Here is a 57054-nt window from a genome sequence, read left to right as displayed (position 1 = left end):
GGGGCCTGCCGATACAGCCGCGGCAGCATCGACTCCTCCACATAGCCTGCACCACCGAGGCATTCCTGGGCTTCGTTGACGAACACCGCAGCCCGCTTGCACACCCAGTACTTGCCTACGGCGGTGGTGACGCGTGCGAAGGCAGCCTGCTGCGGATCGTTGCCGGCCTGGTCCACGGCGCGTGCCACGCGCATGGCGAACACCGTGGCCGCTTCGGATTCGATCGCCAGATCGGCCAGCACATTCGTCATCAGCGGGTGCTCGCACAACCGCTTGCCGAAGCTGTTGCGGTAGCGCGTGTGATGCATCGCCTGGGCCAGCGCCATGCGCATCTCCGCTGCAGCGCCGAGCATGCAGTCCAGCCGGGTCATCATCACCATACCGATGATGGTCGCCACCCCTCGCCCTTCCTCGCCGACACGCTGCGCCAGGGCCCCGCACAGCTCCACTTCGCTGGAGGCGTTGGACCAGTCCCCGAGCTTGTCCTTCAAGCGCATCAGGTGGAACGCATTGCGGTTGCCATCGGCCAGGCGCCGGGGCATCAGGAAACAACTCAAGCCCCCCGGTGCCTGCGCCAGCACCAGGAACCCATCGGACATCGGCGCGGAAAAGAACCACTTGTGCCCGACCAACGCATAGCTGCCATCGGCCTGGGGCTCGGCGCGGGTGGTGTTGCTGCGCACGTCCGAACCGCCCTGCTTCTCGGTCATGCCCATGCCCAGCGTGATCCCGGCCTTGTCGGCGATCGGCACGTCGCGCGGGTCGTAGTGCGGGGCTGCCGCCTTGTCCGCCCAGTCGGCCAGCGACGGCGCCTGCCGCAGCACCGCAACGGCGGCGTGGGTCATCGTCAGCGGACAACTGGTGCCGGCTTCAGCCTGATGGTGCAGATAGCTCAACGCCGCGCGCGCGACATGTGCGCCAGGACGGCCGTCGTGCCACGACAGCCCGGCCACGCCATGCGTCTTCGCCGCGGCCATCAACTGGTGGTAGGCCGGATGGAACTCGACCGTATCGATGCGATGGCCCTGCGCATCATGCGTGCGCAACCGCGGCCGGTCGCGGTTGGCATCGAATCCGAGCCGGTACAACTCATCGCCGGCAAGGCCGCCATAGCGCGCCAGCTGGCCCACGAACGCAGCGCCGCCTTCGCGCTGTACCGCGTCGGCCAGCGCCACATCGTCAGCCCATAAATTGCGTCCCGCGAAGGGCGGCGGCTGGTTGCTCACCTCGTGCGTCTCGAACGCGGGCAGTGCAGGCGTCATCGGGGCACCCTCCTTGCAGACAGAGGCTTCGATTCTGCCGCATCCCCGGATGGGCCGCCGTTCATGCGGATTCTCACCTCCTGCACGAGCGCGGCGGCACAGTGCAGGCATGAACGTGGATGCCGACAACGACGATCTGGTGGTGCTGCGCCCGGAGGGGCTGTACTGCCCGGCCGGTGATTTCCATATCGATCCCTGGCGCCCGGTGCCGCGCGCGGTGATCACGCACGGGCATGGCGATCACGCACGCAACGGGATGGGCCACTACCACTGCACCACACAGACCCTGCCGATCCTGCGCTGGCGGCTGGGCGATGTGGACTGCACAGCACATGATTACGGTGAACGCTTCACGCTGGGCGACACCGAGGTCTCGCTGCATTCGGCCGGGCATGTGCTTGGCTCGGCGCAGGTGCGGATCGCGCATGCCGGACGGGTCTGGGTGGCCTCGGGCGACTACAAGCGCCAGCACGATCCCAGCTGCGACCCGTTCGAGGTGGTGCCGTGCGATACCTTCATCACCGAAGCGACCTTCGGCCTGCCGGTCTACCGCTGGCCGGACACCGCTCAGGTCGCCGCGGACATCGTCGCCTGGCGGCGCGAGTGCGAAGCGCGTGGTGAGGCGGCCGTGCTGCTGTGCTACGCGCTCGGCAAGGCGCAGCGCATCCTTGCCGAACTGCTGCCACTGGATGACCAGCCGGCGCTGTTGCATGGCGCGATCGCGACCGGCGTGGCCGTCTACCGCGAGGCCGGGATTGCGATGCTGGCCACCGAGCCGGTCAGCGAACAGGCCAGCGGTGCCGAGTTTGCGGGGAAGCTGATTCTCGCCCCACCCTCCGCTGCCGGCAGCGCGTGGATGCGCCGCTTCAAGCGCGCCCAGCTGGGCTTTGCCTCCGGCTGGATGCGGGTGCGTGGCAACCGCCGCCGGCGCAACTACGATCGCGGCTTTGTGGTTTCCGATCATGCCGACTGGCCCGATCTGCTGCGCACCATCGCCGAGACCGGCGCCCGCCGCGTCATCGCCACCCACGGCAATACCGATGCGCTGATCCGGTTCCTTCGCGAGCGGGATGTCGCTGCCGAAGCCTTCGCCACCGGCTATGGGGACGAAGAATGAAACGCTTCGCCGCGCTTTACAGCGAACTGGACCGCAGCACGGCCACCGGCGATAAACGTGGCGCGCTGGTGCGCTACTTCCAGCAGGCGCCACCGCACGATGCCGCGTGGGCGCTGTTCCTGCTGGCCGGCGGCAAGGTCAGCAGCGCGCGCCAGAAGATCGCCGGCAATGCCGAACTGCGCGCGTGGGTGGCCGAGATGTCCGATACACCGGCGTGGCTGGTGGACGACAGCTACGACCAGGTCGGCGATCTGGCGGAGACACTTACCCTGCTGATGGACGATCCGCTGCAGACCGGCGCGGATATCGCGTTGGCTGACTGGATCGAACAGAAACTGCTGCCGGTCGCCAATCAACCCGAACCGGTGCGCCACGCGGCCATCACCGGGGCGTGGCGACAGCTCGCCTTCGACGAGCGGCTGGTGTTCAACAAACTGCTGACCGGCGCGTTGCGCGTGGGCGTGTCGCAACGGCTGGTGCAGCAGGCGCTGGCCGAGTGGTCCGGCATTGATATCGCGCGCATCGCACAGCGCATGCTGGGCACCTGGGTACCCACGCCCGGCCTGCTGGCCGCGTTGCTGTCACCGGAAGAGCGCCCGGAAGATCGGCAGCAGCCCTACCCGTTCTTCCTGGCCTCACCGCTGGAGGCGGCGGTCGACACGCTTGGGCCGATCAACGACTGGCTGCTGGAATGGAAATGGGATGGCATCCGTCTACAGGTGCTACGCCGGCAAGGCGAGGTCGCGCTGTGGTCGCGCGGCGAGGAGAGGCTGGACGGGCGCTTCCCGGAAATCGAGGCGGCCGCGATGGCGCTGCCCGATGGTTGCGTGATTGATGGCGAGCTGCTGGCCTGGGCCGAGGGCGACGATCTTCCCTTGCCCTTCACCGCGCTGCAGACGCGCATCCAGCGCCTCAAGCCAGGCCCCAAGACACTGCGCGATACGCCAGTGCGCGTGCTCGCCTACGATCTGCTTGAACTCGACGGTGAAGACCTGCGCGCCCTGCCGCTCTCGCAGCGGCGGGCTCGCCTGGCCGAGGTGCTCACCACACTGGACGACCCGCGCCTGATGCTGTCGCCGCTGGTCACCGTCGCAGACTGGAACGCGGCTGCCGTTCAGCGCGATCTGGCCCGCGAGCGCGGCGTGGAGGGCCTGATGCTCAAGCGCGGCGACTCGGTCTACCAGGCCGGGCGCCGGCGCGGCGACTGGTGGAAGTGGAAGATCGATCCGCTGACCATCGATGCGGTGATGATCTACGCGCAGTCCGGCCACGGCCGCCGCAGCATGCTCTACACCGATTACACCTTCGGGGTGTGGGATGGCGAAACGCTGGTGCCGGTGGCCAAGGCCTACTCGGGGCTGGACGACAAGGAAATCCTCGCACTGGACCGCTGGATCCGCGCAAACACGATCGAGCGCTTCGGGCCGGTCCGCAGCGTGCGTGGCGAGCAGGTATTCGAACTCGGCTTTGAAGCGGTGAACCGCAGCAAGCGGCACAAATCCGGCATCGCCGTGCGCTTCCCGCGCATCCTGCGCTGGCGCCACGATAAGCCGGCCAGCGAAGCGGACACTCTGGCCCAGCTGCAGGCACTGGCGCGGTGACGCGACGCGAGGCCATGACCCGCCTGACGGCGTGGTTCGCCAGCCGGGGCTGGGCGCCGCTGCCGTTCCAGAAGGCCATGTGGCGCCACTATCTGGCCGGCCAGTCCGGCCTGCTGCACACACCCACCGGCAGTGGCAAGACGCTGGCAATGTTTGGCGGACCGCTGCTGCAGGCGCTGCATGATCCGCCGCCGCGAATCACCCGCGGCCGCGCGAAGACACCGGTGCCGGTACTGCAGGTGTTGTGGATCACGCCACTGCGCGCGCTCGCGGCCGACACGGCGCGCGCACTGCGTGAGCCGCTGGATGCGCTTGGGTTGGATTGGCAGGTGGGCCTGCGTACCGGCGATGCGAGCGCGCGCGACAAGCGGCTGGCGCGCGAGGGCCGCCTCGATGTGCTGGTCACCACGCCGGAGTCGCTGGCGCTGTTGCTCAGCTATCCCGACACGCTGGCGCGCCTGCAGCACCTGCGCTGCGTGGTGGTGGATGAGTGGCACGAACTGCTGGGCAACAAGCGCGGCGTGCTGCTGCAGTTGAACCTGCGCCGCCTGCGCGATGCCCTGCCCGCACTTCAGGTATGGGGGCTGTCGGCCACGCTCGGCAACCTGGACGAGGCACGCGACGTGCTGCTGCCGGACGTGCCCGACGCGCCCTTGGTGGCTGGCGCCCGCCCGCGCCCGGTCAGCGTGGAAACGCTGCTGCCCGCGCAGGGCGAGCGTTTCCCGTGGGCAGGCCATCTGGGTCTGTCGCAGCTGCAACGCGTGCTGGAGAAGCTGCTGACGGTGCGCACGAGCCTGTTGTTCACCAATACCCGGGCGCATGCCGAACTGTGGCACCAGGCGCTCTCGGCGGTGTGGCCGGAAGACCCGGCCACGCTCGCGCTGCATCACGGCTCGCTCGACCCTGCCCTGCGTCGCGCTGCCGAGGAAGGCCTGCGCGAAGGCCGGCTGCGCTGCGTGGTGGCGACCTCCAGTCTGGATCTTGGCGTTGATTTTCCCAGCGTCGATCAGGTGCTGCAGATCGGCAGCCCCAAGGGCATCGCACGGCTGCTGCAACGCGCAGGGCGCGCCAAGCATCGCCCAGGCGAATCCGGCCAGATCGTGTGTGTGCCCTCGCACGCGCTGGAGCTGGTCGAGTACGCGGCGGCGCGGCGTGCGCTGGCGCATGGTCACATCGAAGCACGCCGGCCGCTGCGGCTGTCGTTGGATGTCCTGGCGCAGCACGCGGTGAGCTGCGCGCTCGGCGGTGGCTTCGATCCCGAGGCGCTGTTCGAGCAGGTGCGACGTACGCATGCTTTCGCCGCACTGGACCACGCGCACTGGGACGGCGTGCTGGAGTTCATCGTGCAGGGCGGTCGCGCGCTGTCGCAGTATCCGGACTTCCACAAGGTCGTGCGCGATGACGATGGCCGCTATCGCGTACACGACCGTCGCGTCGCGCTGCGGCATCGTCTGTCGATCGGCACCATCACCAGCGATGGCAGCGTCATGGTGCAGTTCCTGCGCGGCGGCAGGCTCGGCGCGGTGGAGGAGCAGTTCCTCAGCCGGCTGCGCCCGGGCGACCGCTTCCAGTTCGCCGGCCGCCTGCTGGAGCTGGTGCGCCTGGAGAACCTGACCGCCTACGTGCGCGTTGCCCGCGGCGGCGATGGCGTGGTGCCACGCTGGCAGGGCGGTCGGCTGCCACTCTCGGAAGCGCTTGGGCATGAAATGGAGACCGTGCTGGCCAGCCCACCGGACAGCCCGGAGATGCAATGGCTGGCGCCGCTGTTGTCGCTGCAGACACGCCTGTCCGCGCTGCCCGCACCGGATCGGCTGCTGGTGGAGCACGTCCGCCGCCGCGAGGGCCAGTTCGTGTTCGTGTATCCCTTCGCCGGGCGGCAGGTCAATGAAGGGCTGGCCGCATTGATGGCGATGCGCTGGACGCGGTTGCAGACCAATACCTTCGGCTACGCGGCAAATGACTATGGCTTCGTGCTGTCACCTGCGCGCGCTGTCGAGATCGATGCCGCCGGCGTGCGCGCGCTGCTCGAGCCGGAGGGCTTGCTCACGGATCTGCGCGAAAGCCTCAACCTGGGCGAACTCGCACGACGCCAGTTCCGCGACATCGCGCGCGTGTCCGGCATGCTGGTGCCGGCATTGCCAGGACGCACGCCGCGCAGCCTGCGTCAGCTGCAGGCGTCCAGTGGATTGCTGTACGACGTGCTGCGCCAGCACGATCCGGATCACATCCTGCTGACGCTGGCCGAACACGAAGTGCTGCACGATCAACTCGACCTGGACAGTCTGGCCCGCGCGCTGTCGTCCTGCCAGGCACGCACGCTGACCCTTCAGCACCCCACCAGCCTCGGACCGCTGTCGTTCCCGCTGTGGGCCGAGCGGCTGCGCGGCCAGCTCAGCAACGAAGACTGGAAGACCCGCGTACTGCGCGCGGCACAGCAATTGGAGAATCGTCATGGCGCCTGAGCTGCCGATCACCCTGGCTGGCGAAACCGTGCACCTGCTGGGCGCTCGTGCGCTCTATTGGCCTGCGCGGCAGGGCCTGTTGATCGCCGATCTGCATCTGGGCAAGGCCGATCTGTTCCGGCGTGCGGGCATCGGGTTGCCCAGCGGCGGCACGCAGGATGATCTGGGGCACTTGGGCCGCCTGGTGCAGCAGCATGACGTGCGCCAGCTGTGGATTCTAGGCGACGTCCTGCATGGTGCGGCCCATCGCGCGGCATGGTATCGCCAGTGGCAGGGGTGGCGCGAGCAGCATCCGGACCTGTGGATCGGCGCGTTGGAAGGCAATCATGATCGCGTGCTGCCCAAGGCCGACCTGGGCATCGAGTTGCTGGGCGAACGGGTGCAGGAAGGTCCGTTCCTGCTGCGCCACGCACCGCAATCGCACCCGGGGCTGCATGTGCTGTGTGGTCATCTGCATCCCCTGGCGCGTCTACCGGGCATGCAGCGGCGCTGGCCGGCGTTCTGGCTGCGCGATGCACTGACCATCCTGCCGGCATTCTCACGCTTCACGGCCGGCATCGCCCCCGTGGTAGCGGCCGGGGAGCGTCTGGTGGCCTGCGTCGAAGACCAGACCATCGCACTGCCGGCGCGCTAGCCTGGCCAGCGCGCAACGGCATTCAACGCGATGCTCAGGCCGCCGTCGCCACCAGCAGGTCCGGCATCAATCGAATATCCGGTGCATTCGGATTGGGACGCACCGGTTGCCGCTGGATCGCGGTCAACATCTCGTGTGCGGAGGCACGGATGCGCGGGTGGTGTTCCGGCGCAGCGTGGGTAATGAGGCTGGTGACATGGAATTCAAATACATCTTCCATTACATCCGGCTGATCCTCATGCAGCATCTGCAGTAGTCCGCGAAGTTTGCGGATTTCACTTTCCAGAGTTTCGGCCGAGAACAGCATTTCAATCTCCTTGGGTTGCGATCGGTCCACAGGACCGTGAGTCGCAAACACAGCCCCACAGGACCACCGGGTGGTGGCGCTGCTCTTGGCGATCAGGAATCGGACAGAGCACCAGCGGAAGCAACATGACGCGTTTCGAACACGCACACGCCTGCTGCGTTTGCCTGAGTGTTGTCCCATGCGGGCGGTGAGTCCACCGTCAATGAATGTTATTCACACCTTCACATCGCCGCGCATGCGCTGCTACGCGTGGTTATCAGCTGATGCGATCACGCGCATGTGCGTCGTTCAATGCGTCGACGAATCCTGGTGACAAGGGCAAGCGCCCCAGCCAACCGCGCTGTGTGCCACTGAGCACGCGCAACATGTGGCCGCGCCCACCCGGCATGCGCCCCATGGGCTGGAACAGCACATCACGTGCGCGCGCCAGCCCATCACGATCGGACTGGAACAACGGGGTCAGCCAGCGGCTCCAGTACTGGTAGATCGCGACATGCGCGCGCCGCTGCGTCTGATACGCCTGCAGTGCGGCCTCCAACGCCCCATGCGTGCGCAGGGCGTCGCGCAGGGCCAGCGCGTCCATCAGCGCCATGTTCACCCCCTGCCCCAGCTGCGGGCTCATCGCATGCGCGGCATCGCCAGCCAGCACCAGCCGCTCGCGATGCCAGCACGACATCACCGCATCGCGATAGCCCGCGCGAGCCAGCTGGTTCGGCTCACGCACACCGGCCAGGCGCGCGTGCGCCTGCGGCCACAAGGTCGCGATCTCATCAAGCCAGCGTGCCATCCCGTCGCGTTCCCACTGCGCGAACTGGTCACGCGGCAGGCTCCAGAAAAAACTCAACTGCGGTGCATCATGGCCGGGACGGGTGCCCACCGGCAGCAGCCCGATCATCTTGCGGGCCGCGACATAACGTTGGCGCAGCTCATCCACGTGCGGCCAATCCTCACGTGGCAACAGGCACCACAGCGCGCCCCACGGGTATTCGCGGTCGAGTACGGTGCCCTGCACCTGCGTGCGTAGCGTCGAGGCCGCGCCATCGGCCGCAATCACCAGGTCGTAGGGGCCATGCCAGCTCCCGCGCGCATCGCGCAGTCGCCCCTGCGTGGTATCCACCGCCGTGATCGCCGTATCAGGCTGGAGATTGGCGGGGTGTTCCCACGCCTCGGCCAGCAGCGAGAACAACGCGCCCCGTTGCATGCCCACGCCATGCAGCCGCTCATCGAGCTGCGCATAGCGCATGTCCATCACCGCGCGTCCGCACGGCGTCTCGCCGTACAGCCGTCGCACGCTGGCGCCGTGGCGCAGCACATCGGGCAGCAGCCCCATCTGCCACAGCACGTCCAGGCCGCTGGGCTGCAGCAGGAAACCGGCGCCGACCGGACCGGGCGTAGCGGCACGCTCGAACACGTGCACATCGTGATGATCGCGTGAAAGCAGGATCGACAGGACCTGCCCGGCGGTGCCGTAGCCGACGATGGCGATGGTGCGGCGTGGAGACATGCGCTTACTCACTGATGAAAAAAAACCCCGCCGAAGCGGGGTTTTCAATGCGCAGCCGAGAGAATCACTCAGCCGGCACGATGTTCGAGGCTTGGGCGCCCTTCGGGCCCTGGGTCACGTCATAGGTGACCTTCTGGCCTTCCTGCAGACTGCGGAAGCCCTTGGAGTTGATCGCGGAGAAGTGCGCGAAGACGTCGGCGCTGCCGTCCTCCGGCGAGATAAAGCCAAATCCCTTGGCGTCGTTGAACCACTTGACGGTACCGTTCGGCATGGTGATGCGAGACCTTCTTCTATGAATGGGTGGTGTACGCTCAACCAGCGCACTGGCGGAGTATGCAAACCTTGTACCGGAATGACAATCACCCCCGTGCCAATTCACCGATCAATTCGGGCAGGCCGGAGGAGGCAGCGTCCACATTGGCCAGCACTTCGGCCATCGTGATTTCATCGCCATCGCCACAGCCGGCGGCCCAGTTGGCCACAATCGCCAGGCACGCATAGTCCAGGCCAAGCTCACGCGCCAGGCTCGCTTCGGGCATCCCGGTCATGCCGACCAGATCGCAGCCATCGCGTCGCATGCGCGCGATTTCCGCATTGGTTTCCAGCCGCGGGCCCTGGGTGGCGCCGTAGCAGCCGCCGTCCTGCAGGCGCACGCCAGTGACTTTCGCCGCGGCCAGCACCTTGCTGCGCAGCATCGGCGTGTAGGGATGGCCGAAGTCCACGTGCAGCACCTCGGTACCCGGTTCTTCGCACAGGGTGGAGATGCGACCCCAGGTGTAATCGATCAACTGATCCGGGCAGGCCAGCACGCGCGGGCCGAAATGCTCGGTGATGCCGCCGACGGTGTTGAGCGCAAGCACGCGCTGCGCACCGATCTGCTGCAGCGCGGCGAGATTGGCGCGGTAGTTGATCTTGTGCGGCGGCAGCGAATGGCCTTCGCCATGACGCGCCAGGAAGGCCACGCGCTGGCCCAGCAGCGTGCCGACGCGGATCGGACCGGACGGGGTGCCGTAGCGCGTCTCGATCTGGTGGCTGCTCACGTCGTCGAGCTGGGCCAGCTTGTAGACGCCGGTGCCGCCAATGACGGCGAGAGAAATGTGTTCCATCATTCCTTCATCGCGTAGATGGCGGGCACGCAGCGCAGCGTCTCGTTGACGTCCATGCCGAAGCCGAACACATAGCGGTCCGGCAGGTCGATGCCGGCGTAGTCGGCCTTGACGTCCGGCAGCGCGCGGTCGTGCAGCTTGACGGTCAGTGCGGCGATGCGTACGTCGGTAGCGCCCTGCTCCAGGCACCAGGTGCGCACGCCCTGCAGCGTGTAGCCCTCGTCGAGGATGTCATCGACCAGCAGCACGCGGCGGCCGAACAACGCGGTGGCCGGCTTGTGCTTCCAGACCAGGTCACCGCCGGTGGTTTCACCGCGGTAACGGGTGGCATGCAGGTAATCGAACTGCACGTCCTGGCCGCGTGCACCCAGTTCCAGCGCGAGCTGGCCGGCGAACGGCAGCGCGCCGTGCATGATCGACAGGAACAACGGGACCTCGCCCTTGTAATCGCGCGCGATGGCGTCGGCGATGCCAGCGATGGCCTTGTCGATGGTGGGACGGTCGACCAGCAGGTCGGCCTGGGCCAGGGCCTGGGAAATGGTGAGGTTGGGCATCAGACGGTTCTTCCAAGGGTGTCAAGCAAACGGGATTGGGTGGTGCCATGGCGGGAATCGGCCAACAGGCCGTCCCAGCCCAGCGCGCCGCGACCGATCAGGCCGATCAACGCAGCGGTGTTGAGAGTGCGGCCTTCGACCGCGCGCAGCGATTCTTCCACCAGTTCGGGGTGGCAGACCAGCACTACGTCGCAGCCGGCATCCAGGTGCGCATCCACGCGCGCCTTCACGCCGCCGGCCGAGAACGAAGCGGCCATGCCGATGTCATCGGAGAAGACCACGCCGCGGAAGCCCATCTCCTCGCGCAGGATCTGCTGGATCCAGCGCGGCGAGTAGCCCGCCGGTTCCGGCGCGACCTGCGGGTAGACCACGTGGGCCATCATCACCGCATCGGCGCCGGCGGCGATGCCGGCCGCGAACGGGATCAGGTCCAGCGCGCGCAGTTCATCGAGCGTACGCGGGTCGCTCGCATCGTGGAAATGGGTGTCTTCCAGCACGGTGCCGTGCCCGGGAAAATGCTTGAGCGTGGCGGCCATGCCGACGCTGTGCATGCCACGCACATAGGCGGCGGTGAACGCAGCAACCACCTGCGGGTCCGCACTGAACGCGCGATCGCCGATGGCCAGGTTGCCACGCCCCAGATCGACCACCGGGGCGAAGCTGAGGTCCACGCCGCTGGCGCGAACTTCGCTGGCCATCAGCCAGGCATGCTGCTCGGCCAGGGCCAGCGCGGCGTCGGGATCGGTGGCATACAGGGCATCGAAGCCCTGCAGCGGCGGCAGCGCGCTGTAACCCTCACGGAAGCGCTGCACGCGGCCGCCTTCCTGGTCCACGCAGATCAGCTGCGGGCGCGGCGCGGCGGCGCGGATGGCCGCCGACAGCTCGGCCACCTGCTCACGCGAGGCGAAATTGCGCTTGAACAGGATGACGCCGGCCACGGCGTCGTGCTGCAGCCATTCGCGTTCCTGGGCGGTGAGTTCGGTCCCGGCAACGCCGATCACGAGCATGGGATGTCTCCAATACGGGGCGCCACGATGGCGCACCGCCGCATTGTCGCAGAACCCGCGCGCAGCGTCAGACCTTGCAGCCGTCCGGGCCGCAGTCATCGCCTTGCCCACCAGCCCCTGCGGGCAGGCTCTGCGCTGCGATCTGGCGCAACGCCTCGGCGAAGGCTTCGGCTGGCTGGGCGCCCTGGATGGCGTACTTGTCGTTGATCACAAAGGTGGGCACCGACTGAATACCCAGTGCCTGCGCCTGGGCAAGCTGGGCCTGGATCTCCTCCAGCCCTTCGTCACCGGCCAGCAACGCGGTGATGCGCGCCGCGCTGAGGCCACCGGTGGCGCCGGCGGCGATCAGGGTCTGCGGGTCGGCCAGATTGCGGCCCTCCACGAAATGCGCGCGGAACAGCGCCTCGCCGACCGCCGCCTGGTCGCCTTCACGCTCGGCCAGCCACATCAGCCGATGTGCGGGCAGCGTGGTCACCCGGACCTGGCCCTGGTCGAAGTCCATCGGCAGGCCTTCGGCGCGTGCCGTGGTCTGGGTCTGGGTCAGGATCTGCTGGGTGCGCTCGGCGCTGCCGAACTTGGCTACATAGGCCTCACGCAGCGGTACGGGGGTCGTGCCCGCGTCGGGATCCAGCAGGAAGGGGTGCCAGTGCACCTCTACCTCGGGGGCGTCCTCACCCAAGAGCGCCAGGCCCTGCTGGAACCGGTGCTTGCCGATCCAACACCAAGGGCACACCACATCCGACCAGATATCGATTTTCATCTGGCCAGATTGTGGGTGCTGCGAGGCGTTTACAAGGTCTACCGGTCAGCCGCGTTCAGCGCTGGACCAGCGCGAGAAGGGATGCGCGGCCAGCGCCAGGTTGTAGTAGCGGACCTGGTCGGTGACTTCAGCGCCGGCCCAGCCGGGCAGCGTGATCGCCTGATCGGCATGCTCGAGTTCGACTTCGGCCACCACCAGCCCGGCGTTGTCGCCCAGGAATTCGTCCACTTCCCAGAGCAGCCCCTCGTGTTCGACCAGATGCCGACGCTTGTCGATCAGCCCACCGACACACAGCGCCAGCAGCGCGCGCGCATCGTCGACCGGAATCGGATAATCGAACTCCTGCCGGGTGTGCCCGATCTCGCGCGATTTCATGTTGAGGAAAGCCTGCTCGCCCTGGATGCGCACCCGCACCGAGGCCTTCTGCGCGCCGCTGTCCAGCGAGGCGGTGTCGTTGAGATAGCCCTGCGCCATCGGGATGACGGCATGCGCGCCGGTGCGCCAGTCGTCGCCGGTAACGAGGTATTTGCGTTCGATTTCAATGCCCATGCCCACAGTATGCGGCGATCACGGCACGGCGGCCACGCCCGCCTTCTATACTGGTCGGCTGCCCCGCAAGGACACCCCATGACGCCCCTCTTCCCCACCCTGTTGCTGACCCTGCTGCCGTTGAGCGCACTCGCGGCCACAGCGCCCACGCCTGCACAGATCGAGGCGGCGATCATGGCCATGGTCGAGGCCGAGAAGAAGCCGGCCACGACTACCCAGGCGCTGATGCTGCAGTCGATGTTCACGCCGCGCGGGTTCGAACATGGGCCGTGCTTCGCCAGCAAGACGGTCACCGGTGCCTACGAGTGCCTGGTCGGCATGGAGATCGGCCTCAAGAACCGCTACCGGATGCTGCGCTTCGTTCCGCAGGGCATGGGCTGGGCGATGCAGCGGGCCGATGTCGATGCGCCGGTCCCTCCGCGCGAGCGGGTCCGAGCGCTGCTCGTTGAACAGCTTGATCGCCGTGCCGAGGCTAGCGACGATGCCGCCGAGCGCGATGCACTGCACGCCTTCCAGCAGCGCCTGCAGATTGTCGAGATCAAGGACTGCGAACTGCACAGCATGCAGGTGCCGGAGATCCGCTGCGATGTCACCGCCGGGGATGACACCGAGCGCGGCACCCAGCCGCAGACCTATGTGTTCGATGCACAAGGCCAGTGGCAGAACGCCGCGCCGGATGACGGCCCCTGAGGTCGAACGCCGTCAGCGCTTTTCGAATACCGCGATGCTTTCCACATGCGCGGTGTGCGGGAACATGTCCATCGCGCCAGCCGAGACCAGAGTGAAGCCCTGCTCGTTGACCAGATAGCCGGCGTCGCGTGCCAGCGAGCCGGGGTGGCAGCTCACGTAGACGATCCGCTTGAACTGCTTCAGTGGCAGCTGCTGGAGCACTTCGATGGCGCCCGAGCGTGGCGGATCCAGCAGCAGCTTGTCGAAGCCCTGACGCATCCACGGGGCCTGCCGCTGGTCCTGGGTCAGGTCCGCGGCGTAGAACTCCGCATTCTCCAGCCCGTTGCGGACCGCGTTCTCACGCGCACGCGCCACCAGGCCGGCGTCACCTTCCACACCGACCACGTTGCGTACGGTGCGCGCCAGCGGCAGGGTGAAGTTGCCCAGCCCGCAGAACAGATCCAGCACGCGCTCGTCCGGACCGGCATCGAGCAGGGCCAGCGCGTGGGCGATCATCTGCACATTGAGCTTGGCGTTGACCTGGATGAAATCCAGCGGACGGAACGCCAGTTCCACATCCCACGGTGCCAGCTTGAACGACAACGGCACCTCGGCCGGCCACAGCGGCTGCACGGACTCCACGCCACCGGGCTGCAGCGAAATCGCGAAGCCGTGCGCCTGCCCGAAGGCGATCCACGCGGCACGGTCGGCATCGCTGAGCGGCTGCATGTGGCGGATCGTCAGCATGATCGCGTCATCGCCGGCGATGAATTCGATCTGAGGGATATCCCGTTTGCCATCGAGCGTTTCGATGAACTCGGAGAGCACCCCGACCTTCATGCCGATCTCGGGAATGACGGTCAGGCACTGGCTCAGGTCCGCGACGAAGCGCGGGTCCAGTTCACGGAAGCCGACCAGCGTCTTGTCCTTCTTCTCGACGCGGCGCACCGAGAAGCGGCCCTTGCGACGATAGCCCCAGCTGTCGCCGACCAGCGGCGGCAGCACGGTGCCCGGGGTGACGTGGCCGATCCGGGTCAGGTTGTCGATCAGCACGCGCTGCTTGGCCACGATCTGCTGCGACTCCTCCAGATGCTGCAGCACGCAGCCGGCACAGACGCCGAAGTGCGGGCAGCGCGGGGCCACCCGCTGCGGCGAGGCCTTCACCACCTCCACGGTCCGGGCTTCATCGAAATGTCGATTGCGCGCGGTCGGCTCGGCGGTCACCACCTCACCCGGCAGCGCGCCGGTGATGAAGGTGACCTTGCCGCCTTCGCCATCACGGCGGGCGACGCCGCGGCCGTCATGGCTGAGGTCGAGGATGTCGGTCTGGAAAGGGGTACGGTCGAGGCGGGAGCGGGTTCGGGCCACGTGGCAACAGGCTGCGGGCAAAAAGGGTGCGTATTGTCGCAGATACCAACTGCCAACTGACTTGCCGCCCGCTGAAACCGCTTGCAGGCGGGGACTTCGCGTTTACTATGGAGGCAGCTGACATGGAGGCAGCCCAAATGCAGATGACCCCGAGGGATCCCATGCCCCGATTCCTGCTCGTCGAGGACGACACCATCAGCCGCGGCTTCTTCAAGGCCGCGCTGGAAACCCTGCCGGCGGAGGTGGATACCGCCGATTCGCTGGCCACGGCGATGGACCGCGCCCGCGGCAACCAGCACGACCTGTGGCTGATCGACGTCAATCTGCCCGACGGCAATGGCACGCAACTGTTGCAGGAACTGCGCCGCTCGCGGCCCGACACGCCGGCCCTGGCCCATACCGCCGATGGCGACACCTCGATCCACTCGCGGCTGCGCGATGCCGGTTTCAGTGAAACCCTGGTCAAGCCGCTGAGCCGCGAGCATCTGCTCAAGGCCGTCCGCCGCGCCCTCGTGCATACGGCGGGCAGCCTGTCCGCCCCGGCCGTTGCCGAGTCCGACGCGCCCGAGGGCGAGCGCCAGGACTGGGACGAAACGACGGCCCTGGCCGCGCTGAATGGGCAGCGCCACCACCTGATCGCCCTGCGCGAACTGTTCCTGGCCGAGTTGCCCGGGGTTCGCGACGCGGTTGCCCAGGCCCTTCGAGAGGACGATGTGCGGGCCCTGCGCGGGCAGCTGCACCGGCTGCAGGCGAGCTGCGGGTTCGTCGGTGCCGCGCGTCTGGCGCGGGCAGTCCGTCAGTTGCACCAGGCCCCGGAATCCACTGGCGCCCGGGATCGCTTCCGTGTCGCGGTCGACGCCTTGCTGCAGTGAGCACAGGCGGCAGCCGGGGCACCGGCGCCGCTTTGAGTCACCCCGCCACCAGGCTGCGGCCTGCCTGCGCTTACGTGCGGCGGCGGGCCAGGTCCTCGAGCATCTCCCAGGATTTCAGCCCTCGCCCGCCCAGGTGGTGCATCAGCACCGCGCGCATGGGGCGGCGCAGGCTGCCCAGATCCTCAGGCCCCGGCATCTCATCGGCAGCCAGCGCCAGCAAGGCGCTGCCGGTAGCCGTGCCGCGGCGCTGGTCCACGCCGCGGTCGCTGAGCAGCCGACGCGGCCCCTCCTGCGGATCCAGCTCGTACCGCGCCGCCGGGTCGACCGGCTCCTCATCGCTGCCATGCAGCAGGTCGAAGCCAAAACCCAAGGCCTCCAGCAGGTCGCGTTCGAAACGGCGCAGGGTCCAGGCCAACGGTTCACCAACGCGCAGCCGCGCGCGGACCTGCGCGTAATGGTCGTAGAGTTCGGGCAGCGGATCCTGGCGGGGCGCCAGCCGCATCATCAGTTCGTTGATATAGAAGCCGGCCAGCATCGCTTCGCCGGTCAGCCGCGGCGCGGCGTCCAACGCCTCGGCACCGCGCAACTGGGCCAGCTCGCCGCGCTGCACGGCGGTCAGCCGGATCCACTGCAGCGGCTGCAGGGCCGCGCGCAACGCCTGGCTGCGCGGGCTGGAGACGCCACGCGCGAGCACCCCGATCCGGCCGTATTGTTCGGTCAGCACCTCGACCAGCAGGCTGGTCTCCCGCCAGGCCCGGGCGTGCAATACGAAGGCCGGCTCATCCTCGATGCGCATGGCTCAACCGCCCGGGGCCGGTGGGGCCGGCTTATTCGTAGCCGAACGCCTTGAGCGCGGCTTCGTCGTCGGACCAGCCTTCGCGCACGCGCACCCAGGTTTCCAGGAAGACCTTGGCACCGAACAGGCGCTCCATCTGCAGGCGCGACTTGGCGCCGATCTCCTTCAAGCGGGTGCCGGCCTTGCCGATCACGATCGCCTTCTGGCCTTCGCGCTCGACCCAGATCACCGCGCCGATGCGCAGCAGGTTGCCGTCTTCGACGAAGCGCTCGATCTCGACCGTGGTCGCGTACGGCAACTCCTCGCCCAACTGGCGCATCAACTGCTCGCGGACCAGTTCACCGGCGAGGAAGCGCTGGCTGCGGTCGGTGATCTCGTCCTCGCCGAACATCGGCGGGGCTTCCGGCAACAGCTTCATCAGGTCGCGGACCAGCGATTCCAGGCCGTTGCGCTTCTGCGCGGAGATCGGGTGCACCGCCGCGAACGTGCGGCCTTCGGTGACCTGCTGCAGGAACGGCAGCAGCGCGCCCTTGTCCTTCAGCCGGTCGATCTTGTTGACCACCAGCACCACCGGGATGCCCGAATCGCTCAGCACGTTGAAGGCCAGGGTGTCTTCATCATCCCAGCGGCCGGCTTCGATCACCAGCATGCCGGCGTCCACGCCCTCGAGCGAGCCGCGCGCGGCGCGGTTCATCACCCGGTTCATGGCGCGCTTCTGCGCACGGTGCAGGCCGGGAGTATCGACCAGGACGATCTGGCCCTCCGGGTAACTGGCGATACCCAGCAGCCGGTGCCGCGTAGTCTGCGGACGGTTGGAGACGATGCTGACCTTGGCGCCCACCAGGGCGTTGGTCAGGGTGGATTTGCCGACGTTGGGGCGACCGATGACGGCCACGCTGCCGGAACGATGGGGGATAGCTTCGTTCACTTGGAATCCAGTTGCTCAAGGGCGGCGGCAGCCGCTTGTTGTTCGGCCAGCCGTCGCGAGGCACCTTCGCCTTCGGTGCTGACAGCGGGGTCGGTTACGCCGCAGCGTACCCGGAAGGTCTTGGCGTGATCGTCACCCGATTCTGACACCAGCTCGTACAGCGGCAGCGCCTTCTGTCGGGCCTGCAGCCATTCCTGCAGGCGGGTCTTGGGGTCTTTCTCGGGCTTGCCGGTGGCCGGCAGGGCCTGCATCGAGGCCAGGAACCACGGCAGTACCACGGTCTGGCAGACGGCAAAGCCGGCATCGAGGTAGATCGCCGCGACCACCGCTTCCAGCGCGTCGGCCAGGATGGAGTCGCGACGGTGCCCGCCGGTCTTCATCTCGCCGGGCCCCAGGATCAGGCGATCGCCCAATTGCAGCTCGCGCGCGATCACCGCCAGCGCGCCTTCGCGCACCAGCTCGGCGCGGGCGCGGGTCAGCGCGCCTTCGTCAGCCTTGGGCCAGCGTTCGTACAGCGCCTGGGCCACCATCATGTTGACGATGCTGTCGCCGAGGAATTCCAGCCGCTCGTTGTTGGGCGAGCCGGCGCTGCGATGCGTCAAGGCCTGCTTGAGCAGGCCCGGATCGTTGAAGGCGTGACCAATCAGGTCACCGCGTTGGAAGGTCTTAGTCGGCACCGCTACGGGTCAATTCCTGGTTTGAATCAAATTTGCCCACCACGTCCAGATTGCCGATCAGTTCACGGCGCACTTCGTAGTAGACCTTCATGTTCCAGCCGCCATCGATGCGATCAAACTTCACGTTGGCAGGCTTCACGTTCTCGGAGTAATTGATGTACAGGCGCTTGAAGAACATGTCCTGGACGCGGCGCGGCTCCATGTTGCCCACGCCGGGCTCCTTGGCCAGGCTCTTCATCGCCGAACGTACGGCGTAGTACTCCTGGTACATCGGGAACAGCTTCATGCCGATGTACAGGCCGAAGGCGACCACGATCAGCACCACCAGGAACGAGGTCAAGGTGATGCCGCGCTGCGATGTCATGCTCTTCATTGCGTTTCTCCCCAGATACGCGTGTGCCATGAATCAATGGATGGCCGTACCGATCCGCGACGGTTCAAAACCGTCCTTGCAGAACCAGCCCGAGCAGTTCAGCCAGATCAGGAAGGCCTTGCCACGGAGATTCTCCTCCGGCAGCAGGCCCCAGAAGCGGCCGTCGTCACTATTGTCGCGGTTGTCGCCCATGACCAGGTACTTGCCGGCCGGCACGGTCCACTGGCCCTGCCCGCGAGCGTAATCGGTCTCGAGCACGGTGTGGGTGCGGCCCGGCAGGTGCTCGACCAGCAGCGAGCTGCCCTCGCCCTGGCCATTGTGCCCGGCGTACAGACCCTTGTTGTCGTAGGTGACCGGCTCGCCGTTGAGGATCAGCCCGTTGCCCTGGAACTCGATCTGGTCACCCGGCACGCCGATCACGCGCTTGATGAAGTTCTCGCCCTTGGCCGGATCGTTGTCCGAATGGCCCGGGAAGTGGAACACCACCACATCGCCGCGCTTGGGCTCGCCGAACGGCACCACCTTGGCATTGTTCAGCGGCAGGCGCAGGCCGTAGGAGAACTTGTTGACCAGGATGAAATCGCCGATCAGCAGGTTGGGCATCATCGAGCTGGACGGAATCTTGTACGGCTCGGCAATGAAGCTGCGCACCACCAGCACGATCGCCAGCACCGGGAAGAACGCCCGTGCGTAATCGACCATCACCGGCTCGGTATCCAGCAGGCCGGCACGCTGGGCGCGGCGCTTGGCGAAGTACAGCTTTTCGCCCAGCAGGATCAGGCCCGAGGCCAGCGTCAGTACGACCAGGAGGATCTCAAACAATTTCATGCAGTGTCCTTGGGAACGATTGCAGCGGTGCGGGGGTGGTTCCCTGCGCGCCCGGCGACACCGGGAGGGTGCCGCCTGCCGCCACCGGGAAGGCCATCCGGCCTTACTTGTCCATCTGCAGCACGGCCAGGAAGGCTTCCTGCGGGATTTCCACGCGGCCGACCTGCTTCATGCGCTTCTTGCCTTCCTTCTGCTTTTCGAGCAGCTTCTTCTTGCGCGAAACGTCGCCACCATAGCACTTGGCCAGCACGTTCTTGCGCATGGCCTTGACCGTGGTGCGCGAGATGATCTGCGAGCCGACGGCAGCCTGGATGGCCACGTCGAACTGCTGGCGCGGGATCAGCTCTTTCATCTTTTCGCACAGCTCGCGGCCGCGGCGGTCGGCATGGCTGCGGTGCACGATCAGCGACAGCGCATCGACCTTGTCGCCGTTGATCAGCACGTCCACGCGGACGAACGGACCGGCATCGAAGCGCACGAAGTGATAGTCCAGCGAGGCGTAGCCGCGGCTGACCGACTTGAGCTTGTCGAAGAAGTCCAGCACCACTTCGGCCATCGGCAGCTCATAGCTGATCTGCACCTGGCTGCCCAGGTAGTTGATGCCGATCTGGCTGCCGCGCTTTTCTTCGCACAGCTTGATGATGTTGCCGATGTACTCCTCGGGGGTGAGTACGTTGGCACGGATGATCGGCTCGCGGATCTCATCGACCATGTTCACCGGCGGCAGCTTGGCCGGGTTGTCCATGTTGATGATGCTGCCGTCGGTCTTGAGTACTTCATAGACCACCGTCGGCGCGGTGCTGATCAGATCCAGGTTGTACTCGCGCTCCAGGCGCTCCTGCACGATTTCCATGTGCAGCATGCCCAGGAAGCCGCAGCGGAAGCCGAAGCCCATCGCCTCGGAGCTTTCCGGCTCGAAACGCAGCGCGGCATCGTTCAGGCGCAGCTTGTCCAGCGCTTCGCGCAGGTCCGGGTAATCCTCCGCATCGACCGGGAACAGGCCGGCGAACACGCGCGGCTGCATTTCCTGGAAGCCCGGCAGCGGCTTGGCGGCCGGATCGGCGGCCATGGTCAGGGTGTCACCGACCGGCGCACCGTGCACGTCCTTGATGCTGGCCGTCACCCAGCCCACCTCACCGGCGTTCAGTGCCGGCAGCACCTTGCGCTTGGGGGTGAACACGCCGACGTTGTCGACCTGGTGGTTGCGGCCGGTGGACATCACCTGCAGCTTGTCGCCGGCCTTGATCTGGCCCTGCATCACGCGCACCAGCGAGACCACGCCCAGGTAGTTGTCGAACCACGAGTCGATGATCAGCGCCTGCAGCTTGTCGGTATCGCGCGGCACCGGCGGCGGAATGCGATGCACGATCGCTTCCAGCACGTCGCCCACGTTCAGGCCGGTCTTGGCGCTGACCGCCACGGCGTCGGTCGCATCGATGCCGATCACGGCCTCGATCTCGGCCTTGGCACGGTCGATGTCGGCGGTGGGCAGGTCGATCTTGTTGATCACCGGCACCACTTCCAGACCCTGCTCGACGGCCGTGTAGCAGTTGGCCACGGACTGCGCTTCCACGCCCTGGGCCGCATCGACCACCAGCAGCGCGCCTTCGCAGGCGGCCAGCGAGCGGCTGACTTCATAGGAGAAGTCGACATGCCCGGGGGTGTCGATGAAGTTCAGGTGGTAGGTGTGGCCATCTTTGGCGACATACGGCAGCGAGACCGACTGCGCCTTGATGGTGATGCCACGCTCGCGCTCGATCGGGTTCGAGTCGAGCACCTGCGCCTCCATCTCACGGGCCTGGAGGCCACCGCAAAGCTGGATGATGCGATCGGCCAGCGTGGACTTGCCGTGGTCGACATGGGCGATGATGGAGAAGTTGCGGATGAACCGCATCGAATCAGAAGACATAGGTGGCGGCGGCGCGTCGCGTCGTCAGGATGACTGCGGATTATCGCATGGCCGGCCCGATCCCGCGTGGGCCCCGTAGCGATTGTCGCCAACGGCCCCCCAGAAACGACCAGGCCCGCCGAAGCGGGCCCGGAAACGCAGGCGGGGCGGGCTTATTGGCCGGCCTTGACCGGCACGAAGGCGCTGTTGCCGTTGGCGCGGACCAGCAGCATGACCACATCGCCCTTGCTGTAACCGCTCAACGCCTTGTTCAGCGCGGCCACACTGCCCACTGGCGTCCGTCCGACCTGCAGCACCACCATGCCCTGGGACAGGCGCGCATCCCGTGCCGACTGACCGGTGACCCGGGTGATGCGCACGCCCTCGCCCGAGGCCAGGCCCAGCTGCTGGCGCTGCGGCGCGGTCAGATCGGCCACCTCCAGCCCCAGCAGGGCGTTGGCGCCGGTTTCCGGCTTGGCCGCATCGGCCGCCTGGGGCGTGTTGCCGCGTTCGGCGTCTTCGGCCAGCTCGGTCAGCGTGGCGGTGATCTCGCGTTCCTTGCCCTCACGCAGCACCACGATGCGCACCTTGGTTCCCGGCGGCAGGGCACCAATCATCGGCGGCAGGTCGCTGGACACATTGATCGGCGTGCCGTTCACGGACCGGATCACGTCACCGACCTCCAGGCCGGACTTGGCTGCGGCGCTGCCGGGAACCAGCTGGTTCACCAACGCGCCCCGGCTGTCGGGCAGCTTGAAGCCCTGCGCGACATCGGCCGTGACGGCCCCGACCATGGCGCCAAGCTGGCCGCGGCTGACCCGGCCGTTCTTCTTGATCTGCTCGACCGCGCCCATGGCCAGATCGATCGGGATCGCGAAGCTGATGCCCATGTAGCCGCCGGAGGCGGAGAAGATCTGCGAGTTGATGCCGACCACTTCACCCCGGGTATTGAGCAGCGGGCCACCGGAATTGCCCTGGTTGATCGCCACGTCGGTCTGGATGAAGGGGACGTAGCGCTGATCGGCGCCCCCGGTGCTGCGGCCGACCGCGCTGACGACGCCGGCGGTGACCGAATGATCCAGGCCGAACGGCGAACCGATGGCGACGACCCACTGACCCGGCTTGAGCGTATTGGAATCGCCCACCCGCACCGTCGGCAGGTTCTTGCCGTCGATCTTGAGCAGCGCAACGTCGTACTGCTGATCGCTGCCGATGACCTTGGCGGTGAACTCGCGGCGGTCGCCGAGCTTGACCTTCACTTCGCTGGCGTCGGCAACCACGTGATAGTTGGTCAGCACATAGCCATCGGCCGAGATGATGAAGCCCGAGCCCATGCCACGGCCCTGGATGCGCGGGCTGTCGTCCTGGCCACCGGGGCCCTGCCCCGGCATCTGGAAGTCCGGGCCGAAGAAGCGGCGGAAGAACTCGGGCATCTCATCATCGCCCCCCGGGCCCATGGCGCGGGCCTGGCGGTTGCTGCGCACGATGGTGGTTTCGACGTTGACCACGCCCGGCCCGACCTGTTCGACCAGGTTGGTGAAGTCCGGCAGGCCACTGACCAGTTGCGGCGCAGGCGCCCGTGGTGCGGCGGCGGCCGGTGCGGCCGGAGTCGCAGGCGATGGCGAGGGCGACTGCGCACAGGCCACCAGCGGGAGCGTCATGGCGATCAGCGCCAGGGCATGGGTACGGATACGGGCGGTCATCAGACACGAACCTCCGGGTCAGGGAACAAAGCGGGGGGAAACGCTCCGGCGCACAGGCCGGAGCGGAACGTCAGGGCGACGATGCTCAGTCGCGGTGCCGGCGGGCGGGCTCAGCCGACTCGGCGGACTCCTGCAGACGCGGCTCGAACGGATAGAACGCTGCCTGCGGGGCCTGCGTGGAGAAGCTGGCATTGAGCGCCCCGCCCGCGGCCGGGGCCAGGCTGGACCGCGGCCAGGGCTTGGCCTGCAGGTTGCCCACCTCACCGAACGGGAACTGGCGCGCGGTGGCCGCCGGTACCGCCGGCGTCAGCGGCACCTGGCTGGCGACCGCACGTTGCGGCTCGGCACTGCGCTCGGCAGCGCTGCGTGCGGCCTGCTGGGTGCGGGTGGCACTGGCGCGGCGCGCATTGGCCACGTCCTGGCGGCGGCTGGCGGCCGCCACGGCGGCAGCCGGCACCGCCGCTACGGCCAGCGCCTGCTCGGCGGCAGCGGCTTCCGTTGTCGGCGCGGGCGCGGGCGGCAGCTCGGCCTGGCTGGCGATGATGGTGGTCGGCGCGTCCAGCGCTGCCGGGTCCGGCAGCTGCTCGCGGGTCATGAACATCGCCACGGCCGCGACGGACGCGGCCAGTGCCGCGCCACCGCCCCAACGACGCCAGCCGCCACGGCGTTCCTTGCGGTCCTGGCTGCGCTCGACATTGGCCTGCATCGCTGGTGCCGGCTCAGCGGCCACGGAAACGCGGACCCGCTCGGCGAAATCGACCGGCGCCGGTGCGCAGGCCTGCCCGCGCAGCACATCGCCGAGCATCTGCCAGCGCTCGTTGCAGCTGGACAAGGCCTCATCGTGTTCCAGCCGACGCAGCATGAAACGGGCTTCATCGGCCGACAGCTCACCGTCGATCAACGAAGACAGCTGCTGCCGGTAATGGGCGTCGAATTTATCGGGGGACGCGCCCCGGGAAGCATCATTGGACATATCGTGGCTCATGCGCGGCTCTTCTCGCGGGTGGCGCTGCCCACATCGAGCAGCGGCCGAAGTTCAGTGTCGATCGCCTCGCGGGCACGGAAGATCCGCGACCGCACGGTGCCGATCGGACACCCCATCTTCTGCGCGATTTCGTCGTAGCTCAGGCCGTCCACCTCGCGCATGGTGATGGCCGATCGCAGTTCTTCAGGCAGCGCGGAGACCGCCTTCATCACCGTCTGTTCCAGCTCCTGCCGCATCAACTCGCGCTCGGGCGTGTCGGTGTCGCGCAGACGCGTACCGCTGTCGAACTGTTCGGCGTCCCCGATCTCGATGTCATCGGTGGGCGGGCGGCGGTTGTGGGCGGCGAGATGGTTCTTGGCAGTGTTCACGGCGATCCTGTGCAACCAGGTATAGAACTGGGCGTCGCCGCGGAAACTGCCGATCGCGCGATACGCGCGGACGAAAGTGTCCTGGGCCACGTCCTGACATTCACTCCAGTCCGCGATGTAGCGCCCGATCAGCGCGATGATCCGATGCTGGTACTTGCGCACCAGGACATCGAACGCCGCGCTCTCGCCACGCTGCACACGTCGGACCAGCTCCAGGTCCAGCTCCTGTGGTGTTTCAACCTCGGCCATGGGGGGCCGCACTCCTGTCAGCCCAACCGACGTCGGGCAATGAGACTGCCAATCCCGGGAAAAGTTCAGCGCTCGATCACACTGCGCCGCACCAGCTTTTAACCACCGTTCCGTTAAGGTTTCCGATCCAGGCAATGGATCGACGGCTTCTCTCCCCCAGCTATAGGGATTTGACGGGGAGGAAACAACCTCTGGATCATAGCCCCCTTCTCCATACACAACCGGATGGAACGTTCCCATGCTCTCAGGCTTCGATGGGCTCCGCTTCTCGCATTGGCACCCGCAGATCCGTGACGATGGCGTCGTCGTGCTCAGCCTCGACCGCCACGACAGCAGCGTCAATGCCATGTCGCAGGACGTGCTGCTCGAGCTGGGCGACCTGATCGAGCGGATCGCGATGGACCCGCCCAAGGCGGTGGTGATCCAGTCGATCAAGGCCGCCGGCTTCATCGCCGGTGCGGACCTGAAGGAATTCCAGGAATTCGACCGCCGCGGCACCGTCAATGACGCGATCCGCCGTGGCCAGAGCACCTACCAGAAGCTGGCCGAACTGCCCTGCCCGACCGTCGCGGCGATCCACGGCCATTGCCTGGGCGGCGGCACCGAGCTGGCGTTGGCCTGCCGGTACCGCGTGGCCTCCAACGATGCCTCCACCCGCATCGGCCTGCCGGAAACCCAGCTGGGCATTTTCCCGGGCTGGGGTGGCAGCTCGCGCCTGCCGCAGCTGGTGGGCGCGCCGGCGGCGATGGACATGATGCTGACCGGCCGCAATCTGTCGGCCTCGGCCGCGCGCAACATCGGCCTGATCGACAAGGTAGTCGCACCGGCCGTGCTGCTCGATACCGCGGTGTCGCTCGCGCTGAAGGGCACCACCCGCCCGTTCAAGCAGCGTGCGACCGCGTGGATCACCAATACCTGGCTGGCACGCAAGCTGCTTGCCCCGCAGATGGCCAAGCAGGTCGCCCGCAAAGCGCGCAAGGAGCATTACCCCGCCCCCTACGCACTGATCAACACCTGGGCGCGCACCGGCGGCAGCCCGATCCAGACCCGTCTGGATGCCGAGCGCCGCGCCGTGGTGAAGCTGGCCGGCACCCCGACCGCGCGCAACCTGATCCGCATCTTCTTCCTGACCGAACGCCTGAAGGCCCTCGGCGGCAAGGACCATGGTATCCAGCACGTGCACGTGGTCGGTGCCGGCGTGATGGGCGGTGACATCGCCGCGTGGTCGGCCTACAAGGGCTTCAACGTGACCCTGCAGGACCGCGAACAGCGCTTCATCGACACGGCCATGGAACGCGCGCAGGCGCTGTTCGCCAAGCGGGTGAAGGACGACACCAAGCGCCCGGCCGTGGCCGCGCGCCTGAAAGCCGATCTCGCTGGCGAGGGCGTGGCCCAGGCCGATCTGGTGATCGAAGCCATCATCGAAAACCCGGAAGCCAAGCGCGAGCTGTACCAGTCGCTGGAGCCGAGGATGAAGGCCGATGCGCTGCTGACCACCAACACCTCCTCGATCCCGCTGGACGAACTACGCGACCACATCCAGCGCCCGGCGCAGTTCGCCGGCCTGCATTACTTCAACCCGGTCGCGCAGATGCCGCTGGTGGAAATCATCCATCACGACGGCATGGCGCCGGAGACAGAGCGTCGCCTGGCCTCCTTCTGCAAAGCACTGGGCAAGTTCCCGGTGCCGGTTGCCGGCACCCCCGGCTTCCTGGTCAACCGCGTGCTGTTCCCGTACATGCTTGAAGCGGCCACCGCGTATGCCGAAGGCGTGCCGGGCCCGGTGCTGGACAAAGCCGCCGTCAAGTTCGGCATGCCGATGGGCCCGATCGAACTGCTCGACACCGTCGGCCTGGATGTGGCGGCCGGCGTGGGCAAGGAACTGGCGCCCTTCCTCGGCCTGCAGGTACCGGCCGCACTGGCGACGGTGGAACAGGGCAAGCGTGGCAAGAAGGACGGCCAGGGCCTGTACAAGTGGGAGAACGGCCGCGCCCAGAAGCCGGACGTCCCCGCCAACTACGAGGTCCCTGCCGATCTCGAAGACCGCCTGATCCTGCCGCTGCTCAACGAAGCCGTCGCCTGCCTGCACGACGGCGTCGTCGCCGATGCCGATCTGCTCGATGCCGGCGTGATCTTCGGCACCGGCTTCGCCCCGTTCCGCGGTGGCCCGATCCAGTACATCCGCGCCACCGGCGCCGACGCGCTGGTCGAACGCCTCAAGGTCCTGCAGCAGCGCTACGGCGACCGTTTCGCCCCTCGCCCGGGCTGGGATTCGCCGGTACTGCGCGAACCGGTGATCTGAGCATCGCAACAACGCCAGCGCACGCTGGCGTTGTTGTTTGTGTCCGCTCGCGCGTGAAACCGTGGGGGGAGCGGGACGGGCAGCCCTTTGCAGGACCGTTAAGCGGCATGGATGCCGCTTACGAGCTTACAGGGAGGTATTCACAGCGTGTCCTGCAAAGGGCTGCCCGTCCTGCTCCAAGCCGATGGCAAAAAGGCGCCGCAACCACGCCAAGGCAGAACAACCTGTTACCGATACAGGCCTCCCGCCCCGGCAGCCCGCATGCGATCCTCCCGCTCTGTCCCCGCCAGCGAGACCGCCCGCATGACCACCATCATCGCCCCCCGCATCCATGACATCGGTGGCCTGCAGGTGCGCCGCGCCGTGCCGACCCTGCAGGCACGCAGCGTCGGCCCGTTCGTGTTCGTCGATCAGATGGGCCCGGCCGTCCTCTCCCCGGGCACCGGCATCGACGTACGCCCGCATCCGCATATCGGCCTGGCCACCGTCACCTTCCTCTGGTCCGGCGCCATCGGCCACCGCGACACGCTCGGCTCGGACCAGGTCATCCGCCCGGGTGACGTCAACTGGATGACCGCCGGCCGCGGCATCGCCCACTCCGAGCGCACGCCCGCCGTCGAACGCGAACACGACCACCCGCTGCACGGTATGCAGACCTGGCTGGCGCTTCCAAAAGACTTTGAAGAGACCGACCCCGCGTTCTACCACCACGCGGCCGCGACCCTGCCCCAGCAGCGCCGGAACGGTGCCTGGCTGCGCGTCATCGCCGGCCGCGCGTACGGCGAGGAATCGCCGGTCAAGGTCTTCGCCGACACCCTCAACGTCGCCATCGATCTCGACGCCGATGCGGAAATCGATCTGGATACCGGCCACGCCGAACGCTCGCTCTACATCCTGGAAGGACAGGCCCAGCTCGACGGCGTGGACGTCCCCGCCCAGCACCTGATCATTCCCGAGCCGGGTGTCCGCGGCCGCCTGCGCGCCAAGACGCCGATCAAGGCGATGCTGATGGGCGGCGAACCGCTCGACGGCCCGCGCCACCTCTGGTGGAACTTCGTCTCCAGCTCCACCGAGCGGATCGAGCAGGCCAAGCACGATTGGGAAGCCGGCCGCTTCGGCACCATTCCCGGCGACGACAAAGAGTTCATTCCCCTGCCCGCGTACTGAGCCGGCCCGGCCGTTGACCGTTCGTCGGGCGTTGACGCCACCGTCACCCTGATGAACCCCGATTCAGCTACGTTGCGCCTGCCCACCCCGGGCATAACGTGGAGCACGTCGATGAGCATGGGCAAACGTCTGGCCGCCGAGTTCCTGGGCACGTTCTGGTTGGTGTTGGGCGGGTGTGGCAGCGCGGTGCTGGCCGCCAGGTTCGGTGGTGATGGCAATCCGCTGGGGATCGGTTTTCTGGGCGTGGCACTGGCCTTCGGCCTGACCGTGCTGACCGGCGCCTATGCGTTCGGGCACGTGTCCGGCGCGCATTTCAATCCGGCCGTGAGTGTCGGCCTCTGGGCCGGCGGCCGCTTCCCGGCGCGCGATCTGCTTCCTTACATCCTCGCGCAGGTGCTGGGCGGCGCGTTGGCCGGCTTCATCCTGCTGCAGATCGCTTCGGGTGCACCCGGTTTCCAGATCGATGGCAGCCAAGCTGGTGCATTTGCGAGCAATGGCTACGGTGCGCTTTCACCCGGGGGGTACAGCGTGGCCGCTGCCTTCCTGTGCGAAGTGGTGCTCACCGCGTTCTTCCTGATCGTCATCATGGGCTCCACCCACGGCAACGCGCCGGCGGGCTTTGCCCCGATCGCCATCGGCCTGGCCTTGACCCTGATTCACCTGATCAGCATTCCGGTCACCAACACCTCGGTCAATCCGGCGCGCTCCACTGCCGTGGCCCTGTTCGCCGGCAGCGGCGCGCTCAGCCAGCTCTGGTTGTTCTGGCTGGCACCGCTGCTGGGTGGATTGATCGGCGGCATCGTCTATAAATGGATGGGCGCCGCGCCACGCTGACTGTGACCGCCGGGCGGTGCATCACCGCCCGGCCGTCCGTGCAGAAAGATTCACCTGAAACCGTTATTTGTACACTGAGTCACATTCCGTTAAGGTTCGGATCACTCGTCCGACACTGACGGCAGCGAGTCATCCGGTACGCGCGCGGGGAATGCGCCACCACGGCCTGGGTTGTCGACGGCCACCGGAATGCCTGTCAGCGACGGACGCGATCATCGACCTTGGGGGAACCATGAACGTCCTGCGCGCTGTCGTATGTCTGTGTCTGCTGGTCACTGCCGGCGCCGTTGCGGCGCAATCGACCAGCGAATGTCCGTCCCTGCCCGCCAGCAGCGGCCTGCAATGGCAGGAACTCGCCCAGCGCGACTTCATCCTGTGCAAGGCCACCGCCGCCGATGGGCGTGAAGTGCTCAGTCTGACCTTGAGCGCCCGCAACCCGGAGCTGCCGTTGAACCGCTCACTGCGCCAGGAAAAAGGCAGCTTCGCGGGTGAAACGCTGTACTGGTACCAGCCCGACCTGGGCGGCCAGAAACCGCCGGGCTATGAGACCCGCCGGATCACGGTCGTGAAATTCGACAAGAATCGTTTCGCGCAGATTGCGTTGTACGCAGGTGACAATAACGAACTGGGTTCGCTGCAATCACTCGCGCAGGGCATGGACCTGACGCCCTCCGCCGTCGCAGCAGGGCGCTGAGCAAGGCCGGGACGGTGCACCGCACTCATCCCGTCATCCACGGTAGCGCCGACCGCTGTCCGGCGCCTCCCGCACTGTCAGGTCTCACACGGTTACCGCCCAACGGCCGATGCGAACATGCCTCAGAAGCGGCCTTCCTGGAAATCCACGAAGGCCTGCATCAGCTCCTGCTTCGTGTTCATCACGAACGGCCCATGCCGCATCACCGGTTCGCGCAGCGGGCGGCCCGCCACCAGGATCAGGCGCGCCCCGGTGTCGCCGGCGCGCAGGGTCAGCTGGTCACCGCCGCCCAGCACCGCCATTTCCTGCCTGGCCACCGGGCGCGCATCGTCGCTCTCGCCGATCTCCAGCCCTCCTTCGAACACATAAGCGAAGGCGTTGTGGCCGTCCGGCAACGTGTAGCTCCACGCCGCACCCGCCTCCAGCGTGATGTCCAGATACACCGGATCGGTAGCCGGCTGCACGATCGGCCCGACGGTGTCACCCACCTGGCCGGCGATCACCTTCACCTGCACGCCATCGGCGGGCGCGGTCACCGGGATGTGGTCCGGCGCGAACTCCTGGTACTTCGGGTCCGTCATCTTGTCGCGCGCGGGCAGGTTCACCCACAGCTGGAAACCGCGCATCTGCCCCGATTCCTGCTCGGGCATCTCCGAGTGGATCAGACCGCGGCCGGCGGTCATCCACTGCACGCTGCCCGGCGTGAGCAGGCCTTCGTTGCCGTGATTGTCCTTGTGCCGCATGCGGCCGTCGAGCATGTAGGTGACGGTCTCGAAGCCGCGGTGCGGATGGCTGGGGAACCCGGCGATGTAGTCCTCGGCGCGGTCGGTGCCGAATTCATCCAGCAACAGGAACGGATCCAGGTCGGGCAGCGAAGGGCCACCGATCACCCGCGTCAGGCGCACGCCGGCGCCATCGGAGGTGGCCATGCCACGGATGGTGCGCAGCACGCGCACCGGAGTTGGGCTGCTCATGGTGACTCCAGACTGAGGAAACTGGGTACAAGATGGGCGCAGGCGTACACCCGGCCAACCGTCATGCCCGCAACCGATTGTTCCAAGCGTGATGTTCCGGCGACGTGCACAGGCGCGCGCCCCACCCACCCTACGACCAAAGTACTAGCGGCAAGCCCCCGCCATTGCATTGACCCCGTCAGTGCCAAGGCGGACTCTTACGACGATCTCCAGGGAGACGCAATCTCATGAAAGGTTTTTCAAAACTGGGTTGGGCAGTCATCGCACTGCTTGGCGCATTCTGTCTAGGCACCGTCGCACTGCGCCGCGGTGAACCCATCAATGCGCTGTGGATCGTCGTCGCTGCGGTCTCCATCTATCTCATCGCCTATCGCTTCTACAGCCTGTTCATCGCCGACAAGGTGATGCAGCTCGATCCGACCCGGGCCACGCCCGCGGTGATCAACAACGACGGTCTGGATTACGTTCCGACCAACAAGCACGTGCTGTTCGGCCACCACTTCGCCGCCATCGCCGGTGCAGGCCCGCTGGTCGGCCCGGTGCTGGCCGCGCAGATGGGCTACCTGCCCGGCCTGCTCTGGCTGGTGGTGGGCGTGGTCGTGGCGGGCGCGGTGCAGGACTTCATGATCCTGTTCCTCTCCAGCCGCCGCAACGGCCGCTCGCTGGGTGACCTGGTGCGCGAGGAAATGGGGCCGGTGCCTGGCACCATTGCCTTGTTCGGTGCCTTCCTGATCATGATCATCATCCTGGCGGTGCTGGCGATGGTGGTGGTCAAGGCGCTGGCCGAGAGCCCATGGGGCATGTTTACGGTCATCGCGACCATGCCGATCGCGATCCTGATGGGCGTGTACATGCGCTACATCCGCCCGGGCAAGATCGGTGAGATCTCCGTGGTCGGCCTGATCCTGCTGCTGGCCGCCATCTGGTTCGGTGGCAAGGTCGCCGCCGATCCGGTCTGGGGCCCGGCCTTCACCTTCACCGGCATCCAGATCACCTGGATGCTGATCGGCTACGGCTTCGTGGCATCGGTGCTGCCGGTGTGGCTGCTGCTGGCCCCGCGTGATTACCTCTCCACCTTTCTCAAGATCGGCACCATCGTGGCGCTGGCGATCGGCATCCTGATCGTCATGCCGGAACTGAAGATGCCGGCGCTGACCCAGTTCGCCGCCAGCGGCGACGGCCCGGTCTGGAAAGGCGGGATGTTCCCGTTCCTGTTCATCACCATCGCCTGCGGCGCGGTGTCCGGTTTCCATGCCCTGATCGCCTCGGGCACCACGCCCAAGCTGCTCGCCAATGAGCGCCACATGCGCTACATCGGCTACGGCGGCATGCTGATGGAATCGTTCGTCGCGGTGATGGCGCTGGTGGCCGCCTCGATCATCGACCCGGGCATCTACTTCGCCATGAACGCACCGGCCGCCGTGATCGGCCCAGATGCGGTCTCCGCTGCGGCCTACATCAGCAATACGTGGGGCTTCATCATCACCCCCGAGCAGCTGGAGGCCACGGCCGCGGCGATCGGCGAGCCGACCATCCTGCACCGCGCCGGTGGCGCACCGACGCTGGCGGTCGGCATCGCGCAGATCCTGCACGAGGCGATTCCCAGCGGCAGCAACGCGATGATGGCGTTCTGGTACCACTTCGCGATTCTGTTCGAAGCGCTGTTCATCCTGACCGCGGTCGATGCCGGTACCCGTGCCGGTCGCTTCATGCTGCAGGACCTGCTGGGCAACTTCATCCCGGCCCTGAAGAAGACCGAGTCGTGGACCGCCAACATCATCGCCACCGCCGGTTGCGTGGCGCTGTGGGGCTACCTGCTCTACACCGGTGTGGTGGATCCCTTCGGTGGCATCCAGACGCTGTGGCCGCTGTTCGGCATCTCCAACCAGATGCTGGCCGGTATCGCGCTGATGCTCGGCACCGTGGTGCTGTTCAAGATGAAGCGTGACCGCTTCGCCTGGGTGACCGGCGTGCCGGCGGTGTGGCTGCTGATCTGCACCACGTATGCGGGTCTGATCAAGATCTTCGACAAGAACCCGGCCCAGGGCTTCCTGGCCCAGGCGCACAAGTACCAGGATGCGATCGCCAGTGGCACGCTGACCGCGCCGGCCAAGACCGTCGGCCAGATGCATCAGATCGTGGTCAACGCCTACGTCAACACCGGCCTGACCGTCCTGTTCCTGTTCGTGGTGTTCTCGATCCTGTTCTACGCGATCAAGACCATCTTCATGGCCCGTCGTAATCCGCAGCGGACCGACAAGGAAACCCCGAACGTGGCGCTGCAGCCGCACCAGATGGCGGACCTGTGATGAGTACCGAACTCGTCCCCGCCGGTCAGTACCAGGCCCACCGCCGCATCTGGCGGCGCCTGGTGCAGACCGCACGGCTGTGCTGCGGCATTCCCGACTACGACAACTACGTGCGGCATGTGATGGAGAAGCATCCGGACCGCGTGCCGATGGACTACAAGACGTTCTTCCGCGAGCGCCAGGAGGCGCGTTACAGCGGCAAGAACGGCGGACGCTGCTGCTGACGTCCGGTAGCGGATCAAGATAAAAACGGCGGCGCGAAAGCGCCGCCGTTTTTTGTTGGGTCGCGTTTGCCACTGCCTGCGACAGACCTCCGGGGAAGTCGGCCAGCGGCCGGCACTACTGGAGCGTGAGGGGGCTCAACGTTACCCGGGCATTGTTCGCTGCTCCCATCCGTACGGTGTAGGTCTGTCCGCGCTGAAGCAGATAGAAACTGTCCAGATAGTCGGTATCGTTGATGAACCAGCTGTTCGGCATCGCCTTCAGGATTGCGCCGCCGATGTCGGCGATCACCGCGTACTCCGGGGCGAACGCGCCCAGCGCCAGCTTCACGCCCTCGGTGAGGGCGACCAGAAGCGCCTGATAGTTGGTATCGCCGTCGTCTTCGAACAACTGCACATTGGCTGTATCGAAGCGGTAGTTGCCCCAGATCACCAGCGGTTGCCCCGGGGTGTACTCGGTCTTGTCATGGTCCAGATAGGGCAGCGACACAGTGGCCATTTCCGGCTCGGCCTTCCCGATCTGGAGGCCGGACACCACCGCGAACACTTCGGCACCGCCGAGTGCCCACGGTTCAGCGTCATCGGCCAGGCGGATGCGGTCCAGCCGCGTCACGTCCAGCGATGCCTGCCCATCAACCGCGGGTTCAATCCGATCAACGGACTGCAGGCCGCGTGCCTGCAAGCCCGCATTGATCAACGCCATGCCCTCCTGGACCGCCTGGCCAGTGTCGATATCCACGATCAGCACCGGGAACGCGGGGGCCACCTGCGCATCCAGCAGGTGCTGCCGTCCATGCCGATCGTAGGCCACCAGGGAGCTCCAGCGACGGTCGTCGCCCTTTGGCAACACGGCCACCCAGAGGTCGGCAGGTGCCACCGACGATAGCGTCTGCCCAGCCGGTATGAAGCTGCGGACCCGCAGCAGACCCCGATCCTGGGCCGGCAAGCCCTTGTAGTGCCGAACCAGACCCTCGCGCGCGGACAGCGTACGCGCGGCCACACTGTTCCCGCGCGGATCGCTCTGCGCCATCACTGCGGCCAACGGCACCCCGCCCTCGGGGCGCGCGCCCAGTGCCTGCACCAGTGGGCCGGCCAGATCCGGCTGCCCGAGCCATGCGGCCACGTCGCGCGCACTCGCATCGGCTACCGCGTGCACATCCCCCGGTTCGGCAGGTGTCGCCTGTACAGACACTGCAGAAGCGAACATCAGCACGCCGGTGGCGATCACCGACATCAATAATCCCTTCGTCTTCATGGTGCTTCCTGATAGGTGCCGACTGCCGTCGGCAGGGATTCCGTCGCATGCGCGTACGACGCATGCCACAGCGCATGGCGCCGCACCTTACGCGGCGCGTTAAGCGCGATCCGGCACTGCTTTCACACTTCGCTGCAAATGCAGCCATTTCTGACACCGGGACGTGACGGTCATCCCGGACCCTTCACCCTCGTGATCGTTGCCGTAAAAAAAAGAGGCGGCCCTCAAGGCCGCCTCCGGTTCCATCGCCAACCGCGCGCTTACGCGCCCGCCATCCATTTCAGGATCAGCCCGGTCACATACGCCAGGCCGGTCCCGGTGGCATAGCCCACGGTCCCCAGCAGCACGCCGACCGGCGCCAGACTCGGGTGGAACGCCGCCGCCACCACCGGCGCCGACGCCGCCGCACCGATGTTGCCCTGCGAGCCGATCGCGAAGAAGAACAGCGGCGCACGCAGCAGCTTGGCGGCAATCCACAGCACCAGGATGTGGGTCAGCATCCAGATCGCGCCCAGCGCGAACAGCCACGGGCGGTCGAGCAGCGAGAGCAGGTCCATCTGCATGCCGATGCAGGCAATCAGGAAGTACAGGAACAGCGTGCCCAGGCGCGACGCACCGGCCGACTCCAGGCGCCGCGCACGGGTGAAGCTCAAGCACAGGCCGAGCGCCGTGGACAGCAGCACCACCCAGACGAACGCGCTGTCCAGGCTGAACTGGCTGGCCCAGCTCACATTGGCCTTGAACCAGCCGCTCAGCGGCGCAGCGATGGCATGCGCCAGGCCGACGCCGCCCAGCGCCACGCCGACGATCACCATCAGGTCGGTCAGGCTGGGAATACGTGCGTTCTGCGCCTCGTACGCGGATATGCGTGCCTTCATCTCGTCGATGGCGCGGGTATCGGCCCCATTGCGCGTGTCGATCTGCTGGGCGCGGTTGGCCAGGAACAGCAGCACCGCCATCCACAGGCTCGCGCAGGCCACATCGACCACCGCGAACTGGCCGAAGGTGGTGGCATCCGTGCCGAACACTTCGCGCATCGCCACCATGTTGGCGCCGCCGCCGATCCAGCTGCCCGCCAACGCGGCCATGCCTTTCCAGGTATCCCCGGCGACAGTGGCCGGATGGATCCAGGACATCGCCTGGAACGAGACGATCGCGCCGAGGATGATGCCCAGGGTGCCGGCGCAGAACACCACCAGCAGCTTCGGGCCCAGCTTCATGATGCCTTTCAGATCGATCGAAAGCGTCAGCAGCACCAGCGCTGCGGGCAGCAGCACGTCGCGGGCGATCGGGTTGTAGAGCGAGGTGTTATGGCCGTCGATGAGGCCGGCCGTGTTGTAGATCGCAGGGATGAAATAGCACAGCAGCAGCGCTGGCACCCACGCGAAAATCTTCTTGAGGATCGGGGTCGGTCCACTGGCGGCCCAGAAGATCACGGCCAGGGTGGCGGCGATCAGGCCGAGGCCGACGATGTCATTGGTGATCAGGGCAGTACTGGGTTCGGTCGGCATCAAGCCATCCTCTGTCGATCGAAGGGATAAAAAAAGCGCCGCATAGAGCGGCGCCTCCGGAGCTTAACATTGTCTTCACGACGCCACACTTTGCAGCGCAGCGTGCGGGCTGATTACGTCGCAGGCGGTGACGGACGCTCGCCACTGCCCGGCAGCGACGCCCCGAGATCGAGAACCACGCAGGTTCCGCGTGGCACGCAGGGCTCGATCTGCAGCGCCCACCCCAGGTGTTCGCAGAGCCGGGCGATGAGCTCCAATCCGATCCCGCTCTGTTCGTTGCGGTCGCCCCTTGCCATGCGCGCATGGACGGCCGCGATTTCCTCCGGGCTCATGCCCAGCCCCGGATCCTGCAGCGTCACCACTGCCTGGTCGGAGACCTTGATGTGGATGGTCCCGCGCCCACTGTTCTCGATCGCGTTGCGCAGCAGGTTGCCGATGGCGGCCTGGACTACGCCCAGAGGCGCGACGATGTCCACGCGCGCGAGGCCATCGACCTCGATGCGCAGATCCTTGTCGCCCATCAGGTGGCGATGGTCTTCGATGATGTCCGGAACCAGGTGGTCCAGCGCAATGCGCTCGCCAAGGGCGACCAACCGCGCCGGATCGCGCGCCAGGATCAGCAGCAGCTGGATCAGCTGCTCCACGCCCTGCGCGGTGCGATGCACACGCTGCATCTGCTGGCGCGCACGGTCCGGAATGTCCGGCTGGCCCAGCGCAAGCTCCGAGGCCCCGGTGATCACCGCAATCGGCGTGCGCAGCTCATGGCTGGCCGTGCTGATGAAGACGCGCTCGCGCTCGACGAACTGCTCGTTGCGCGCGAGGTAGTCGTTGAGCGCATTGGCGATCACGTACAGCTCGGAGCTGGCACGCGGGTCCACCTCCACCCGCTGCCCGGGCACTCCCGGGTGCAGCTCATCGATCCGCTTGGCCAGCGAACTCAGTGGCCGCACCAGGCGGCCCACGCCGAGCGAGGCCATCAGCACGGTGACGATGATCATCAGCACACCGGCCAGCAGGACCCAGCGCGTGGCGAACTGTTCCAGCTCGTGGAAGTCATTGATGTCCAGCACCAGCGCCAGCCGCCCCAGCTGAGCGGTCTGGCGGACCATCACCGCGCTGGCGCGCCCGTTGACCTCCACACCGTCGTGCAGCCCAGGATGCAGGGTGCGCAGGCTCTCGGGCACGCGGTCGCTGCCATCGATGGTGAACAGCCGCAGCGTGTCCGAATCCTGCCAGCGGTAATGCGGCTCGTGTTGGATGTGGTTGACGATGCTGTCCAGCTCGGAGTTGAGCAGCGCGCGCCAGGCCGAGTGCTCGGCGTGTTCGTGCACGTAGTTGCCCACACTGAACACCGCGAGCGAAATCATCGCCAGATACGCCAACAACCACCACACCATGCGGCGGTGCATCGGCGCCGGCCTGGGCGTGCGCTCAGGCCACTTCATCAGCGCTGTCCGCAGCCGATACGCCGAGGCGATAGCCCACCCGCGGTAGGGTATGGATCAGCTTCTGCTGGAACGGGCCGTCCACGCTGCGGCGCAGCTCGTACACATGTGAGCGCAGCAGGTCGCCATCGGGCAGTTCATCGCCCCACAGCGCGAACTCCAGCTGCTGGCGGGTGACCGCGCCGGGGCTGGCGCGCATCAGCACCTCCAGCAGCTTGCGGCAGGCCGGGTACAGATGCAGCACCTTGCCGTCGCGATGCGCTTCCAGCGTCGCCAGGTCGAGCTTGAGGTCCGCCACTTCCAGCACCTTGCGGGGGTTGCGCCCCTTGGCCCGCACCATCAATGCTTCCAGGCGCACTTCCAGCTCGGGCAGTGCGAAGGGCTTGGTCAGATAGTCATCGGCGCCGGCACGGAACCCGGCGATCTTGTCCGGCAATTCGTCGCGGGCGGTCAGCATGATCACCGGCACTTCCGAGCCATGGTCGGCGCGCAGCCGCCGCAGCACTTCCGGGCCTTCCATGCGCGGCAGCATCCAATCCAGGATCAATGCGTCATAGGGCTGCGACACGGCCAGGTGCAGGCCGGTCACGCCATCGGGTGCCACATCAAGCACGTGGCCCCGGGACTCGAAATAATCGAATAGATTGGCAACCAGCTGACGGTTGTCTTCAATGACCAGCAGCCGCATGGGACACTCTCTTGACCGGTTGAGCGCATGGTAGCGGGAACCATGTCGGAATCCGGTCGCAATGGGGTGGTTACGACGCTTTTCCTACGCTGTCGGGGAGACAGTGGCTGTTTTGCCGATGAGCCTGGGCGTGACCGACTCCTTCTTCCTGCGGCGCTGGCCGCGTGTACTGGTGTGTCTGGCCCTGCTGGTGGCACTTGCCGCGGGCATCGGCTTGCGTCAGCCCTCCCCGCCCGATGAGCCGCGTTTCGTGCTCGCAGCGCGGGCCATGGTCGAGTCCGGGCAATGGCTGCTGCCGCACCGTGGCAGCGAACTGTACGCGGAAAAGCCCCCGGTCTTCATGTGGATGCAGGCCGCCAGCCATCAGGTGTTCGGCGGCTGGGCCCTCGCCTTTCTGGTGCCTTCGCTGCTGGCTGCGCTGCTCACCCTGTGGCTCACCTGGGATCTCGGCCGCCGGCTGTGGACCCGTCGCATTGGCTGGTGGGCCATGCTCGCCTTGTTCAGCTGCCTGCAGTTCGGCCTGATGGCCAAGCGCGCCCAGATCGACATGGTGCTGGTGGCGATGACGACCCTCTCGCTGTGGGGGCTGCTGCGTCACCTGCTGGAAGGCCGCAACCGGCCGGCGCTGTGGCTGGCCGGCGTTGCCGCCGGGCTGGGCACGGTCACCAAGGGCGTGGGCTTCCTGCCGTTGCTGGTGCTGCTGCCGTTCGCCCTGTGGGGTTGGCGCACCCGCGGCACCTCCCTGCCGGCCGGCACCGCGCGCGACCTGTGGTGGCTGCTGCCCGCGTTCCTGCTTGGCACAGCGGTCTGGCTGGCACCGCTGGGGGTGGCGCTGCTGCACTCGAGCGACCCGGCCCTGCACGCCTATGCACGCGAACTGCTGTTCAAGCAGACCGGCACCCGCTACGCCAACGCCTGGCACCATGTGAAGCCGGCCTGGTACTACCTGCAGGTGATGGCGACCTTGTGGCTGCCCGGCAGCCTGCTGCTGCCGGCGCTGATCCCGGCCTGGTGGCGACGTCTGAAGCGACTGGATGGACGCTGGTGGCTACTGCTGGGCTGGGCCGTGCTGGTGCTGGTCTTCTTCAGCGCCAGCCCGGGCAAACGCGAGGTCTACATCTTCCCGATGCTACCCGCGCTGTGCCTGGCCGCCGCTCCGCTGCTGCCGGGGCTGCTGCGCCGGACGGGCCTGCGATGGCTGCTATGGGCCTATGTCGCCCTGCTTGGCGCGGCCGGGCTGTACATCGGCCTGCAGCTCTGGACTGGCAGTGCGTGGGCACATCTGCAGCTGGCTCGGCGCGCCATGCCCGACACGCTGCTGCCCGTGCTGGGCGGTTGGTTGATCGCCTTTGGTGTGGTGCTGCTTGGCCTGGCCCTGTGGTGGCGGCAGCGCCGGGCTGGCGCCCTGGTGGTGGCAACCGCCTTCCTGCTGTGGAATCTGTACGGCTGGGTGCTGATGCCCACCCTGGACCCGTACAGCTCCGCCTCGGCCGTAATGCAGCGCGTGGGCGAACGGATCGGCCCGGACGCCGAGCTTGGCGTGGTCGCCTGGCGCGAACAGAACCTGCTGCAGGCCGACCGCCCCGTCACCGATTTCGGCTTCAAGACGCCTTGGGAGCAGCAATGGCAGGCTGCCGGCCCGTGGCTGTCGCAGGCACCCGGCCAGCGCTGGCTGCTGGTGCTCGATGACGCGATCAGCCCGTGCGTGGACCCATCGGCGGTGATCGAGATCGGCAGCGCCAACCGCAACCGATGGCTGCTGTTCCCAGGCACGGCGTGGCAAGCGGATTGCCATGCCGCAGTGACCGCCAGCGACACCGGCCGGGACGAGGAAGACTGAACGATGGTCCACATTTAACCGGCGGCGAACATCGCTCCGACCGCTCTCCGACACACCGCTGACGACCATGGCGCCGGAATCTCCCGCCGGCCCTGTCGTCCATGTTCCCAGCGTCCACCGTTGCTTTATCCTCCGCGCCGGCTGCAATGGCCACGTCGCGTTTCTACCGCGATCACCTGTGGGTTCCGCTGGCGCTGACCTTGCTGGCCAGCGCCGTGCTGATGGGTGCCGGCGGCGACCAGTGGCTGGCCGACCGCCTCTATCGTCTCCAAGGGCAGCAGTGGGCGCTGCAGAACGCCTGGGTCACCACCCACCTCATCCACCAAGCCGGCAAGTGGGCCAGCAGCGCCGCGGCACTGGTGGCGATGGTGCTGTGCTTCCACGCCTGGCGCAGCGAGCGCGCGGCCACGTGGCGTTGGCCGCTGTTGTATCTGGTGCTGGCGGTGGCGTTGAGCACCGGCCTGGTCTCGCTGCTGAAGTCACTGACCAACATGGATTGCCCGTGGGATCTGGCCCGGTATGGCGGCACTCGCGACTTCATCGGTCTGTTCGCGCCACGCCCGCAGGGCATGCCGCGCGGGGTGTGCTTCCCGGGTGGACATTCCAGCGCGGGCTTCGCATGGATCAGCCTGTACTTCTTCGCCAAGATGGTACGACCGGCATGGCGCTGGCGCGGTCTGGCGGTCGGCCTGCTGGCCGGCGGCGTGTTCGGATTCTCGCAACAACTGCGCGGCGCGCACTTCCTCTCACACGACCTGTGGACGCTGGCCACCTGCTGGGCGGTGTCGCTGGGGCTCTACCTGCTGCTCGAACGGGTGCGCCTGCGCGCAAGCAACACGGCCGTACTCACTACGCAGGGAGATGCCGCATGAGCGTCACCCTCCCGCGCGCCACCCGTTTCCCCGCGCTGGCCACCCTGCGCGCTTGGCGCCCGCAGTGCACGACCGAGACCCTGATCCTGCTCACCAGCGTGTTCTTCGCGGTGGCCTGCAATGGCCTGTTCTGGCACAGCGCGATGGCGACCCACCCGGGCAGCGTCCGCTTCGCGCTCTCACTGCTGCTGTTCCTGGTCGGCGCGCACAGCCTGTTGATGGGCCTGCTGGTCTGGCGCTGGAATGCCAAGGTCGTGATCAGTGTGCTGCTGCTCGGCACCGCGCTGGCAGCGCACTACATGAGCAGTTACCACATCTATCTGGATGCGGACATGCTGCGCAACGTGCTGGCCACCGACCACAAGGAAAGCGGCGAGCTGATCACGCCCACCTTGATACTGCCACTGTTGTTGTTGGCGCTGCTGCCCATGCTGCTGCTGTGGCGCGTGCACCTGCGCCGGCGAACGCTGGGCAAGGCGCTGCTTTGGCGTATTGGCTTCCTTCTGCTGTCGGCACTGATCGTCTTCGGTGGCGCGATGCTGTCGTTTCAGGAAATGTCCTCGCTGATGCGCAACCAGCGCGAAGTGCGTTACCTGGCCACGCCCGGCAACTTCCTGCTCGGCCTGCCCAAGGCGCTGCGCGGCGACAACCCGATCCAGCGCGCCCCAAAACTGCCGATCGGCACCGATGCCAAGGCGACCCCGCGCGCGGCCGGCAGCCGCCCCCGCTTGCTGGTGATCGTGATGGGCGAAACCGCCCGCGCGCAGAACTGGGGCCTCAACGGCTATGCCAAGCAGACCACGCCGGAACTGGCCCAGGCCGGGGTGATCAATTTCCCGGACATGCATTCGTGCGGCACCAGTACGGAAGTGTCCCTGCCCTGTCTGTTCTCGCCGTACGGGCGCCATGACTACGACGAAACGAAGATCCGCGCGCACCAGTCGCTGCTGCACGTGCTGGACCACGCGGGCATCGGCACGTTGTGGCGCGACAACCAATCCGGCTGCAAGGGCGTGTGCGAAGGCCTGGACATGCAGGCATTGGACGATGCCAGGCACCCGACCCTGTGCGCCAACGGCCGCTGCATGGATGAGATCCTGATCGATGATCTGGCCCCCCAGGTCCGCGCCAGGCCGGGCGACCGCGTCGTTGTGCTGCACCAGCTGGGCAATCACGGCCCGAGTTATTTCGAGCGCTATCCGGCGCGCTTCCGTCGCTTCACGCCGACCTGCGACATGCCGGACCTGGGCAAGTGCAGCCGCGAGCAGATCACCAACAGTTACGACAACGCACTGCTGTACACCGATCACCTGCTCTCGCGCACGATCGGCACGCTGAAGGGCATGGACGACTACGACACGGCGATGATCTACCTCTCCGATCACGGCGAGTCACTGGGCGAAAAAGGCCTGTATCTGCACGGCGTGCCGTATGCGATCGCCCCGCAGGAGCAGACCCGTGTGCCGATGGCGATGTGGTTCTCGCCCTCGTTCGCGGCCAATCGCGGGCTCAACCTGGCCTGCGTGCGGGAGCGTGCGGGCAAGTACACCGACCACGACAATCTGTTCCCGTCGGTGCTGGGGCTGATGCAGGTCAAGACGTCGGTGTATGAACGTGACCGGGATCTGTTTGCGTCGTGCGAGGTTTGAACACTTTCGGCGCGAAGTTGAGTGTCCGCTGCCTGGAGCGGAGAGCTGTCCAGCTTTTCGGTCTTCCGTTTGGGTCGAGGCAGGCCATACCGTGGCGGGACGCGCCGTAAACCCGTCCTTGGGGGCTCGACGTGCGCCATCCATGGCGCCCGACGGTCCCGCCACGGTATGGCCTGCCTCGCCCCCCACACTGTCCGTCGGCGGATAGTCGAGCAAAGACAATGGCTTCGGCTGTGGGTTGTTCTCGAGCCGTTGTTGTTCCCGTGCGCACCGACCCACTGTCGACGGGGCGGTGTGGGTGGGTTGGCGGGACCGTTATGCGCCATGGATGGCGCATATCGAGCCCCCAAGGACGGGTTCACGGCGGGTCCCGACGACCCACCCACACCGACCCGCCCCACGTAGCACGTACGCCACGCCTTCGCCGTTGAAGTTGTCGTTGACGCTGACGATCGACCCGCCCCCTGCTGCCCTGCCCCTTGCGGTGCGCCCGGCGCTTCACTAGCCTTCGCCGGTCTGTCACCACCCAAGGATGTGCCCGTGAACCACCGCCCGCTCCTGCTGGCCCTGGCAGTCAGTGCTGCCGCACTGACGCTGGCGGCCTGCCAGAAGGAACCGTCCCCCGCCGATGCACCGGCCACGGGTACCACCCAGTCCAAGGAAACCGCGGACCAGTTCATCGCCCGCGTCAACGCCGAGTACAAAGCCATGTACCCGGAAATGACCTCGGCCCAATGGCTGTCCTCGACCTACATCAACGACGATTCCGAGCGCGTCGCGGCCAAGGCCAACGAACGCTGGCTCACTGTCCTCAACGGCTGGATCACCCAGGCCGGCCAGTACGACGGCCAGCCCATGAGCGAAGACACCAAGCGCCAGATCCACCTGCTCAAGTTGATGACCTCCATGCCCGCCCCGCGCGACCCGGCCAAGCTCTCCGAGCTGACCCGCATCGCCAGCCGCATGGAAGGCGCCTACGGCTCCGGCAAGTACTGCACCGATGAAGCAAACCCCCAGACCTGCCGCCAGCTCGGCGACCTGGAACAGGTGCTCGCCCGCAGCCGCGACTACGACAAGCAGCTGGACGCCTGGCAGGGCTGGCACGGCACCACCAAGCCGATGCGCGCCGATTACGAACGCTTCGTCAGCCTGGTCAATGAAGGCGCCAAGGAAATGGGCTTCGCCGACGCCGGCCAGATGTGGCGCAGCGGCTACGACATGCCCGCCGACCAGATCGGCCCGGAAACCGACCGCCTGTGGGACCAGGTCAAGCCGATGTACGAGCAGCTGCACTGCTATGCCCGTACCAAGCTCGACGGCACGTACGGCAAGGACAAGGCCGAGGTCAACGGCGGCCTGATCGCCGCGCACCTGACCGGCAACATGTGGCAGCAGGACTGGTCCAACCTGTGGGACCAGCTGGAACCGTATCCCGGCGCCGGCAACCTGGACATCACCGCCGCGCTGGAAAAGCAGTACCAGACCAACCTCAGTGGCGCGCTGGCCAAGGCCGGCAGCGGCGCGGACGTGGAAGCGCTGTACAAGGCGCAGCGTGAAGCCGAACTGCGCACCGCCAAGCAGATGACCGAGCGCGCACAGGACTTCTATGTCTCGCTCGGCATGCCGGCGCTGCCCAAGTCCTATTGGGACAAGACCCAGTTCATCAAGCCGCTGGACCGTGACGTGGTCTGCCACGCCAGCGCGTGGGACATGAACATGGAAGGCGACGTGCGCACCAAGATGTGCATCAAGCCCAACGAAGAAAACTTCACCACGATCTACCACGAGCTGGGCCACATCTATTACGACCTGGCCTACAACCCGCTGCCGCCGTTGTTCCAGGGCGGTGCCAACGATGGCTTCCACGAGGCGATCGGCGACACCATCGTGCTGGCCATGACGCCGCAGTACCTCAACTCGATCGGCCTGGTCGACACCCCGCAGGAAAGCCGCGAGGCGACCATCAACGCGCAGATGCGCATGGCCCTGAGTGGCGTGTCGTTCCTGCCGTTCGGCCTGATGATCGACCGCTGGCGCTGGGGGGTGTTCGATGGCTCGATCACGCCGGACCATTACAACCAGGCGTGGTGGGACCTGAAGGCCAAGTACCAGGGCGTCGCGCCGGCCAGCGCACGTGGTGAGGAGTTCTTTGATGCCGGTGCCAAGTACCACGTGCCGGGCAACACCCCGTACACCCGTTACTTCCTGGCGCGCATCCTGCAGTTCCAGTTCTACAAGGGCCTGTGCGACGCGTCCGGTTACAAGGGGCCGCTGCACCAGTGCAGCTTCTATGGCAACAAGGAAGCCGGCCAGAAGTTCTGGGCGATGCTGAGCAAGGGCGCCAGCCAGCCGTGGCAGGCCACGCTGAAGGAAATCACCGGCGGCGACAAGCTCGATGCCGGCCCGATGATCGAGTACTTCACGCCGGTCAACGAGTGGCTCAAGCAGCAGAACCAGGGCCAGATGTGCGGTTGGCAGGTGCCTGCGGCTACGGCCACGCAGGCCGCGCCAACCACAGCGAAAACGCAGTGATCGCAATGCGATAGCGCTTTGGCGCTGTTAGGAAAAAGCCGGCAGCGATGTCGGCTTTTTTACTGTTCGCAGGTCGGAAAATGCTGTGTTCAGCGCATAGCGTGAGGCAGTTCACACTGGAAATGGGTATGCAAACGCGGGCGGGCGTGAGGTGAACGGTGACGCACTGCGTCGATCGGAACAGATCCAGTTCAAGGTTCTGCAGGTAGGTGCCAAATACGTCATCTCGCAGGGTGGAGCCACCGCTACCGTCGTGACTCGTTCCCCTTCTTCATGGACATCCGATGGAACATCGAACGTTGTTGGCCACTGCCGTCATGGCTGTACTGGCCTCCGCTTCCGCCGCCGTCACCGCACACGCTGGCAACGTGCTGCCCACCGTCACCAGACACGCTGCCGCTGGCACCGATTCCCGCGCGATGTTGACCCGCGCCCTGCCCGCCGTCGCAGATACCTACGATCCCAGCCAGAGCTACAGCGGCGGCTGCGTGGTGATCTTCGATGGGCGCTACTACCAGGCAAAATGGTGGGCCAACGTGGGTGAATCGCCGGCAGCGATCGATCCTGCACAGCCGTGGCTCTCGCCGTGGGAAGAAGTTGCCGAGACGGCGCCCGGCTGCGGCGGTGGCCCGGTCGACCCGGTGGACCCCGTCGATCCGGAGCCGTTGGAACCGGTGGAAATCCCGCTGAGCAAGCTGCTGGGCGACGAAGTCCGGCTGACCGACTTTCCGCTGATGCAACAGACGCTGCAGTCCATCCGCACATTGCCCAATGCGCAGGTCGAGCTGGTCGAACCGCTGCGCGCGGCCAACCCGGTGAACGTTCGCCGGGTTGAATCGCTGCTGGATGCCGCGCAGTTCGACTTCATTTTCCCGATGCGGGCGCCGGAATACAGCTACCGAGGCTTCCTCCAGGCATTCGCCAAGTTCCCGGCGATCTGCGCCACCTACACCGATGGCCGCGACTCCGACGCCATCTGCCGCAAAACGCTGGCGACGATGGTGGCGCACTTCGCGCAGGAAACCGGCGGTCACGATGCACACAGCCCGATTCCCGAGTGGCGTCAGGCACTGGTGCATGTGCGTGAGATGGGCTGGAACGAGGAAACCCCGGATGGTTACGCAGGCGAATGCAACCCGGCCACCTGGCAGGGTCAGACCTGGCCGTGTGGCGTGTTCGAGAGCGGCCCCCATGCCGGCCGCTTCAAGAGCTACTTCGGGCGCGGTGCCAAGCAGTTGTCCTACAACTACAACTACGGCCCGTTCTCCGATGCGATGTTCGGTACGGTACGCACACTGCTGGACCGTCCGGATCTGGTCGCCGATACCTGGTTGAACCTGGCCAGTGCCGCGTTCTTCTACATGTACCCGCAGCCGCCCAAACCCTCGATGATGCATGTGATCGACGGGACGTGGCAGCCCAACGCGCACGATATCGCCAATGGCCTGGTGCCCGGCTTCGGCGTGACCACGCAGATCATCAATGGCGGCGTGGAATGTGGCGGCAGCGGCGAGCATCTGCAGTCGCAGAACCGGATCAAGTATTACCGGGCGGCCGCTGACCACTTCAACGTGCCGGTACCGGGCAATGAAGTGCTGGGCTGCAAGGGGATGAAGCAGTTCGATGAAAGCGGCGCTGGCGCGCTGCCGATCTACTGGGAAGAGAACTACGACTGGCACGAAGGCAACGTTGGCGGCAAGAGCTACCAGTGCAAGCTGGTGACGTACCAGACGCCCTACTCGGCGCTCAAGCCGGCCGATTACGTGAAGTGCGTGATCGACAAGTTCCCGAATGTGGATGTCATCGACGACCTTCGCGGTCGCTGATCAACGACGGGGTGACGCAGTTGCGTCGCCCCGTTTTTGTTCACCCCTACGACGCCGGCTTCAACTGGGCGGCCAGTTCCACCTTGAACTGTTCGAAATCCATACCGTCGGCCTTGGCCTCGGCATGCGCGGCATCCTTGAGCGCATCGGAATAGACCAGGCGCACCGGCGTGCCTTGGCGCTCGTGCAGCTCTGCGGCCTGCATGATCAGGGCCAGTACCCGCGCCGCGCTGGGCGTCTGTCCGGCGATGCGGCCATCCATCCCCAGCACCCATTCGCCGTCGCGGCGGACGATGCCGGCCAGCAGCGTGCGCTGCTGATCGCGCAGCTCTGCATGCGGCTCAACCGGCGGCGTAGCAGCCTGCTCGCGGTTGGCGGCCTGGGTTTCACGGCGCCGGCGGATGTCGCGGCGCAGTTTGGAGGTGGTCGACATGGCAAATCCGGACTGCGTCAAAGCGTCAAGGATACCGCACAGGCCAGGGTGGGCCTGTCTCCGCCCCGCTTTGTGGCTGTGCGGGCAGGGCCGAGCATGGGCATCACTCGATGGGCGTCAGCACGGCGCGGCGGCGCTCGCAATACCGTTCCCAGTACCAGAACGAGCCGCCCAGCGCGAAGAAGCCCATGTAGCCCAACGCCAGATGCACCGGGCTGCTGCTGAGCATGGGCGAGACCACCCCGGCCACGACGGTGTTGATCATCAGCTGGATGAACATCTGCATCGAAGACGCCAGGCCGCGCTGGTGCGGGTACATGTCCAGTACCGCCAGCGCCAGCACCGGGAAGATCAGCGCCATGCCCACGCCGCCCAGGAAGATCGGCATCACCGCCCACGGCAGCGCGATCTGCTGCACCGACAGCACATAGGTGATGTTGAGCACGGCCGACAGTGCGCACAGGCCGAACCCGATCGCGATCTGCCGTTGCGGCAGGATCCGCCCGGCCATGCGCCCGGACAGGAACGAGCCCATCGTCATGCCGCCGATGGTTGGAATGAACAACCAGGCAAACCCGCCCTCGCCCAGCTTGAGGTGCTGCATCACCAGTACCGGCGCCGAGGCGATGTACAGGAAAATGCCGGAGAAATTCAGCGCGCCGGCGGCCGAAAGCCGCAGCAGGCGCGCGTTGGAGCCCATGCGGGCATAGCTGCGCAGCAGTTCACGCATCGACAATGGCGTGCGCGCCTCGACCGGATGGGTTTCCGGCAGCCACTTGCCCGTGGCCAGCAGCAGGACCACACCGAACAGCACCAGGAACCAGAAGATCAGTGGCCAGTCGCCGCCGCCGAGCAGGATCCAGCCACCGATGATCGGGGCGATCGCCGGGGCCACGCCGAAGATCATCGAGACCTGGCTCATCAAGCGCTGCGCGTCGGCACCGTGGTACAGATCACGGATCACGGCGCGGCCGACGATCACACCCACACCCGCGGTCACGCCCTGCAGCGCGCGGAACACCAGCAACGTGGTCATGTCCCGCGACAGCGCGCAGCCGATCGAGGCGCCGATGAACAACACCAGCCCGCCGATGATCACCCGCTTGCGGCCGAACGCATCGGACAGCGGGCCGTGCGCCAGGCTCATCAGGCCATAGAACAACAGGTACACGCTGATGGTCTGCTGCACCGCGACCTGGTCCACCTGCATGCGCTCGCCCAGCAGCAGGAAGGCCGGGAAAATGGTGTCGATCGAGAACGGACCGAACATCGCCAAGCCTGCGAGCAGCAGGGCCAGGCGGCGGGTCGAGGGTGAGGCGGGCGTCATGCGGGCTTCCGTCAGCGGCCATGCGCAATGCACGGCGGGCGCCAGCCCGGGAGGGCGGCGCCAGATGAATACGAGGATCCGGAGATGATAGGCCTTTGCGCCCCCCGGCACCATGCCCGGGGGCCCATTCTGCCGCCCGTGCGGCCCCGTATTCATGTGCCGGAAAGGCCCAGTGGCCGAAAGGGCTGGGCTATAATCGCCGGGCTACATGGTGGGAGAAGCGGACACCCGCTGCCGAAGGCGCAACGCCCGTAATCGCTCAGGCCCGATACCACCCGCATCAAAACTCTGGAGAGACCGGCGAATGCCGGCGCCGAAGGGGCACGAAGCACGCAGATGCGTGCTTTTAAACTCTCAGGCAAAAGGACAGAGGGGCACCCAGGAAGACCGCAAGGTCCGGTGGATCGCTGTCGCCCGCGACGCGCACCGGCCCGGCCGCCTTCCGAACGTGCGTGCCCACTCTTCCGGATGCCAGCCATGTCCCAGAACACCCCCTCCCTGCGCGAGCTTGAACACAGTCACGCGTTCGTCGAACGCCATATCGGCCCCAATGACGCCGAAATCTCGCAGATGCTCGACGTGGTCGGCCACGCCTCGCTGGACGCGCTGACCGATGCGATCGTCCCGGCCGGGATCAAGTCGCCGGCACCGCTGGACCTGCCCGAGTCGCTGACCGAAGTGCAGGCGCTGGCCAAGATCCGCGCCATCGCCGACAAGAACCAGGTGTTCCGCACCTTCATCGGCCAGGGCTACTACGGCACGCTCACCCCGAATGTCATCCTGCGCAACGTGCTGGAAAACCCGGCGTGGTACACCGCCTACACCCCGTACCAGGCCGAGATTTCGCAGGGCCGCATGGAAGCGCTGATCAACTTCCAGACGCTGTGCGCCGACCTCACCGGCATGGAAATCGCCAACGCCTCGCTGCTGGATGAAGCCACCGCTGCAGCCGAAGCGATGACGCTGGCCAAGCGCTCGGCCAAGTCGAAGTCCGATACCTTCTTCGTGCACGACGCCGTTCACCCGCAGACGCTGGAACTGCTGCGCACCCGCGCCGAGCCGATGGGCATCGTGCTGCGCGTGGGCACCCCGGCCGAGGCAATGGAAGCCGAAGCCTACGGCGTGTTGCTGCAGTACCCGGATACGTTCGGCCATATTGGTGATTACAAGGCGCTGGCCGATGCCGTGCACGCGCGTGGCGGCCTGGTCGCCGTGGCCACCGATCTGCTCGCACTGACCCTGATCGCCGCACCCGGCGAATGGGGCGCGGACATCGTGGTCGGCAACTCGCAGCGCTTCGGCGTGCCGTTCGGCTTCGGTGGCCCGCACGCCGCCTTCATGGCCTGCCGCGATGCGTACAAGCGCTCGATGCCGGGCCGCCTGATCGGTGTCTCGGTCGATGCGCAGGGCAATGCCGCCTACCGCCTGACCCTTCAGACCCGCGAGCAGCACATCCGCCGCGAGAAGGCGACCTCCAACATCTGCACCGCCCAGGTGCTGCTGGCGGTGATGGCCTCCATGTACGCCGTGTACCACGGCCCGGAAGGCCTGACCCGCATCGCCCGCCGTACCCACCGCCTGGCCGCGATCCTGGCCGCGGCACTGCGCGGTGCCGGCGTCAACGTCGGCGAGCACTTCTTTGACACCCTGCACGTGAAGGACATCGACGCCAAGGCGATCCATGCCAAGGCTGCGGCTGCGCGCATTAACCTGCGTGCGATCGACAGCGATGCGGTCGGCATCAGCCTGGACGAAACCGCCACCCGCGCCGACATCATCGCGCTCGGCCAGCTGTTCGGTGCCACGGTCGACGTGGATGCCCTCGACGTCGCCACCGCCGATGCGCTGCCGGCCGATCTGGTCCGCACCAGCGACTTCCTGACCCACCCGGTGTTCAACACCCACCACAGCGAACACGAACTGCTGCGTTACCTGCGTTCGCTGGCCGACAAGGATCTGGCGATGGATCGCACCATGATCCCGCTGGGCAGCTGCACCATGAAGCTCAACGCCACCGCCGAGATGATCCCGGTGACCTGGCCGGAGTTCGCCAACATCCATCCGCTGGCCCCGGCCGACCAGGCCACCGGCTACAAGGAACTGATCGACGGTCTGGAAGCGATGCTGGTCGAATGCACCGGCTATGACGCGGTCAGCCTGCAGCCGAATTCCGGCGCGCAGGGCGAGTACGCCGGCCTGCTGGCGATCCGCGCCTACCACCGCTCGCGCGGCGAAGGCCATCGCGACGTCTGCCTGATCCCGGATTCGGCGCACGGCACCAACCCGGCCTCGGCACAGATGTGCGGCATGAAGGTCGTGGTGACCAAGACCGATGCCAACGGCAACGTCGACCTGGACGACATCCGCATCAACGCGGAGAAGTACAGCGATCGCCTGGCCGCGCTGATGATCACCTACCCGTCCACGCACGGCGTTTTCGAGGAAGAGGTGGTGGAGATCTGCGAGATCGTGCACAAGCACGGCGGCCAGGTGTACACCGACGGCGCCAACATGAACGCCCTGGTCGGCGTGGCCAAGCCCGGCAAGTGGGGCTCGGACGTCTCGCACCTGAACCTGCACAAGACCTTCTGTATCCCGCACGGCGGCGGCGGCCCGGGCGTCGGCCCGTGTGCGGTCAAGTCGCACCTCGCCCCGTTCCTGCCGAAGGTGCTGGGCGGCGAAGGCGATGTCGGCATGGTCAGCGCGGCCAGCTTCGGCAGCGCCTCGATCCTGCCGATCAGCTGGATGTACATCACGCTGATGGGCACCGCCGGCCTGCGCAAGGCAACCCAGGTGGCCCTGCTCAACGCCAACTACATCGCCAAACGCCTGGCCCCGCACTTCAAGACGCTGTACACCGGCCGCAACGGTCTGGTCGCGCACGAGTGCATCCTGGATGTGCGTCCGCTGGAGAAGACCTCGGGCATCGGCGCCGAGGACGTGGCCAAGCGCCTGATCGATTTCGGCTTCCACGCCCCGACCCTGAGCTTCCCGGTCGCCGGCACGCTGATGGTGGAACCGACCGAGAGCGAATCGCTGCACGAGCTGGATCGCTTCATCAACGCGATGATCCAGATCCGCGAGGAGATCGCGGCAATCGAAGACGGCCGCCTGGACCGTGAGGACAACCCTCTCAAGCACGCCCCGCATACCGCCACGGCGGTCTCGGCCAGCGAGTGGGCCCACGCCTACCCGCGCGAGCTGGCGGCCTTCCCGCTGGCCAGCCTGCGCCAGCAGAAGTACTGGCCGCCGGTGGCACGCGTGGACAACGTCTACGGCGACAAGAACGTGATGTGCGCCTGCATCCCGGTCGATGCGTACAAGGAAGACGAGGGCGTGGAGGTCTAAGCCTCCCTGCCCTGACGCAACAGCAGACGGCCCGCGCAAGCGGGCCGTTTTTTGTGTTGCTTCATGCCCCCCCAATCTGGCGCACCGGCCGAGCTCAACGTCGGCGAGATGCTGTGGCATGGCAGGGGTGTGCGGGTCCGCGGGACACGCCGTAAATCCGTCCCTGGAGGCTCGTGAGCGGCATCCATGCCGCTCCAACGGTCCCGCCAACCCACACACCCCCGCCCTCGACAGTGGGTCGGCTACCTCTGAAAAAGCAAACGCAATCGCCGTGCAGCGGAGGCGAGCACTAACACCTCATGCACTCATCGGATGACTGTCCATAGCATCAGCATGGGCGCCCAACGTTCAATGCTAAGTGCTAAGTGCTAAGTGCTAAGTGCTAAGTGCTACTGCTAGTACGCAGTGCGTATCCAGTGTCGAACTTTGAGCTTTGAGCGTTGGGTTGTGTTGCCAGTTGCCAGCATCAGTGCATCCAACAGCCCGGCATCAGCTTGGCAGCGTTCTGCGTTGTGCTTTTGACTTCCCATTGCCCACCAGCCCCCTGTCAGGGGGTGGGCACGGGTGGGTTGGCGGGACCGTATGCCGCCATGGATGGCGGCATACGAGCTTACAAGGACGTACTTGCAGCGGGTCCCGACAACCCACCCGTGCCCGCCCAGTCAAGCGGAGGCCCGAATCTACGGCTGTTGGCTGTTGGCTGTTGGCTGTTGGCTGTCGAACGTCAGCCGTCCCGACCACCACGCACCCGGCGCGCAATCTCACTGCTCGCCGCAATCACCGCCGTCAGCGCCGCCATCGACAGGAACTGCAACCGCGTGTGCGACTCGGAAAGCAGCAGACCGAAAATCAACGCCAACACCCCCAACCCGATCACCGTCAGATACGGATACCCCGCCATCCGGAACGGCAACCGCGTCCCCTCCCGATTCGCCCGATGACGCAGAATCAACTGCGACAACAACGAAATCGTCCACACCAGAAGACACGTCGAACCCACGATATTGAGCAGCACCGGCAACACCTTGTCCGGGAACACCAGCTCCATCACCGTCGCCGCAAAACCGAACAGCACACTGGCCAGCACCGCGATGATCGGCACCTGGCGCGGATCGGTCCACCCAAGCACCGCCGGCGCCTCACGGCGCTGCGCCAGCGAATACATCATCCGCGACGCACCATAGAGATTGGCGTTCAGCGCCGACAGCAGCGCGATCACCGCGATCAGCGTGATCGCCGTCGCCGCGCCCGGAATCTTGGCAGCTTCCAGCACGGCAGCGAACGGCGACTTCAGCGCCTCGCTCGTCCACGGCACCACCGCGATGATCACGCTCAGCGAACCGATGTAGAACACCAGGATGCGCCAGGCCACGGTGCGGATCGCGCGGGCGATGCTACGCTCGGGATCCTCGGTTTCGGCCGCGGCCACCGCCACGATCTCGGTGCCGCCAAAGGCGAACACCACCACCAGCAGCGCCGCACCGATACCGGCCAGCCCCTTCGGCATGAAACCGCCGTGCTCGGTGAAGTTGCGCAGGCCGGGCGAAGTGACCTCCGGCAGCCAGCCCATCAACAGGGCCACGCCGATCAGGATGAAGCCGACGATCGCGGCGACTTTGAGGATCGCAAACCAGAATTCGAACTCGCCGAAGTTCTTCACCCCGAGCAGGTTGATCGCGGTGAAGAACAGCATGAAGGCCAGCGCCGCCATCGGCACCGGAATGGCCGGCCAGACGGTGGCGAGCAGCCCGGCCGCGCCCACCGCCTCGGCGGCGATCACGATCACCAGCTGCACCCACCACAGCCACCCCACGGTCGCGCCGGCGGTGGCGCCCATGGCATCGGCGGCATACACCGAAAACGCACCGCTGGTCGGCTTGGCCGCGGCCATTTCGCCGAGCGCGTTCATCACGATGATCACCAGCGCGCCGGCGACCAGATAGGACAGCAGCACCGCCGGGCCGGCGGCCTGGACGCCCACACCGGAGCCGAGGAACAGGCCAGCGCCGATCGCGCTGCCCAGGCCCATCATGATCAGCTGGCGGGGTTTGAGCGCGTGACCCAGGCGGGTATCGGCGGGCGGAGTGGCAGGAGCCGGAGTCTGGGATGCGGGCATCGGAATCGATTGGCGGGCAACAAGTGCGTCACCATACCCTGTCGGCCGCGCGGCGGCATAGGCCACAAGCCCCACCCCGCCTCAGGCAGCGGCGCGCTCGCCGATCTGGACGCGGTAGGCGCGTGGCGACAGCCCGACCTCGGCCTTGAACTTGCGGGTGAACGCGCTCTGGTCGGTGAACCCGCAGGCCTGGCCGATGCTGGCGATGCTGTCCGGGCCATGCAGCAGGTGCACCGCCATCTGGATGCGCAGCCGGGTCAGCACCTGCTGCGGGGTCATCTGGAACACCTTGCGGAAGGTGCGCTCCAGTTTGGACAACGAGAAGCCGGTGATGTCGAGCAGGGTCTGCATGCGCACGTTCTCGGCGTAATGCGCATTCAGATGCGCCAGCGCGAGGCGAAGCTGTTCGTACTGCGTACCCAGGCTGTCCTTCTGGCCCAGGTCGCGGGAGATACCGATCAATCCGCGGATCTGCCCGTCCACCAGCAGCGGCCGCTTGCAGGTCAGGCACCAGCCCGGTTCGCGGTTGGCGAACAGGTGCAGCTCCATCAGGTTCTCGATGACCTTGCCGGCCAGCACCTGCTCGTCCTGGGTGGCGTAATCGGCCCCCAGACCGGTCGGGTAGATCTCTGCGGCAGTGCGTCCGATCACATCCTTGCGGGATTTCAGCCCCAACCGCCGCAGCATGGTCTGGTTGATGTGCGTATAGCGCCCGTCGCAGTCCTTCATGAAGAACAGGACGTCGGGGATGGCATCAAACAGGGCTTCGATGTCGGCGGGTTCAACGCGCATGCGGCTGGGAAAGACGGAGGGACACGCGGGCAAGGATACCCGCCCGGGCGCCGCCGACCCAGCGCCGAGGCGCCGCATGTGAAGCGCGGGTGCAAGCAGCGCCGCGTTTTCGCACCCTCGATTAACGCCCCGGCGGCCAGTGTGAGGTCATCCCCTTCCCGCCAGCTCCCGGAGTCGCCTCATGGCCGCCAGCAAGAAAAGCACGAAGAACGCCCCAGCACCTGCCACCGATGTCCGTGGCGAAGGGGATGAACTGCACCAGCGTGCGGGCAATGGCCATCCCGTGCTGACCACCAACCAGGGCATCCCGGTCGGTGACAACCAGAACTCGCTGCGCGCGACGCCGCGCGGGCCCACGTTGCTGGAAGACTTCATCCTGCGCGAGAAGATTACCCACTTCGATCATGAGCGCATCCCCGAACGCATCGTGCATGCACGCGGCAGTGCAGCGCACGGCTACTTCGAGCTGACCCGCTCGCTTGGCGAGTACACCCGGGCCCGGATCCTCAGCGAGGTCGGCGTGCGCACCCCGTTGTTCACCCGCTTCTCCACCGTGGCCGGCGGCGCCGGTTCGGTCGATACCCCCCGGGATGTGCGCGGTTTTGCGGTGAAGTTCTACACCAAGGAAGGCAACTGGGATCTGGTCGGCAACAACATCCCGGTGTTCTTCATCCAGGACGCGATCAAGTTCCCCGACCTGATCCATGCGGTGAAGATGGAGCCGGACCGCGCCTTCCCGCAGGCGGCCAGCGCGCACGACACCTTCTGGGATTTCGTCTCGCTGATGCCCGAATCGATGCACATGATCATGTGGGCGATGAGCGACCGCACGATTCCGCGTTCGCTGCGTACCATCGAGGGCTTCGGCATCCACAGCTTCCGGCTGATCAACGATGCGGGTGAGTCGACCTTCGTCAAGTTTCATTGGCGACCGAAGCTGGGCATCCAGTCCACCGTGTGGGACGAGGCGGTCAAGCTGCAGAGCGCGGACAACGACTTCCACCGCCGCGATCTGTTCGAGGCGATCACCGCCGGCGACTTCCCCGAGTGGGAGCTGGCCGTGCAGCTGTTCACCGAAGAACAGGCCGACGCCTTCCCGTTCGATCACCTGGATTCGACCAAGATCATTCCCGAGTCGCTGGTGCCGCTGACCGTGATCGGGCGCATGGTGCTGGACCGCTGGCCGGACAACTTCTTCGCCGAGACCGAGCAGGTCGCCTACTGCCCGGCCAACGTGCCGCCAGGCATCGACTTCAGCAACGATCCGCTGCTGCAGGGTCGCCTGTTCTCGTACCTGGATACCCAGCTCAGCCGCCTGGGCGGTCCCAACTTCCACCAGATCCCGGTGAACTCCCCCAAGTGCCCGTTCGCCAACCATCAGCGCGACGGCCACATGCAGATGAACATCCCGAAGGGACGGGTCGCCTACGATCCGAGTTCGCTGCAGGGCGACAGCCCGCGTGAGAGTGCCGACGGTTTCCCCAGTCACGCAACCGCACCGGATGACGGCCGCAAGGGGCGCGTGCGCGCGGACAGCTTTGCCGATCATTACAGCCAGGCCCGCATGTTCTTCCGCAGCCTGGAGGCGCCGGAGCAGGCGCATCTGGCCTCGGCGCTCGTGTTCGAGCTCTCCAAGGTGGAGACGGTCAAGGTGCGCGAGCGCACCGTGAGTCACCTGCGCAACATCGACGATGCACTGGCCAAGCGCGTGGCCGACGGTCTGGCGATGCCCGCGCTACCCGAGCCCGCCGCCACGCAGACCCCGGCGCAGGATTTCCCGAAGGCGCCGGAAGTGCGCATCATCGGCCGCACCAAAGACCTGCTCAAAGGCCGCTGTATCGGCATCCTGTTCGATGAGGGCTCCGATGCGGCACTGATCGCCAACCTGCGCAAAGCGGCCGACAAGGCCGGCGCCAGCGTCAAGCTGGTCGCGCCCAAGATCGGTGGCGCCAAGCTCAGTGACGGCAAGACACTGGCGGCAGACGGTCAGTTGGCAGGCACACCGTCGGTGATCTTCGATGCGGTCGCGGTGGTGCTCAGCAATGATGCTGCCAAGAAGCTCAGCAAGGAGTCCGCTGCGATCGATTTCGTCAGCGACGCCTGGGCCCATCTCAAAGCGATCGCCGCCGACGACGGTGCACAGGCGCTGCTGAAGATCGCCCGCGTCGGCAACGATGCGGGCGTGGTGGAGGCCGAGGACGCCAAGGGCTTCCTGGCCGCAGCCGCCACACGCCAGTGGGCGCGTGAGCCCAAGGTGCGCACGCTCGCCTGAGCCGTGCGCGGTGCGCCGCGCTGATCTCAGCGCGGCGCGGGGGCCGCCGGGGCCGGCTTGGGCATCGGCGCCGGCTTCAC

At 66.6% G+C, this 57054-nt stretch carries 48 protein-coding genes and 1 riboswitch (2 of these 49 running past the window's edge); of the genes, 19 read left to right on the top strand and 29 right to left on the bottom strand.

Going from position 1 to position 57054, the window contains the following annotated elements:
• Positions 1-1262, bottom strand: the 5' portion of a protein-coding gene (locus ABE464_RS09850) for an isovaleryl-CoA dehydrogenase (RefSeq protein ID WP_346471799.1). It extends 370 nt beyond the left edge of the window; 1262 of the gene's 1632 nt are visible here — the first part of the coding sequence; its start codon is at positions 1260-1262; its stop codon lies off the left edge, out of view.
• Between the two features lie 109 nt (positions 1263-1371).
• Between ABE464_RS09850 and ABE464_RS09845 the strand changes: the two genes are divergently transcribed.
• Genes ABE464_RS09845 through pdeM form a run of 4 tightly spaced genes read left to right on the top strand, consistent with a single transcriptional unit; the run spans position 1372 to position 7076 of the window.
• Entirely contained in the window at positions 1372-2379 is a 1008-nt protein-coding gene (locus ABE464_RS09845; RefSeq protein ID WP_346471798.1) for a ligase-associated DNA damage response exonuclease, read from the top strand.
• Complete coding sequence (locus tag ABE464_RS09840) at positions 2376-3980, top strand: ATP-dependent DNA ligase (protein ID WP_346471797.1); 1605 nt, start codon at positions 2376-2378, stop codon at positions 3978-3980. The genes ABE464_RS09845 and ABE464_RS09840 overlap by 4 nt, the downstream gene beginning before the upstream one ends.
• A 14-nt stretch (positions 3981-3994) precedes the next feature.
• The gene (locus ABE464_RS09835) at positions 3995-6442 is read left to right on the top strand and encodes a ligase-associated DNA damage response DEXH box helicase (RefSeq protein WP_346471796.1); all 2448 of its coding nucleotides are present in this window, start codon (positions 3995-3997) and stop codon (positions 6440-6442) included.
• Positions 6432-7076: a ligase-associated DNA damage response endonuclease PdeM gene (gene pdeM / locus ABE464_RS09830; RefSeq protein ID WP_346471795.1), complete on the top strand. Its 645-nt coding sequence runs from the start codon at positions 6432-6434 to the stop codon at positions 7074-7076. The genes ABE464_RS09835 and pdeM overlap by 11 nt, the downstream gene beginning before the upstream one ends.
• Before the next feature lie 34 nt (positions 7077-7110).
• Here the strand turns inward: pdeM and ABE464_RS09825 are convergent, their stop codons facing one another.
• The 8 genes from ABE464_RS09825 to ABE464_RS09790 form a co-directional block, all read right to left on the bottom strand.
• Entirely contained in the window at positions 7111-7383 is a 273-nt protein-coding gene (locus ABE464_RS09825; protein ID WP_346471794.1) for a hypothetical protein, read from the bottom strand.
• 256 nt (positions 7384-7639) lie between these two features.
• On the bottom strand, positions 7640-8887 hold the full coding sequence (locus ABE464_RS09820) for an NAD(P)/FAD-dependent oxidoreductase (RefSeq protein ID WP_346471793.1): 1248 nt from the start codon (positions 8885-8887) through the stop codon (positions 7640-7642).
• A gap of 64 nt (positions 8888-8951) precedes the next feature.
• Positions 8952-9158 carry a cold-shock protein gene (locus ABE464_RS09815; RefSeq protein ID WP_019183439.1) on the bottom strand — a complete coding sequence of 69 codons (207 nt, stop codon included), beginning with the start codon at positions 9156-9158 and terminating at the stop codon, positions 8952-8954.
• 88 nt (positions 9159-9246) lie between these two features.
• Positions 9247-9993 carry an S-methyl-5'-thioinosine phosphorylase gene (locus ABE464_RS09810; RefSeq protein ID WP_346471792.1) on the bottom strand — a complete coding sequence of 249 codons (747 nt, stop codon included), beginning with the start codon at positions 9991-9993 and terminating at the stop codon, positions 9247-9249.
• Positions 9993-10547 (bottom strand): hypoxanthine-guanine phosphoribosyltransferase, encoded by a 555-nt coding sequence (locus ABE464_RS09805; protein WP_019183441.1) that lies wholly within the window; start codon positions 10545-10547, stop codon positions 9993-9995. Before ABE464_RS09805 ends, ABE464_RS09810 begins: the two co-directional genes overlap by 1 nt.
• Positions 10547-11554 carry a beta-N-acetylhexosaminidase gene (gene nagZ / locus ABE464_RS09800; protein WP_346471791.1) on the bottom strand — a complete coding sequence of 336 codons (1008 nt, stop codon included), beginning with the start codon at positions 11552-11554 and terminating at the stop codon, positions 10547-10549. Before nagZ ends, ABE464_RS09805 begins: the two co-directional genes overlap by 1 nt.
• Before the next feature lie 67 nt (positions 11555-11621).
• Positions 11622-12314 (bottom strand): DsbA family oxidoreductase, encoded by a 693-nt coding sequence (locus tag ABE464_RS09795; protein WP_346471790.1) that lies wholly within the window; start codon positions 12312-12314, stop codon positions 11622-11624.
• 45 nt (positions 12315-12359) lie between these two features.
• Complete coding sequence (locus ABE464_RS09790; RefSeq protein WP_346471789.1) at positions 12360-12863, bottom strand: CYTH domain-containing protein; 504 nt, start codon at positions 12861-12863, stop codon at positions 12360-12362.
• Positions 12864-12941: 78 nt separating this feature from the next.
• Here ABE464_RS09790 and ABE464_RS09785 point away from each other — a divergent pair, with 78 nt between their 5' ends.
• Positions 12942-13553 (top strand): hypothetical protein, encoded by a 612-nt coding sequence (locus ABE464_RS09785; RefSeq protein WP_346471788.1) that lies wholly within the window; start codon positions 12942-12944, stop codon positions 13551-13553.
• A 12-nt stretch (positions 13554-13565) separates the two neighbouring features.
• Here the strand turns inward: ABE464_RS09785 and rlmD are convergent, their stop codons facing one another.
• Complete coding sequence (gene rlmD, locus ABE464_RS09780) at positions 13566-14900, bottom strand: 23S rRNA (uracil(1939)-C(5))-methyltransferase RlmD (protein ID WP_346471787.1); 1335 nt, start codon at positions 14898-14900, stop codon at positions 13566-13568.
• 137 nt (positions 14901-15037) lie between these two features.
• On the opposite strand from rlmD, the gene ABE464_RS09775 reads away from it, so the two are divergent.
• The gene (locus tag ABE464_RS09775; protein ID WP_346472010.1) at positions 15038-15772 is read left to right on the top strand and encodes a response regulator; all 735 of its coding nucleotides are present in this window, start codon (positions 15038-15040) and stop codon (positions 15770-15772) included.
• A 70-nt stretch (positions 15773-15842) separates the two neighbouring features.
• Here the strand turns inward: ABE464_RS09775 and recO are convergent, their stop codons facing one another.
• From recO to rpoE, 9 genes are all read right to left on the bottom strand, one after another.
• Positions 15843-16568 (bottom strand): DNA repair protein RecO, encoded by a 726-nt coding sequence (gene recO, locus ABE464_RS09770; RefSeq protein WP_346471786.1) that lies wholly within the window; start codon positions 16566-16568, stop codon positions 15843-15845.
• Between the two features lie 31 nt (positions 16569-16599).
• On the bottom strand, positions 16600-17496 hold the full coding sequence (gene era, locus ABE464_RS09765; RefSeq protein ID WP_346471785.1) for a GTPase Era: 897 nt from the start codon (positions 17494-17496) through the stop codon (positions 16600-16602).
• Positions 17493-18173, bottom strand: a complete 681-nt coding sequence (gene rnc, locus ABE464_RS09760; RefSeq protein WP_259259534.1) for a ribonuclease III — start codon at positions 18171-18173, stop codon at positions 17493-17495. Before rnc ends, era begins: the two co-directional genes overlap by 4 nt.
• Complete coding sequence (locus ABE464_RS09755) at positions 18163-18546, bottom strand: DUF4845 domain-containing protein (protein WP_259259533.1); 384 nt, start codon at positions 18544-18546, stop codon at positions 18163-18165. The genes rnc and ABE464_RS09755 overlap by 11 nt, the downstream gene beginning before the upstream one ends.
• Positions 18547-18579: 33 nt before the next feature.
• Complete coding sequence (gene lepB, locus ABE464_RS09750; protein ID WP_123730522.1) at positions 18580-19374, bottom strand: signal peptidase I; 795 nt, start codon at positions 19372-19374, stop codon at positions 18580-18582.
• A gap of 103 nt (positions 19375-19477) precedes the next feature.
• A complete protein-coding gene (lepA, locus tag ABE464_RS09745; RefSeq protein ID WP_346472009.1) occupies positions 19478-21268 on the bottom strand; it encodes a translation elongation factor 4 in 1791 nt (596 codons plus the stop codon).
• A gap of 167 nt (positions 21269-21435) precedes the next feature.
• Positions 21436-22965, bottom strand: a complete 1530-nt coding sequence (locus ABE464_RS09740) for a DegQ family serine endoprotease (RefSeq protein WP_346471784.1) — start codon at positions 22963-22965, stop codon at positions 21436-21438.
• Positions 22966-23050: 85 nt separating this feature from the next.
• Positions 23051-23938 carry a sigma-E factor negative regulatory protein gene (locus ABE464_RS09735; RefSeq protein ID WP_346471783.1) on the bottom strand — a complete coding sequence of 296 codons (888 nt, stop codon included), beginning with the start codon at positions 23936-23938 and terminating at the stop codon, positions 23051-23053.
• 8 nt (positions 23939-23946) lie between these two features.
• On the bottom strand, positions 23947-24567 hold the full coding sequence (gene rpoE / locus ABE464_RS09730) for an RNA polymerase sigma factor RpoE (protein ID WP_123730518.1): 621 nt from the start codon (positions 24565-24567) through the stop codon (positions 23947-23949).
• 238 nt (positions 24568-24805) lie between these two features.
• Here rpoE and ABE464_RS09725 point away from each other — a divergent pair, with 238 nt between their 5' ends.
• The 4 genes from ABE464_RS09725 (at position 24806) to ABE464_RS09710 (ending at position 29564) form a co-directional block, all read left to right on the top strand.
• Positions 24806-26869 (top strand): 3-hydroxyacyl-CoA dehydrogenase NAD-binding domain-containing protein, encoded by a 2064-nt coding sequence (locus ABE464_RS09725; protein WP_346471782.1) that lies wholly within the window; start codon positions 24806-24808, stop codon positions 26867-26869.
• Between the two features lie 303 nt (positions 26870-27172).
• Positions 27173-28036, top strand: a complete 864-nt coding sequence (locus tag ABE464_RS09720) for a pirin family protein (RefSeq protein WP_346472008.1) — start codon at positions 27173-27175, stop codon at positions 28034-28036.
• A gap of 111 nt (positions 28037-28147) precedes the next feature.
• Positions 28148-28870 carry an aquaporin Z gene (gene aqpZ, locus ABE464_RS09715; RefSeq protein ID WP_346471781.1) on the top strand — a complete coding sequence of 241 codons (723 nt, stop codon included), beginning with the start codon at positions 28148-28150 and terminating at the stop codon, positions 28868-28870.
• 232 nt (positions 28871-29102) lie between these two features.
• A complete protein-coding gene (locus ABE464_RS09710) occupies positions 29103-29564 on the top strand; it encodes a hypothetical protein (protein WP_346471780.1) in 462 nt (153 codons plus the stop codon).
• A gap of 122 nt (positions 29565-29686) precedes the next feature.
• Here ABE464_RS09710 and ABE464_RS09705 read toward each other — a convergent pair whose 3' ends face one another.
• Positions 29687-30538, bottom strand: a complete 852-nt coding sequence (locus ABE464_RS09705; protein WP_346471779.1) for a pirin family protein — start codon at positions 30536-30538, stop codon at positions 29687-29689.
• A gap of 227 nt (positions 30539-30765) precedes the next feature.
• On the opposite strand from ABE464_RS09705, the gene ABE464_RS09700 reads away from it, so the two are divergent.
• The gene (locus ABE464_RS09700; protein ID WP_346471778.1) at positions 30766-32847 is read left to right on the top strand and encodes a carbon starvation CstA family protein; all 2082 of its coding nucleotides are present in this window, start codon (positions 30766-30768) and stop codon (positions 32845-32847) included.
• Positions 32847-33071: a CstA-like transporter-associated (seleno)protein gene (locus ABE464_RS09695; RefSeq protein WP_346471777.1), complete on the top strand. Its 225-nt coding sequence runs from the start codon at positions 32847-32849 to the stop codon at positions 33069-33071. The genes ABE464_RS09700 and ABE464_RS09695 overlap by 1 nt, the downstream gene beginning before the upstream one ends.
• A 115-nt stretch (positions 33072-33186) precedes the next feature.
• On the opposite strand, the gene ABE464_RS09690 is transcribed toward ABE464_RS09695, so the two are convergent.
• The 4 genes from ABE464_RS09690 to ABE464_RS09675 form a co-directional block, all read right to left on the bottom strand.
• Positions 33187-34323: a DUF3103 family protein gene (locus ABE464_RS09690; RefSeq protein ID WP_346471776.1), complete on the bottom strand. Its 1137-nt coding sequence runs from the start codon at positions 34321-34323 to the stop codon at positions 33187-33189.
• Positions 34324-34583: 260 nt separating this feature from the next.
• The gene (locus ABE464_RS09685; RefSeq protein WP_346471775.1) at positions 34584-35834 is read right to left on the bottom strand and encodes a DUF819 family protein; all 1251 of its coding nucleotides are present in this window, start codon (positions 35832-35834) and stop codon (positions 34584-34586) included.
• 113 nt (positions 35835-35947) lie between these two features.
• A complete protein-coding gene (locus tag ABE464_RS09680) occupies positions 35948-37279 on the bottom strand; it encodes a HAMP domain-containing sensor histidine kinase (RefSeq protein ID WP_346471774.1) in 1332 nt (443 codons plus the stop codon).
• The gene (locus tag ABE464_RS09675; RefSeq protein WP_346471773.1) at positions 37266-37967 is read right to left on the bottom strand and encodes a response regulator transcription factor; all 702 of its coding nucleotides are present in this window, start codon (positions 37965-37967) and stop codon (positions 37266-37268) included. Before ABE464_RS09675 ends, ABE464_RS09680 begins: the two co-directional genes overlap by 14 nt.
• Positions 37968-38097: 130 nt before the next feature.
• Here ABE464_RS09675 and ABE464_RS09670 point away from each other — a divergent pair, with 130 nt between their 5' ends.
• The 5 genes from ABE464_RS09670 (at position 38098) to ABE464_RS09650 (ending at position 46686) form a co-directional block, all read left to right on the top strand.
• Positions 38098-39807 (top strand): glycosyltransferase family 39 protein, encoded by a 1710-nt coding sequence (locus ABE464_RS09670; protein ID WP_346471772.1) that lies wholly within the window; start codon positions 38098-38100, stop codon positions 39805-39807.
• Positions 39808-39953: 146 nt separating this feature from the next.
• The gene (locus ABE464_RS09665; RefSeq protein ID WP_346471771.1) at positions 39954-40679 is read left to right on the top strand and encodes a phosphatase PAP2 family protein; all 726 of its coding nucleotides are present in this window, start codon (positions 39954-39956) and stop codon (positions 40677-40679) included.
• Positions 40676-42328, top strand: coding sequence for a phosphoethanolamine--lipid A transferase (locus tag ABE464_RS09660; RefSeq protein ID WP_346471770.1), 1653 nt, complete (start codon positions 40676-40678; stop codon positions 42326-42328). The genes ABE464_RS09665 and ABE464_RS09660 overlap by 4 nt, the downstream gene beginning before the upstream one ends.
• 540 nt (positions 42329-42868) lie before the next feature.
• Positions 42869-44860 (top strand): M2 family metallopeptidase, encoded by a 1992-nt coding sequence (locus tag ABE464_RS09655; RefSeq protein WP_346471769.1) that lies wholly within the window; start codon positions 42869-42871, stop codon positions 44858-44860.
• A gap of 284 nt (positions 44861-45144) precedes the next feature.
• The gene (locus tag ABE464_RS09650) at positions 45145-46686 is read left to right on the top strand and encodes a glycoside hydrolase family 19 protein (RefSeq protein ID WP_346471768.1); all 1542 of its coding nucleotides are present in this window, start codon (positions 45145-45147) and stop codon (positions 46684-46686) included.
• 46 nt (positions 46687-46732) lie between these two features.
• On the opposite strand, the gene ABE464_RS09645 is transcribed toward ABE464_RS09650, so the two are convergent.
• Entirely contained in the window at positions 46733-47119 is a 387-nt protein-coding gene (locus tag ABE464_RS09645; RefSeq protein WP_346471767.1) for a hypothetical protein, read from the bottom strand.
• 103 nt (positions 47120-47222) lie between these two features.
• Complete coding sequence (locus tag ABE464_RS09640) at positions 47223-48446, bottom strand: multidrug effflux MFS transporter (RefSeq protein WP_346471766.1); 1224 nt, start codon at positions 48444-48446, stop codon at positions 47223-47225.
• Between the two features lie 278 nt (positions 48447-48724).
• A riboswitch (glycine riboswitch) is annotated at positions 48725-48826 on the top strand.
• Between the two features lie 88 nt (positions 48827-48914).
• On the opposite strand from ABE464_RS09640, the gene gcvP reads away from it, so the two are divergent.
• On the top strand, positions 48915-51794 hold the full coding sequence (gene gcvP / locus ABE464_RS09635) for an aminomethyl-transferring glycine dehydrogenase (protein WP_346471765.1): 2880 nt from the start codon (positions 48915-48917) through the stop codon (positions 51792-51794).
• Positions 51795-52518: 724 nt separating this feature from the next.
• Here gcvP and ABE464_RS09630 read toward each other — a convergent pair.
• On the bottom strand, positions 52519-53916 hold the full coding sequence (locus ABE464_RS09630; RefSeq protein WP_346472007.1) for an amino acid permease: 1398 nt from the start codon (positions 53914-53916) through the stop codon (positions 52519-52521).
• Positions 53917-53991: 75 nt separating this feature from the next.
• Positions 53992-54702: an AraC family transcriptional regulator gene (locus ABE464_RS09625; protein ID WP_346471764.1), complete on the bottom strand. Its 711-nt coding sequence runs from the start codon at positions 54700-54702 to the stop codon at positions 53992-53994.
• A 181-nt stretch (positions 54703-54883) separates the two neighbouring features.
• On the opposite strand from ABE464_RS09625, the gene ABE464_RS09620 reads away from it, so the two are divergent.
• Complete coding sequence (locus ABE464_RS09620; protein ID WP_346471763.1) at positions 54884-56974, top strand: catalase; 2091 nt, start codon at positions 54884-54886, stop codon at positions 56972-56974.
• A 26-nt stretch (positions 56975-57000) separates the two neighbouring features.
• On the opposite strand, the gene ABE464_RS09615 is transcribed toward ABE464_RS09620, so the two are convergent.
• Positions 57001-57054, bottom strand: partial view of a hypothetical protein gene (locus tag ABE464_RS09615; RefSeq protein ID WP_346471762.1) — the 3' portion only. 741 nt of this gene lie beyond the right edge of the window; 54 of the gene's 795 nt are visible here — the last part of the coding sequence; its start codon lies beyond the right edge, outside the window; it ends in the stop codon at positions 57001-57003.

This window comes from Stenotrophomonas sp. TWI587 (assembly GCF_039674145.1).
GTDB classification, from domain to species: domain Bacteria; phylum Pseudomonadota; class Gammaproteobacteria; order Xanthomonadales; family Xanthomonadaceae; genus Stenotrophomonas; species Stenotrophomonas maltophilia_AY.
Note: the sequence above shows the minus strand (reverse complement) of the source record. Positions and strands in the feature narration are given on the sequence as shown.

What these genes read in the sequence shown, in the direction of transcription:
- ABE464_RS09845 (WP_346471798.1), top strand. Translation starts at nt 1,372, where the DNA reads ATGAACGTGGATGCCGACAACGACGATCTGGTGGTGCTGCGCCCGGAG.
- ABE464_RS09840 (WP_346471797.1), top strand. Translation starts at nt 2,376, where the DNA reads ATGAAACGCTTCGCCGCGCTTTACAGCGAACTGGACCGCAGCACGGCC.
- ABE464_RS09835 (WP_346471796.1), top strand. Translation starts at nt 3,995, where the DNA reads ATGACCCGCCTGACGGCGTGGTTCGCCAGCCGGGGCTGGGCGCCGCTG.
- pdeM (WP_346471795.1), top strand. Translation starts at nt 6,432, where the DNA reads ATGGCGCCTGAGCTGCCGATCACCCTGGCTGGCGAAACCGTGCACCTG.
- ABE464_RS09825 (WP_346471794.1), bottom strand. Translation starts at nt 7,383, where the DNA reads ATGCTGTTCTCGGCCGAAACTCTGGAAAGTGAAATCCGCAAACTTCGC.
- ABE464_RS09820 (WP_346471793.1), bottom strand. Translation starts at nt 8,887, where the DNA reads ATGTCTCCACGCCGCACCATCGCCATCGTCGGCTACGGCACCGCCGGG.
- ABE464_RS09815 (WP_019183439.1), bottom strand. Translation starts at nt 9,158, where the DNA reads ATGCCGAACGGTACCGTCAAGTGGTTCAACGACGCCAAGGGATTTGGC.
- ABE464_RS09810 (WP_346471792.1), bottom strand. Translation starts at nt 9,993, where the DNA reads ATGGAACACATTTCTCTCGCCGTCATTGGCGGCACCGGCGTCTACAAG.
- ABE464_RS09805 (WP_019183441.1), bottom strand. Translation starts at nt 10,547, where the DNA reads ATGCCCAACCTCACCATTTCCCAGGCCCTGGCCCAGGCCGACCTGCTG.
- nagZ (WP_346471791.1), bottom strand. Translation starts at nt 11,554, where the DNA reads ATGCTCGTGATCGGCGTTGCCGGGACCGAACTCACCGCCCAGGAACGC.
- ABE464_RS09795 (WP_346471790.1), bottom strand. Translation starts at nt 12,314, where the DNA reads ATGAAAATCGATATCTGGTCGGATGTGGTGTGCCCTTGGTGTTGGATC.
- ABE464_RS09790 (WP_346471789.1), bottom strand. Translation starts at nt 12,863, where the DNA reads ATGGGCATTGAAATCGAACGCAAATACCTCGTTACCGGCGACGACTGG.
- ABE464_RS09785 (WP_346471788.1), top strand. Translation starts at nt 12,942, where the DNA reads ATGACGCCCCTCTTCCCCACCCTGTTGCTGACCCTGCTGCCGTTGAGC.
- ABE464_RS09775 (WP_346472010.1), top strand. Translation starts at nt 15,038, where the DNA reads ATGCAGATGACCCCGAGGGATCCCATGCCCCGATTCCTGCTCGTCGAG.
- recO (WP_346471786.1), bottom strand. Translation starts at nt 16,568, where the DNA reads ATGCGCATCGAGGATGAGCCGGCCTTCGTATTGCACGCCCGGGCCTGG.
- ABE464_RS09755 (WP_259259533.1), bottom strand. Translation starts at nt 18,546, where the DNA reads ATGAAGAGCATGACATCGCAGCGCGGCATCACCTTGACCTCGTTCCTG.
- lepB (WP_123730522.1), bottom strand. Translation starts at nt 19,374, where the DNA reads ATGAAATTGTTTGAGATCCTCCTGGTCGTACTGACGCTGGCCTCGGGC.
- lepA (WP_346472009.1), bottom strand. Translation starts at nt 21,268, where the DNA reads ATGCGGTTCATCCGCAACTTCTCCATCATCGCCCATGTCGACCACGGC.
- ABE464_RS09740 (WP_346471784.1), bottom strand. Translation starts at nt 22,965, where the DNA reads ATGACCGCCCGTATCCGTACCCATGCCCTGGCGCTGATCGCCATGACG.
- ABE464_RS09735 (WP_346471783.1), bottom strand. Translation starts at nt 23,938, where the DNA reads ATGTCCAATGATGCTTCCCGGGGCGCGTCCCCCGATAAATTCGACGCC.
- rpoE (WP_123730518.1), bottom strand. Translation starts at nt 24,567, where the DNA reads ATGGCCGAGGTTGAAACACCACAGGAGCTGGACCTGGAGCTGGTCCGA.
- ABE464_RS09725 (WP_346471782.1), top strand. Translation starts at nt 24,806, where the DNA reads ATGCTCTCAGGCTTCGATGGGCTCCGCTTCTCGCATTGGCACCCGCAG.
- ABE464_RS09720 (WP_346472008.1), top strand. Translation starts at nt 27,173, where the DNA reads ATGACCACCATCATCGCCCCCCGCATCCATGACATCGGTGGCCTGCAG.
- aqpZ (WP_346471781.1), top strand. Translation starts at nt 28,148, where the DNA reads ATGAGCATGGGCAAACGTCTGGCCGCCGAGTTCCTGGGCACGTTCTGG.
- ABE464_RS09710 (WP_346471780.1), top strand. Translation starts at nt 29,103, where the DNA reads ATGAACGTCCTGCGCGCTGTCGTATGTCTGTGTCTGCTGGTCACTGCC.
- ABE464_RS09705 (WP_346471779.1), bottom strand. Translation starts at nt 30,538, where the DNA reads ATGAGCAGCCCAACTCCGGTGCGCGTGCTGCGCACCATCCGTGGCATG.
- ABE464_RS09700 (WP_346471778.1), top strand. Translation starts at nt 30,766, where the DNA reads ATGAAAGGTTTTTCAAAACTGGGTTGGGCAGTCATCGCACTGCTTGGC.
- ABE464_RS09695 (WP_346471777.1), top strand. Translation starts at nt 32,847, where the DNA reads ATGAGTACCGAACTCGTCCCCGCCGGTCAGTACCAGGCCCACCGCCGC.
- ABE464_RS09690 (WP_346471776.1), bottom strand. Translation starts at nt 34,323, where the DNA reads ATGAAGACGAAGGGATTATTGATGTCGGTGATCGCCACCGGCGTGCTG.
- ABE464_RS09685 (WP_346471775.1), bottom strand. Translation starts at nt 35,834, where the DNA reads ATGCCGACCGAACCCAGTACTGCCCTGATCACCAATGACATCGTCGGC.
- ABE464_RS09680 (WP_346471774.1), bottom strand. Translation starts at nt 37,279, where the DNA reads ATGAAGTGGCCTGAGCGCACGCCCAGGCCGGCGCCGATGCACCGCCGC.
- ABE464_RS09675 (WP_346471773.1), bottom strand. Translation starts at nt 37,967, where the DNA reads ATGCGGCTGCTGGTCATTGAAGACAACCGTCAGCTGGTTGCCAATCTA.
- ABE464_RS09665 (WP_346471771.1), top strand. Translation starts at nt 39,954, where the DNA reads ATGGCCACGTCGCGTTTCTACCGCGATCACCTGTGGGTTCCGCTGGCG.
- ABE464_RS09660 (WP_346471770.1), top strand. Translation starts at nt 40,676, where the DNA reads ATGAGCGTCACCCTCCCGCGCGCCACCCGTTTCCCCGCGCTGGCCACC.
- ABE464_RS09650 (WP_346471768.1), top strand. Translation starts at nt 45,145, where the DNA reads ATGGAACATCGAACGTTGTTGGCCACTGCCGTCATGGCTGTACTGGCC.
- ABE464_RS09645 (WP_346471767.1), bottom strand. Translation starts at nt 47,119, where the DNA reads ATGTCGACCACCTCCAAACTGCGCCGCGACATCCGCCGGCGCCGTGAA.
- ABE464_RS09640 (WP_346471766.1), bottom strand. Translation starts at nt 48,446, where the DNA reads ATGACGCCCGCCTCACCCTCGACCCGCCGCCTGGCCCTGCTGCTCGCA.
- gcvP (WP_346471765.1), top strand. Translation starts at nt 48,915, where the DNA reads ATGCCAGCCATGTCCCAGAACACCCCCTCCCTGCGCGAGCTTGAACAC.
- ABE464_RS09625 (WP_346471764.1), bottom strand. Translation starts at nt 54,702, where the DNA reads ATGCGCGTTGAACCCGCCGACATCGAAGCCCTGTTTGATGCCATCCCC.
- ABE464_RS09620 (WP_346471763.1), top strand. Translation starts at nt 54,884, where the DNA reads ATGGCCGCCAGCAAGAAAAGCACGAAGAACGCCCCAGCACCTGCCACC.